Annotated in this window: 63 protein-coding genes, 1 tRNA gene, 1 pseudogene and 1 riboswitch (1 of these 66 only partly in view); of the genes and pseudogenes, 20 read left to right on the top strand and 45 right to left on the bottom strand. The window is 41.5% G+C overall.

What is annotated here, in order from left to right; all coding sequences use genetic code 11:
- The 4 genes from putP to WMO31_RS10190 all read left to right on the top strand — a co-directional run.
- Window positions 1–283: the 3' end of a sodium/proline symporter PutP gene (gene putP, locus WMO31_RS10205; protein ID WP_367999645.1), read on the top strand. It extends 1,283 nt beyond the left edge of the window; the window shows 283 of its 1,566 coding nt (coding positions 1,284–1,566); its start codon lies beyond the left edge, outside the window; it ends in the stop codon at window positions 281–283.
- A gap of 177 nt (window positions 284–460) precedes the next feature.
- Entirely contained in the window at window positions 461–1,039 is a 579-nt protein-coding gene (locus WMO31_RS10200) for a xanthine phosphoribosyltransferase (protein ID WP_117911791.1), read from the top strand.
- Between the two features lie 72 nt (window positions 1,040–1,111).
- The gene (locus WMO31_RS10195; RefSeq protein WP_417135931.1) at window positions 1,112–1,540 is read left to right on the top strand and encodes a four helix bundle protein; all 429 of its coding nucleotides are present in this window, start codon (window positions 1,112–1,114) and stop codon (window positions 1,538–1,540) included.
- Window positions 1,541–1,576: 36 nt separating this feature from the next.
- Window positions 1,577–1,661, top strand: a tRNA-Leu gene (locus WMO31_RS10190).
- Window positions 1,662–2,062: 401 nt separating this feature from the next.
- Here the strand turns inward: WMO31_RS10190 and WMO31_RS10185 are convergent.
- The 3 genes and pseudogenes from WMO31_RS10185 to WMO31_RS10175 all read right to left on the bottom strand — a co-directional run bounded on the left by WMO31_RS10185 (window position 2,063) and on the right by WMO31_RS10175 (window position 3,973).
- Window positions 2,063–2,251 (bottom strand): helix-turn-helix domain-containing protein, encoded by a 189-nt coding sequence (locus tag WMO31_RS10185; RefSeq protein ID WP_242956395.1) that lies wholly within the window; start codon window positions 2,249–2,251, stop codon window positions 2,063–2,065.
- Between the two features lie 450 nt (window positions 2,252–2,701).
- Window positions 2,702–2,905 (bottom strand): annotated as a pseudogene (locus tag WMO31_RS10180) (aspartate aminotransferase family protein); the annotation flags it as partial.
- 261 nt (window positions 2,906–3,166) lie between these two features.
- The gene (locus tag WMO31_RS10175; protein WP_367999644.1) at window positions 3,167–3,973 is read right to left on the bottom strand and encodes a hypothetical protein; all 807 of its coding nucleotides are present in this window, start codon (window positions 3,971–3,973) and stop codon (window positions 3,167–3,169) included.
- A 313-nt stretch (window positions 3,974–4,286) separates the two neighbouring features.
- Between WMO31_RS10175 and WMO31_RS10170 the strand changes: the two genes are divergently transcribed.
- From WMO31_RS10170 to WMO31_RS10150, 5 genes are all read left to right on the top strand, one after another.
- Window positions 4,287–4,940 (top strand): response regulator transcription factor, encoded by a 654-nt coding sequence (locus tag WMO31_RS10170; protein ID WP_118099666.1) that lies wholly within the window; start codon window positions 4,287–4,289, stop codon window positions 4,938–4,940.
- 17 nt (window positions 4,941–4,957) lie between these two features.
- Window positions 4,958–6,397: a sensor histidine kinase gene (locus WMO31_RS10165; RefSeq protein ID WP_367999643.1), complete on the top strand. Its 1,440-nt coding sequence runs from the start codon at window positions 4,958–4,960 to the stop codon at window positions 6,395–6,397.
- A complete protein-coding gene (locus tag WMO31_RS10160; RefSeq protein ID WP_195230301.1) occupies window positions 6,384–7,175 on the top strand; it encodes a hypothetical protein in 792 nt (263 codons plus the stop codon). Before WMO31_RS10165 ends, WMO31_RS10160 begins: the two co-directional genes overlap by 14 nt.
- Before the next feature lie 85 nt (window positions 7,176–7,260).
- Window positions 7,261–8,265, top strand: coding sequence for a lipid II:glycine glycyltransferase FemX (locus WMO31_RS10155; RefSeq protein ID WP_195230300.1), 1,005 nt, complete (start codon window positions 7,261–7,263; stop codon window positions 8,263–8,265).
- 89 nt (window positions 8,266–8,354) lie between these two features.
- Window positions 8,355–9,206, top strand: a complete 852-nt coding sequence (locus WMO31_RS10150; RefSeq protein ID WP_195230286.1) for a PHP domain-containing protein — start codon at window positions 8,355–8,357, stop codon at window positions 9,204–9,206.
- Between the two features lie 136 nt (window positions 9,207–9,342).
- Here the strand turns inward: WMO31_RS10150 and nadC are convergent, their stop codons facing one another.
- Together nadC and WMO31_RS10140 are read right to left on the bottom strand one after the other, a co-directional pair.
- Window positions 9,343–10,182, bottom strand: a complete 840-nt coding sequence (nadC, locus tag WMO31_RS10145; RefSeq protein ID WP_195230284.1) for a carboxylating nicotinate-nucleotide diphosphorylase — start codon at window positions 10,180–10,182, stop codon at window positions 9,343–9,345.
- The gene (locus tag WMO31_RS10140) at window positions 10,182–11,648 is read right to left on the bottom strand and encodes an L-aspartate oxidase (protein ID WP_015523377.1); all 1,467 of its coding nucleotides are present in this window, start codon (window positions 11,646–11,648) and stop codon (window positions 10,182–10,184) included. Before WMO31_RS10140 ends, nadC begins: the two co-directional genes overlap by 1 nt.
- A 138-nt stretch (window positions 11,649–11,786) precedes the next feature.
- Here WMO31_RS10140 and WMO31_RS10135 point away from each other — a divergent pair, with 138 nt between their 5' ends.
- Window positions 11,787–11,972 carry a DUF4250 domain-containing protein gene (locus WMO31_RS10135; RefSeq protein WP_117931134.1) on the top strand — a complete coding sequence of 62 codons (186 nt, stop codon included), beginning with the start codon at window positions 11,787–11,789 and terminating at the stop codon, window positions 11,970–11,972.
- An 84-nt stretch (window positions 11,973–12,056) separates the two neighbouring features.
- Window positions 12,057–12,239: a hypothetical protein gene (locus WMO31_RS10130; RefSeq protein WP_015523375.1), complete on the top strand. Its 183-nt coding sequence runs from the start codon at window positions 12,057–12,059 to the stop codon at window positions 12,237–12,239.
- Between the two features lie 103 nt (window positions 12,240–12,342).
- Here the strand turns inward: WMO31_RS10130 and WMO31_RS10125 are convergent, their stop codons facing one another.
- On the bottom strand, window positions 12,343–12,741 hold the full coding sequence (locus WMO31_RS10125) for a hypothetical protein (RefSeq protein ID WP_195230282.1): 399 nt from the start codon (window positions 12,739–12,741) through the stop codon (window positions 12,343–12,345).
- 108 nt (window positions 12,742–12,849) lie between these two features.
- The gene (locus WMO31_RS10120) at window positions 12,850–14,064 is read right to left on the bottom strand and encodes a chloride channel protein (protein ID WP_367999642.1); all 1,215 of its coding nucleotides are present in this window, start codon (window positions 14,062–14,064) and stop codon (window positions 12,850–12,852) included.
- A 62-nt stretch (window positions 14,065–14,126) separates the two neighbouring features.
- Window positions 14,127–14,197, bottom strand: a riboswitch (Fluoride riboswitch).
- Between the two features lie 176 nt (window positions 14,198–14,373).
- Between WMO31_RS10120 and bsh the strand changes: the two genes are divergently transcribed.
- Window positions 14,374–15,348, top strand: a complete 975-nt coding sequence (bsh, locus tag WMO31_RS10115; RefSeq protein ID WP_367999641.1) for a choloylglycine hydrolase — start codon at window positions 14,374–14,376, stop codon at window positions 15,346–15,348.
- A 46-nt stretch (window positions 15,349–15,394) separates the two neighbouring features.
- Here bsh and WMO31_RS10110 read toward each other — a convergent pair whose 3' ends face one another.
- The 27 genes from WMO31_RS10110 to WMO31_RS09980 form a co-directional block, all read right to left on the bottom strand.
- Complete coding sequence (locus WMO31_RS10110) at window positions 15,395–15,583, bottom strand: hypothetical protein (protein WP_015523370.1); 189 nt, start codon at window positions 15,581–15,583, stop codon at window positions 15,395–15,397.
- A gap of 17 nt (window positions 15,584–15,600) precedes the next feature.
- On the bottom strand, window positions 15,601–16,788 hold the full coding sequence (gene gltS / locus WMO31_RS10105) for a sodium/glutamate symporter (protein ID WP_021882948.1): 1,188 nt from the start codon (window positions 16,786–16,788) through the stop codon (window positions 15,601–15,603).
- Between the two features lie 21 nt (window positions 16,789–16,809).
- Window positions 16,810–17,766, bottom strand: coding sequence for a TAXI family TRAP transporter solute-binding subunit (locus WMO31_RS10100; protein ID WP_367999640.1), 957 nt, complete (start codon window positions 17,764–17,766; stop codon window positions 16,810–16,812).
- Window positions 17,767–17,932: 166 nt separating this feature from the next.
- Entirely contained in the window at window positions 17,933–19,039 is a 1,107-nt protein-coding gene (gene ftsZ, locus WMO31_RS10095; protein ID WP_015523368.1) for a cell division protein FtsZ, read from the bottom strand.
- 156 nt (window positions 19,040–19,195) lie between these two features.
- Window positions 19,196–20,587 carry a cell division protein FtsQ/DivIB gene (locus WMO31_RS10090; RefSeq protein ID WP_367999639.1) on the bottom strand — a complete coding sequence of 464 codons (1,392 nt, stop codon included), beginning with the start codon at window positions 20,585–20,587 and terminating at the stop codon, window positions 19,196–19,198.
- A gap of 75 nt (window positions 20,588–20,662) precedes the next feature.
- Window positions 20,663–21,916 carry a UDP-N-acetylglucosamine 1-carboxyvinyltransferase gene (gene murA, locus WMO31_RS10085; RefSeq protein ID WP_367999638.1) on the bottom strand — a complete coding sequence of 418 codons (1,254 nt, stop codon included), beginning with the start codon at window positions 21,914–21,916 and terminating at the stop codon, window positions 20,663–20,665.
- Between the two features lie 62 nt (window positions 21,917–21,978).
- Window positions 21,979–23,100, bottom strand: a complete 1,122-nt coding sequence (gene murG / locus WMO31_RS10080) for an undecaprenyldiphospho-muramoylpentapeptide beta-N-acetylglucosaminyltransferase (RefSeq protein ID WP_117881648.1) — start codon at window positions 23,098–23,100, stop codon at window positions 21,979–21,981.
- A 62-nt stretch (window positions 23,101–23,162) separates the two neighbouring features.
- Entirely contained in the window at window positions 23,163–24,419 is a 1,257-nt protein-coding gene (locus WMO31_RS10075; protein WP_337606714.1) for an FtsW/RodA/SpoVE family cell cycle protein, read from the bottom strand.
- A gap of 50 nt (window positions 24,420–24,469) precedes the next feature.
- Window positions 24,470–25,495, bottom strand: a complete 1,026-nt coding sequence (gene mraY / locus WMO31_RS10070; RefSeq protein WP_046432013.1) for a phospho-N-acetylmuramoyl-pentapeptide-transferase — start codon at window positions 25,493–25,495, stop codon at window positions 24,470–24,472.
- Window positions 25,496–25,530: 35 nt separating this feature from the next.
- Window positions 25,531–27,801: a penicillin-binding transpeptidase domain-containing protein gene (locus tag WMO31_RS10065; protein WP_367999637.1), complete on the bottom strand. Its 2,271-nt coding sequence runs from the start codon at window positions 27,799–27,801 to the stop codon at window positions 25,531–25,533.
- Window positions 27,802–27,934: 133 nt separating this feature from the next.
- Window positions 27,935–28,483 (bottom strand): hypothetical protein, encoded by a 549-nt coding sequence (locus tag WMO31_RS10060; RefSeq protein ID WP_021882939.1) that lies wholly within the window; start codon window positions 28,481–28,483, stop codon window positions 27,935–27,937.
- 274 nt (window positions 28,484–28,757) lie between these two features.
- Complete coding sequence (gene rsmH / locus WMO31_RS10055; protein WP_117837733.1) at window positions 28,758–29,681, bottom strand: 16S rRNA (cytosine(1402)-N(4))-methyltransferase RsmH; 924 nt, start codon at window positions 29,679–29,681, stop codon at window positions 28,758–28,760.
- A 10-nt stretch (window positions 29,682–29,691) separates the two neighbouring features.
- Window positions 29,692–30,111, bottom strand: a complete 420-nt coding sequence (mraZ, locus tag WMO31_RS10050) for a division/cell wall cluster transcriptional repressor MraZ (protein WP_015523362.1) — start codon at window positions 30,109–30,111, stop codon at window positions 29,692–29,694.
- 445 nt (window positions 30,112–30,556) lie between these two features.
- A complete protein-coding gene (locus WMO31_RS10045; RefSeq protein ID WP_015523360.1) occupies window positions 30,557–31,018 on the bottom strand; it encodes an ATP synthase subunit B family protein in 462 nt (153 codons plus the stop codon).
- 57 nt (window positions 31,019–31,075) lie between these two features.
- The gene (gene coaD, locus WMO31_RS10040) at window positions 31,076–31,561 is read right to left on the bottom strand and encodes a pantetheine-phosphate adenylyltransferase (RefSeq protein WP_015523359.1); all 486 of its coding nucleotides are present in this window, start codon (window positions 31,559–31,561) and stop codon (window positions 31,076–31,078) included.
- Window positions 31,558–32,106, bottom strand: coding sequence for a 16S rRNA (guanine(966)-N(2))-methyltransferase RsmD (gene rsmD / locus WMO31_RS10035; RefSeq protein WP_195230365.1), 549 nt, complete (start codon window positions 32,104–32,106; stop codon window positions 31,558–31,560). Before rsmD ends, coaD begins: the two co-directional genes overlap by 4 nt.
- A 146-nt stretch (window positions 32,107–32,252) precedes the next feature.
- A complete protein-coding gene (gene uvrC, locus WMO31_RS10030; protein WP_367999636.1) occupies window positions 32,253–34,097 on the bottom strand; it encodes an excinuclease ABC subunit UvrC in 1,845 nt (614 codons plus the stop codon).
- Window positions 34,098–34,192: 95 nt separating this feature from the next.
- Window positions 34,193–34,456, bottom strand: coding sequence for an HPr family phosphocarrier protein (locus WMO31_RS10025; protein ID WP_015523358.1), 264 nt, complete (start codon window positions 34,454–34,456; stop codon window positions 34,193–34,195).
- A 262-nt stretch (window positions 34,457–34,718) separates the two neighbouring features.
- Window positions 34,719–35,411, bottom strand: coding sequence for a tRNA (guanosine(37)-N1)-methyltransferase TrmD (gene trmD, locus WMO31_RS10020; RefSeq protein ID WP_046432006.1), 693 nt, complete (start codon window positions 35,409–35,411; stop codon window positions 34,719–34,721).
- Window positions 35,401–35,916: a ribosome maturation factor RimM gene (gene rimM / locus WMO31_RS10015; RefSeq protein WP_367999635.1), complete on the bottom strand. Its 516-nt coding sequence runs from the start codon at window positions 35,914–35,916 to the stop codon at window positions 35,401–35,403. The genes trmD and rimM overlap by 11 nt, the downstream gene beginning before the upstream one ends.
- 38 nt (window positions 35,917–35,954) lie before the next feature.
- A complete protein-coding gene (locus tag WMO31_RS10010; RefSeq protein ID WP_101070374.1) occupies window positions 35,955–38,318 on the bottom strand; it encodes an endonuclease MutS2 in 2,364 nt (787 codons plus the stop codon).
- Between the two features lie 145 nt (window positions 38,319–38,463).
- Window positions 38,464–39,210 carry a DNA repair protein RecO gene (recO, locus tag WMO31_RS10005; RefSeq protein ID WP_195230253.1) on the bottom strand — a complete coding sequence of 249 codons (747 nt, stop codon included), beginning with the start codon at window positions 39,208–39,210 and terminating at the stop codon, window positions 38,464–38,466.
- Window positions 39,161–39,334, bottom strand: a complete 174-nt coding sequence (locus tag WMO31_RS10000; RefSeq protein ID WP_021882932.1) for a hypothetical protein — start codon at window positions 39,332–39,334, stop codon at window positions 39,161–39,163. Before WMO31_RS10000 ends, recO begins: the two co-directional genes overlap by 50 nt.
- Before the next feature lie 103 nt (window positions 39,335–39,437).
- Window positions 39,438–40,355 carry a GTPase Era gene (gene era, locus WMO31_RS09995; RefSeq protein WP_304007210.1) on the bottom strand — a complete coding sequence of 306 codons (918 nt, stop codon included), beginning with the start codon at window positions 40,353–40,355 and terminating at the stop codon, window positions 39,438–39,440.
- Between the two features lie 49 nt (window positions 40,356–40,404).
- A complete protein-coding gene (locus tag WMO31_RS09990; protein WP_295240423.1) occupies window positions 40,405–40,899 on the bottom strand; it encodes a diacylglycerol kinase family protein in 495 nt (164 codons plus the stop codon).
- Window positions 40,900–40,921: 22 nt separating this feature from the next.
- Window positions 40,922–41,437, bottom strand: a complete 516-nt coding sequence (gene ybeY, locus WMO31_RS09985) for an rRNA maturation RNase YbeY (protein WP_367999634.1) — start codon at window positions 41,435–41,437, stop codon at window positions 40,922–40,924.
- Window positions 41,438–41,498: 61 nt separating this feature from the next.
- Window positions 41,499–42,473 (bottom strand): PhoH family protein, encoded by a 975-nt coding sequence (locus WMO31_RS09980; protein ID WP_015523350.1) that lies wholly within the window; start codon window positions 42,471–42,473, stop codon window positions 41,499–41,501.
- A 458-nt stretch (window positions 42,474–42,931) separates the two neighbouring features.
- Between WMO31_RS09980 and ylxM the strand changes: the two genes are divergently transcribed.
- The 4 genes from ylxM (at window position 42,932) to WMO31_RS09960 (ending at window position 45,290) form a co-directional block, all read left to right on the top strand.
- Window positions 42,932–43,282 (top strand): YlxM family DNA-binding protein, encoded by a 351-nt coding sequence (gene ylxM / locus WMO31_RS09975; protein WP_021882928.1) that lies wholly within the window; start codon window positions 42,932–42,934, stop codon window positions 43,280–43,282.
- 10 nt (window positions 43,283–43,292) lie between these two features.
- Complete coding sequence (ffh, locus tag WMO31_RS09970; protein ID WP_015523348.1) at window positions 43,293–44,702, top strand: signal recognition particle protein; 1,410 nt, start codon at window positions 43,293–43,295, stop codon at window positions 44,700–44,702.
- A gap of 85 nt (window positions 44,703–44,787) precedes the next feature.
- Entirely contained in the window at window positions 44,788–45,033 is a 246-nt protein-coding gene (gene rpsP / locus WMO31_RS09965; protein WP_015523347.1) for a 30S ribosomal protein S16, read from the top strand.
- 23 nt (window positions 45,034–45,056) lie between these two features.
- A complete protein-coding gene (locus WMO31_RS09960) occupies window positions 45,057–45,290 on the top strand; it encodes a KH domain-containing protein (RefSeq protein WP_015523346.1) in 234 nt (77 codons plus the stop codon).
- Window positions 45,291–45,507: 217 nt separating this feature from the next.
- Here WMO31_RS09960 and WMO31_RS09955 read toward each other — a convergent pair whose 3' ends face one another.
- The 6 genes from WMO31_RS09955 to WMO31_RS09930 all read right to left on the bottom strand — a co-directional run bounded on the left by WMO31_RS09955 (window position 45,508) and on the right by WMO31_RS09930 (window position 51,255).
- Complete coding sequence (locus tag WMO31_RS09955; protein ID WP_367999633.1) at window positions 45,508–46,002, bottom strand: hypothetical protein; 495 nt, start codon at window positions 46,000–46,002, stop codon at window positions 45,508–45,510.
- Between the two features lie 134 nt (window positions 46,003–46,136).
- Window positions 46,137–48,602 (bottom strand): ATP-dependent Clp protease ATP-binding subunit, encoded by a 2,466-nt coding sequence (locus tag WMO31_RS09950; RefSeq protein WP_367999632.1) that lies wholly within the window; start codon window positions 48,600–48,602, stop codon window positions 46,137–46,139.
- Window positions 48,603–48,648: 46 nt separating this feature from the next.
- The gene (locus tag WMO31_RS09945; RefSeq protein ID WP_101028981.1) at window positions 48,649–49,638 is read right to left on the bottom strand and encodes a protein arginine kinase; all 990 of its coding nucleotides are present in this window, start codon (window positions 49,636–49,638) and stop codon (window positions 48,649–48,651) included.
- 2 nt (window positions 49,639–49,640) lie between these two features.
- Window positions 49,641–50,144 carry a UvrB/UvrC motif-containing protein gene (locus WMO31_RS09940; RefSeq protein WP_021882921.1) on the bottom strand — a complete coding sequence of 168 codons (504 nt, stop codon included), beginning with the start codon at window positions 50,142–50,144 and terminating at the stop codon, window positions 49,641–49,643.
- A gap of 21 nt (window positions 50,145–50,165) precedes the next feature.
- Window positions 50,166–50,615, bottom strand: a complete 450-nt coding sequence (locus tag WMO31_RS09935; RefSeq protein WP_021882920.1) for a CtsR family transcriptional regulator — start codon at window positions 50,613–50,615, stop codon at window positions 50,166–50,168.
- A gap of 211 nt (window positions 50,616–50,826) precedes the next feature.
- Window positions 50,827–51,255, bottom strand: coding sequence for a hypothetical protein (locus tag WMO31_RS09930; protein WP_117969728.1), 429 nt, complete (start codon window positions 51,253–51,255; stop codon window positions 50,827–50,829).
- A 221-nt stretch (window positions 51,256–51,476) separates the two neighbouring features.
- Here WMO31_RS09930 and WMO31_RS09925 point away from each other — a divergent pair, with 221 nt between their 5' ends.
- The 4 genes from WMO31_RS09925 to WMO31_RS09910 all read left to right on the top strand — a co-directional run bounded on the left by WMO31_RS09925 (window position 51,477) and on the right by WMO31_RS09910 (window position 53,505).
- On the top strand, window positions 51,477–52,022 hold the full coding sequence (locus WMO31_RS09925) for a hypothetical protein (protein WP_367999631.1): 546 nt from the start codon (window positions 51,477–51,479) through the stop codon (window positions 52,020–52,022).
- A 24-nt stretch (window positions 52,023–52,046) separates the two neighbouring features.
- The gene (locus WMO31_RS09920; protein ID WP_367999630.1) at window positions 52,047–52,400 is read left to right on the top strand and encodes a hypothetical protein; all 354 of its coding nucleotides are present in this window, start codon (window positions 52,047–52,049) and stop codon (window positions 52,398–52,400) included.
- A 144-nt stretch (window positions 52,401–52,544) separates the two neighbouring features.
- Window positions 52,545–53,027, top strand: a complete 483-nt coding sequence (locus tag WMO31_RS09915) for a hypothetical protein (protein WP_367999629.1) — start codon at window positions 52,545–52,547, stop codon at window positions 53,025–53,027.
- A gap of 13 nt (window positions 53,028–53,040) precedes the next feature.
- Entirely contained in the window at window positions 53,041–53,505 is a 465-nt protein-coding gene (locus tag WMO31_RS09910) for a hypothetical protein (RefSeq protein ID WP_015523337.1), read from the top strand.
- 470 nt (window positions 53,506–53,975) lie between these two features.
- Here WMO31_RS09910 and WMO31_RS09905 read toward each other — a convergent pair whose 3' ends face one another.
- From WMO31_RS09905 to WMO31_RS09885, 5 genes are all read right to left on the bottom strand, one after another.
- On the bottom strand, window positions 53,976–54,173 hold the full coding sequence (locus WMO31_RS09905; RefSeq protein WP_367999628.1) for a hypothetical protein: 198 nt from the start codon (window positions 54,171–54,173) through the stop codon (window positions 53,976–53,978).
- 113 nt (window positions 54,174–54,286) lie between these two features.
- Window positions 54,287–54,763, bottom strand: a complete 477-nt coding sequence (locus tag WMO31_RS09900; protein WP_367999627.1) for a hypothetical protein — start codon at window positions 54,761–54,763, stop codon at window positions 54,287–54,289.
- 157 nt (window positions 54,764–54,920) lie between these two features.
- The gene (locus WMO31_RS09895; protein WP_367999626.1) at window positions 54,921–56,045 is read right to left on the bottom strand and encodes a GmrSD restriction endonuclease domain-containing protein; all 1,125 of its coding nucleotides are present in this window, start codon (window positions 56,043–56,045) and stop codon (window positions 54,921–54,923) included.
- Window positions 56,029–56,205: an adenine-specific methyltransferase EcoRI family protein gene (locus WMO31_RS09890; protein ID WP_207654377.1), complete on the bottom strand. Its 177-nt coding sequence runs from the start codon at window positions 56,203–56,205 to the stop codon at window positions 56,029–56,031. Before WMO31_RS09890 ends, WMO31_RS09895 begins: the two co-directional genes overlap by 17 nt.
- A 7-nt stretch (window positions 56,206–56,212) precedes the next feature.
- Window positions 56,213–56,496, bottom strand: a 284-nt coding sequence (locus WMO31_RS09885; protein WP_367999625.1) for an adenine-specific methyltransferase EcoRI family protein, incomplete at its 5' end; no start/stop codon positions are given.

The raw sequence follows: 56,496 nt of genomic DNA, 5'->3' as shown, positions 1-56,496 counted from the left end.
CGGTTCGGCGTTCGGACCTGTTGTTCTGCTGGCGCTTTTCTGGAAACGCTCAACACTTTCGGGTGCAATCAGCGGCATGGCAACAGGTGCTCTGACAGTTATCATATGGGACTATATTCCAATTGTAAACGGTCAGACGCTTTATGCGGCAACAAATCTTTATTCACTTGTTGTAGGCTTCGGACTTGCACTTATTGTGAATGTTATTGTTTCTCTTCTTTCAAAAAAGCCGTCAAAAGAAATCATGGACGAATTTGATTCAATTAAAAATATTGAAGTATAAACCGCAGGGGCAGTCGCTTTATCACGACTGCCTTTTTTGTGTCTGAATTTAATATTTTCCGAAAATAAGAAAAATAAGGCATGGAATATCACAAAAATCAATTGAAATGTGCAAATATTTGTAGTATAATCTATCGTATTGTTTGTTACTATTTTATTTTTCAGAAAAGAGATTGATATGAAACTTTTAGAAGACAGAATTCTTAAAGACGGACATATTGGTGCCGACAATGTGTTAAAGGTTGACAGCTTTCTCAATCATCAGATTGATGTCAGTTTTGTATGTGAGCTTGGCAAGGAATTTTACAGGCTTTTCAAGGATGAAAACATAACAAAAATTCTGACAATCGAAGCATCGGGAATCGGCATTGCCTGTCTTGCGGCTCAGTATTTTGGTGTTCCGGTTGTTTTTGCAAAAAAGACAAAGACAATCAATATTTATTCCGATACATACAACGCAACCGTCCACTCATACACTCATAAAAAGGACTATGACATAGTTGTTTCTAAGGAATTTTTGAGTAAAGAAGACAATGTGCTTATCATTGACGATTTTCTTGCAAAGGGCAGCGCCTTAACGGCACTTCTTATGCTGATTGAAAAAGCAGGCGCAAAAACAGCAGGTGCGGGAATTGTTATCGAAAAAGCTTATCAGGGCGGCGGTAACCTCGTTCGTGATATGGGCATAAGAGTTGAATCTTTGGCAAAAATCAAGTCAATCAGTAAAAAAGACGGCATCGTGTTCTGCAAGCAGTAATAATATACTGCTTGCTTATACTTGACTTTTGCTGATATTTATAGTATTATCTAACGGTAGGTCTTGCAGAAATTGAAAATTGAAAATGGAAAGTGGAAAATTTTTAATTTTCTGTTCTCTGCAATAATCGCAATTTTGATATACACGAATATTATGGATAATGTTATAGAAAACAAAAGTTTTCAGTTTGCAATAAGAATTGTACGATTATATAAATTTTTGTGTGAAGAGAAAAAAGAATACATTCTGTCCAAACAGTTACTTCGTGCAGGCACAAGTATCGGTGCTAATGTCACCGAATCCCAACAGGCACAAAGCAAGCCTGATTTTGTATCAAAAATAAGCATAGCCCTAAAAGAAGCATCCGAAACAAAATATTGGATAAAATTGTTGGGTGCTACAGAATATTTGTCTGAAAATCAAACAAAATCTATTTTAGATGATTGTGTTGAAATTGAAAAAATTTTGGTTACTATACTAAAGTCAGCAAAGAACCAATAATTTTCCATTTTCAATTTTCAACTTTCAATTTAATAAGCGGGTGTGGCGGAATTGGCAGACGCGCTAGATTTAGGTTCTAGTGTCAACCGATGTGCAGGTTCAAGTCCTGTCACCCGCACCAAAGAAAAGGGTAGGTAATATTGTATTACCTACCCTTTTTCTTTATGAAACAAAATTAGGACAGGACTTGAAGGCGACCGTAAAAAAACAGTCCGGTGGACTGTTTTTAGGGAGAGCGTTGATGATAATTTAGCTATGCACGAGCCACATTGGCGAGGTTGAAACTTTGATTTATCACAAAATATGTCACCCGCACCAAAGAAGAATCGATACTTTTTGTATCGGTTCTTTTTTACTTATGCTAACTCTGACTGATAGTAACTGATACTAATTGATATCAATTAGTATCAGTTACTCAAATAAATACAGCTACAACAAACACATAAAAAATCCCCCGACAGCGGTTTCCGTTAGGCTGTCGGGGGATTTTCAGTATTAACATCGTGACGGTGACGGAGGCGGTCAAAGCACATCACGAACTTCAAATGCTAATATAATTTTGAATCGTTCTTCAAAGGTTTTGAGGTTATTGCCGAGAATCTTTTTGATTTTTGCAAGCTGATAATTTATGGTGTTGCGGTGAACAAAGGTTTCCTGAGCAACCCTCTGAACACTTCCGTCATACTTTAGGTAAAGTCTTAAAAAACTCATATAATCCGTGCCGTTGTCACGGTCATACACTTCAAGCTTTTTGAGATTTTCGTTATAGATACTTTCAAGCAACGAAATATCGTCAACCGCAAGAATCAGCTTTTTAACTTCAAGTCGGTCATAGAACATAGGCGTCATATCTGTACGGACGGCAAGCCTTAACATTCTTAAAACAATCTGGTATGTTTTCGGGAGTGATTTCAGCTTGTTATTTGTTTTGCTCACTACCACATACAGCTTGTTGACGCTTATATACCTCTCCTTTTCCGACTGAATTTTTTCGGCTAAGCTTTCAATTTCGTCATCGGAAAAGTCATTGAGGACATAGAACATCATGTTGTCCACCTTAAAACCGCCCCAGTGCTTTTTGTAGGAATAAATTGTTCGTTCAAATGCCGATTCAAGCTTTCTTGAAGAAATATGGTCAGCCATATCAGCTTTCACGCCGATGATTGCATCACCGATTGCTTTATTTCTGTAACCGAGATTGAGGTTTACAAGCTGTGATGACATATCTGTATATCTGTTACCGTCAAAATCGTAAAAGTAAATTCCGTCTGCCTTTGCAACGGGAATCGGATTGAGATTACCCTGCTTGCTCCATGACTGGAGGACATATTTCTTATGGTTTTCAACAATTTTCTCAGGTGTCATAATAATTTCCCCTTTTTAAGATACCAAAAAAGATAAACAGAAAAGGAGCCTCCTTTTCAGAAGCTCCTTTGCTTTGCGTCTTTTTTGTTTATGCCATTATTATATCATCAAAATATGGTTATGCAATATTTTTCGGCACAATATTCTTTGTGCTAAAGCACAATGTTTTCGGAGATATTTCTTGAATTTATGACCTTTTCGTCATTTTACATACAAATTTCGTAAAATATCCACTTCTTGTTTGTATGCTGTAATTAACAATTACTCGTTTTCCTTTTTCTTTGTTGTGCCAAGGCTGAGTATAATTCCGGAAATGATAATCATTACAAAACCTGCGGCACACGGAATTACGTCACCGTAAATCATATTGAAACCGCTTTCTGTCGCAGCTTGTCCGCTGATGATTGTATATTCACCTGACGGCATACTGCTGAGTGAATATGTTGTGCCGTCGATTGTAACATTGAAATTTTCCGAACGAATCATTTCGTCTGTAATACCTGCGCTTTTAAGACCGTTATCGCCAAGGTTCATATTTGTGCTTACAACTTCGCCGTTCTTAACGATGATTGTATCACCCTTGCAGCTTTTTGCAATATCAGCACCGATAACAGCCGAATAGTCGCTTGTATTTGTATCAATAATAACAATGCCGCCCTCTGTTCTTGCAACGCAAGCCATGAGGTTATACACACCGTCCTCGCCCTCAACGGCTGTCGGCTCTGAAATGCTCTTGACCTTCATACCCTTGAGGTTAGCCTTGAACTGCTTTGTTGTTTCGTCATCAAGGAAATTTGTGCCGACCTTTTTATCGTCTGACGATGCGATAATCTTGCCGTCAGCGTCTGTCATAACAAATGAATTGATGCCGAGGTTCTTTACAAGTGCGGCATTTGTTTCAGCCGAAGTATTTTCCGTAACAACACTTGCAATTACATTTGCCTTTTCAAAAAGTGAGTTCATAAACTCAAATTTAGTGTAGTTATAGTTATCGCTGTATTCTGTAAGCTGAGCCTTTGCGTCATCAAGATATGTCTGATTTGAGCTTTCTGTTTTTGTTGAAAGCAAATTGCAAACTACCGAAACGCAAACCATAACAACAGCACAATAACTGCCGTTACAACTGCAACGCCTTTTTTTACCGATTTAGAATTACCCATTGTAATCTTCCTTTCAAAATGTTTTGCTTGCATAAAATAATACCATTATTAGACTTTGTTTTCAAGCACGGTTCGTGAAATAATTAACAGCTGCACATAATTTGACAATATTCTGCATTAACCGATTTTTGGATACAGCTCTGCAAAAAAAGAATAATTTGAAAAAAATGATACATCTATGATACAATGGCAATATAAACTGTGTCTTGGAGGTGGGGTTGTTGGCTGACATATTGATTGTTGAGGACGAAAAGAATATTTCAAATCTTATTGAAATGGCTCTTTCTCGGCACGGGCACAAAACCGATTGTGTGTTTGACGGCGAAAGCTGTGCCGATGTTCTGGAGAAAAAGCACTTTGACCTTATTCTGCTTGATGTTATGTTGCCGAAAATCAGCGGTTTTGAGCTTATGGACTACATCAAAGGCTTTGACACACCCGTAATTTTCATTACTGCAAAATCAGATATATCGGACAGGGTTTACGGGCTTAACCTGGGGGCTGACGATTACATAACAAAACCGTTTAACATTTCGGAACTTCAGGCAAGAGTCGATGCGATACTACGAAGATACAACAAGGCAAAAACAAAACTCAGCTTTAAAGACATAGTAATTGACACAAATTCAAGAATAGTCACCAAAAACGGAGTACAAATTGACCTTACATTAAAGGAATACGAAATACTTCTGCTTTTTGTACGCAACAAAAACATTGCCCTTTACCGTGAAATGATTTACGAAAGGGTATGGAATGAACCGTATATGGGTGATACAAGAACCGTAGATCTGCATATTCAGCGGTTAAGAAAAAAGCTTGATTTAAAAGACAACATTCAGTCTGTGTATAAAGTCGGTTACCGTCTTGTTGAATAAGCGGAGGGAAAGCCCTAATGAAATTTTCGTGGAAAATATTTTTTATTACCTTTCTTATTATAATTACTTCCTTCGGTGTGGGAGGTTTTCTCCTCATCAACACCGTTTTTACAAACACGCTGAACAACCGCATTGACTCAGCCAAAAAGAACAACAATTACATCACAACGGCACTTTCGGTATATGCAGACAACAATCTGCCCACCTACGGAAACTTGGAATATCTGCGCGTTTCGGCAATCGGATTTGCAAAACAAATTGCAGGCAATTCGGATTCTAAAATCAAAATCGGTTCAATAAACGAGCTCAGCTTTTCGGCAGAAAATGAATTTGTCTACGGTATGTCGGTAAACTCCAGAAAAAGCAGAATCGTTACTGAAAACAAAAAATACTATATTCAGACAATAAGCAAAATTCAGCTTGTAAGCGAAAGCTGTTATATTGAAACTGTTGACGATATAACAAGCGTGTACAGCGACCGTGATATGTACTGCACAATTTATCAGTTCATTCTCATAGGCGTTGCGTTGTTTGCATCAATTCTGCTTGTAATCTTCTCAAAGCTTTTGACAAGACCGCTTGTTAAGTTAAAGGATGCGTCAAAGGAAGTTGCCGAGGGCAACTTTAATATGAGAGTAAAGGAAAGCCACGGCATTACATCCTCAACCGAAATAACCGAGCTTTCGCAGAGCTTTAACACCATGGCAGATTATGTTGAAGACTACATTGAACAGCTAAAGCTTGCGACACAGAATCGTGACAACTTTATTGCGGATTTTACCCATGAGTTAAAAACTCCGCTGACCTCTGTTATCGGCTATGCGGATATGCTCCGTTCCTACGAAATGGAGCCTGAACAACGCAGAGAATGTGCCGACCTTATTTACAAAGAGGGCAGTCGGCTTGAAGCACTTTCGCTCAATCTGCTAAACCTTATAGTTTTGAAAAATGATGAAATCAAAGCCGTAAACATCAGAACGGACATAATTGCCGATGACATTAAAAAGTCTGTTCTCTTTATTTTGAAAAAATACGGCGTAAAGCTCAAATTAAATGTTGAAAAAGCAGAAGTCAACGCAGAGCCGTCACTCTTGAAAACGCTCTTGTACAACCTGATTGACAATGCCTGTAAAGCGAGTGAGAGCGGAAAGCCTGTTACACTCACGGGATATGTTGACAGCGACAGATACCGTTTTTGCGTTACCGACAGCGGTTGCGGAATTGCGGAAGATGACCTTGCCAAAATTACCGAACCGTTTTATATGGTTGACAAATCCCGTTCAAGGAGTATGGGCGGAGCCGGACTCGGGCTTTCAATCTGCAATGAAATTGCAAAGCTTCACGGCTCAACTCTTGAAATTGTCAGTGAAGTCGGCAAGGGTACGGACATCAGCTTTACGGTAAGTCTTGCCGATAATTCTACGGAAAGTGAGGGCTTTGAAGATGAAGAAATTTAACCTTAAAAAATCCGCAAAATATATCATCTGCACTTTGCTCACCTTGACCGTAGTCGCAACCGTTGTGTTTCTCCCCCGCTTTTATTATTCGGTAACGGACAATCGGGGTTCTGTCGGAAACACAGCCGAAACATTTAAACTTACCGCCGATATAACCACTTTGAGCGGCGGAGAATTTTTGAAACTCATTTCAAGCGAAGATACCGTTTGGGTTCTTCAAAACAATGCTCCGAAAACAGAAACTGTAATCAGCTATGCAAAAAAAGCGTTAAGCAATCTTGCAAATTCGCTTAAAGACACAAAATTATTTTCCAATATTGCAGGCTACATTCGGCCGTTTTTTACACTTGACAGCTGCAGCGGTTACAAACTTACAATGCGCGGAACACTTGACGGTAATGTAATTGTTTCGTCCGATTTTATGTTTGTAACATGCAACTATGCCAAAGAGGGCGCACAATACGGACTAAACATAACAATGCTGTTTGATATGGAAACTTTCACAATTTATGAGCTTAACATTGATACAACCTACCTGACGGACAGCGTTACCGGGAGTGAAATTTCTATTCCGTATGAACAGGAGCTGTACGGAAGAACCGAATACAGCGACAGTTATAGACAGGAGCTGTACGATGCACTCATAAAATACTGGGGTGTCAGTTCCGATTCAATAACGGTTAAGGCAAGTTCCGAATCTTTCAGCATCAACATCTGCCCACAGCCGTTTTTGGAATACAGCAAAATAAACAACGAACAATTTGATTATTATGGCTGATGAAACAACTATGATACATTTTTGAACAATTTCAGAAACAAGCCTTTTGTATAGTATAGATACACTTACGAAAGGCTTGTTTTTTATGGATATTAAAGAGTATGAGGAATTTTGTAAAAACAGTAAATACGGAAACTTTATGCAGTCGGCAGACTGGGCAAAGGTTAAAAAGGGTTGGATTCCCGAGTATGTTGCCGTTCGTGACGAAAACGGAAAAATCAACGGCTGTACACTTGTGCTTGTAAAGAAAATACCGATTCTCAACACGGCAATGCTTTATGCACCGAGGGGCTTTGTATGCGACACTCACGACAGTAAAACCGTCAGAAAAATATTTGAGCAGATAAAGCTGATTGCAGAAAAATATCACGCATACACACTCAAAACCGATCCGCTGATTGACGAAACCGACTTTATCTCGATTAAAAATCTTGTTGACCTCGGCTTTGTTTATCACGGTGAAAAACGAGGATATGACAACACCCAATGCAAAGAAAATTATGTGCTTGACATAAAAGATAAATCGTGTGATGAAGTTTTTGCAAATTTTAAATCAAAATGGCGGTACAACATTCGCCTTGCAATGAGGAAAGGCGTTGAGTGTAAATTCTGCGGTGAAGATGAGCTTGACGATTTTATGGAGCTTATGAAAGAAACAGGCAGGCGTGACGGCTTTGAAATCCGTTCGGAAGAATATTTCAGAAATTTTTTACAGGCATTTCACGGCAACGCAAAGCTCTGTATCACAAAGCTTGACGGAAAAGTTTTGTCGGGTGCATTGCTTGTAAATTATGCAAATGTTGCAAGCTATGTTTACGGCTGTTCATCAAACGAATACAGAAAATATATGCCGAATTATCTTATGCAATGGACGATGATTAAGTACGCAATTGAGAGCGGTTGCCATACATACGATTTTTGCGGTATTCCCTATTGGTATGACGAAACGCATAAAAACTACGGTGTCTACCGCTTTAAACAGGGATTTAACGGCAAAGTCAAAACCTATGCCGGCGAGTTTGACTATGTTTTCAGAAACGGAGTAAATCACATTGCCAACCTTGCACTGAAACTGAAAAAGCTTGTGTGAAATATTCATCTGCGTTGAATTTGCAAACCGTATATGCTAAAATGGAGTGGGTAAAATTATCCCACTCCATTTTGTATCGGGGGAATTTTATGTTCTGCGATTTGCATACACATTCAACATTTTCGGACGGCACATTTTCACCTACGGAAATCGTTTTAAAAGCCAAAGAAATCGGGCTTGACGCCGTTGCACTCTGCGACCACAACACGGTTGCAGGGCTTGACGAATTTGTTTCGGCAGGTAAAAAGTACGGCGTAACCACCGTTGCGGGGATTGAATTTTCAACCGAATACAATTCAAAGCAGCTGCACATTGTCGGTCTGTTTATCAAGAAAGAAAACTATTCAGACATAACCGAAATTATGGCTGAGTCGCAAAAATTAAAGGAGGAAAGCAACAAACTGCTCGTTAAAAATCTTGCGAAAGACGGCTATATTCTCGACTATGACGAAATCAAAAACAGCACGGTTGACGGCTTTGTAAACCGTGCAAACATCGCCGCCGCTCTTATGCAAAAGGGCTATGTTTCTTCTGTCAAAGAGGCATTTCAAACCTTGCTTATGTCGAAGTTCGGCTACTATGTTCCGCCGAAAAGGCCGTCATCTCTGTATATAATTGAAAAGCTGAAAGGTTTCGGTTCAATATCCGTTCTTGCACACCCGTTTCTCAATATGAACGAAGATGAATTGAGAGAATTTCTGCCAAAAGCAAAGATTTGCGGTCTTAACGCAACGGAGGCGTACTATTCGCTTTTTGACAAAGCCGAAACCGAGCTTGCCGAGAAAATCTGTGACGAATACGGTCTTTTGAAAAGCGGCGGAAGTGACTTCCACGGAGCAACAAAACCCGATATTTCGCTTGGAGTCGGAAAAGGAAATCTTGCGATACCGACAGAAATATACAAAAGTCTTGCTAATTGTTATCACAACTTCCGATTATAAAATCATCGTCATTATGCAATGCTCCCTGCATTTTACAAACACAACAATTTAATTTCGACTCAAACAACACAAAACAGCGATGAAGAATAATCACCGCTGTTTTTTTGTTTTGAATTTAAATTTTTTCAATTCAGGCTTATTTTATTTTAAGTGAAATATCAAAAGCCTTAACCGAATGAGTGAGCGCACCCATTGAAATGATATCGACACCGGTTTCGGCAATTTCACGAAGAGTTTCGTCCGTGATACCGCCACTTGCCTCAAGAAGTGCCTTGCCTGCCGTGATGTCAACAGCCTGTTTCATAAGCTCGGGGCTCATATTGTCGAGCATAATAACATCAACGCCTGCCTCAAGAGCCTGATTGAGTTCGTCAAGGTTTCTTACTTCAAGTTCAACCTTGGTCATATGACCGAGTTTTGATTTAAGCTTTGAAACAGCGTTGGCAATTCCGCCGCCTGCGTCAATGTGGTTATCCTTGAGCATTGCGGCATCGGAAAGATTGTAACGGTGATTTCTTCCGCCTCCAACCGTAACGGCATACTTCTGGAGCGGACGCATACCCGGGAGTGTCTTTCTTGTGTCGGCAATAGAAGCCTTTGTACCGCTGACAATTTCAACAGCCTTGTTTGTTGCGGTTGCAATACCGCTCATATGCTGAATAAGGTTGAGAGCCGTTCTCTCGCCCTTTAAAATTGTTCTTGTCTTGCCGTGAATTTCAGCAATGATTTCGCCCTTTACAAGCTTGTCGCCGTCATGCTTATAAACCTTTGTCTCAAAACCGTTTGGCTGAAGAATTTCAAACACACGGAGAGCAACCTCGATACCGCAAAGAACACCTGAACTTTTTGCAAGGAAAATTGCCGTGTTTTCCTGATTTTCGTCAATAAGGTAATCGGTTGTTGTGTCAAGATAGTTGATATCCTCAAGCAATGCGGTTTTGATAAGATTGTCTACGTAAATGCTGTTAAGTGTCATCAGTCTGTACCCTCCATAATTTCATCAAAAATGATACTTGCAACAATTGCCGCACTTCTTGCCTCAACAAGGTCGGAATTGATTTCGTACTTTTCTGCAAACAGTTCACTCATAATCTCGTGAATCTGCTTACTGCTTTCTTCATATTTTTCAGGCTTTGGAAGAACAAAATATGCGTCCTGCAAAATCTCTCTGATTTTTGAACGACAGCCGTGCGGCATAACCTTGCCCTCAACAGGGCGGTAAACAGGTTCTTCACCAAGAGTTCTTCTGCCGAATTTGTTGATTTTATCCGTAATATCAAGAGCGGCTGTTCTTGAATAAACAAGCGCCTCAAGGAGCGAGTTACTTGCAAGACGGTTTGCACCGTGAACACCTGTGTGCGAGCACTCTCCTGCGGCATACAAGCCCTCAACGGTTGTGCGTGAATGAAGGTCAACATCAATACCGCCCATAAGGTAATGCTGGCACGGAAATACAGGAATTCTGTCCTTTGTAATGTCAACGCCCTCTTCAAGGCATCTTTCATAAATCATCGGAAAACGATTTCTTACAAAATCAGCCGGCTTGTGAGTTATGTCAAGATAGAAATTCTCGCTGTTTGTCTTAATTGATTCAAGCATAACCGCATTTGAAACAACATCTCTCGGAGCAAGCTCTCCTCTGCTGTCATAATTTGAGGCAAATCTCTCGCCGTTGCAGTTGAGCAGAACCGCACCCTCACCACGAACAGCCTCACTTATAAGAAAACGCTCTCTGCCATGATCAGCCGCAAATGCTGTCGGGTGAAACTGTATTCTCGAAAGATTTTTAATTCTTGCACCAAGCATATATGCAAACGCAATGCCGTCACCCGTTGCAATTGCGGAGTTGGTTGTATACTTATAAACTCTGCCGATACCGCCTGTTGCAAGCAGACAGTAGTTACAGCCGTAGTGAAGCTTTTCACCGTTTCTCAAAATGCTTATATAAAAACCGTTCAGCACCTTGTCAATTGAATAAACAAGAGCGTTGTCACACACGGTAACATTTTTTAGCTGAGTAACCTTTGCGATAAGTCCGTCAACAATTGCCTTGCCTGTTGAATCCTTATGATGAACAATTCTGTTTCTGCTGTGACCTGCCTCAAGAGTTTTGCACATTGTGCCATCCTCGTTAAGGTCAAAATCAACACCGAGGTCTTTGATTTTAAGAACATCCGAAGGACCTTCGGTAACAAGCTTTTCAACAGCGGAAAGAGTATTTTTATACTTTCCCGCAATCAATGTATCCGTAATATGCAGCTTGTAGCTGTCGTGAACCGTATCAAGCACACACGCAACACCGCCCTGCGCAAGAGAGCTGTTTGAAAGCTGAAGTTCACGCTTTGAAACAAGAAGAATATTCACGCTTTCGGGAAAATTAAGTGCCGCATAAAGTCCGGCCGCACCTGTGCCAACGATTACAACATCAAATTTCTTATCCATTTCCAAGTTCCTTTGAAAAAAATTTATCTGTTACACACGGCATCACACAAAATACCGTTTACAAATTTGTACCTGTATATTATACTACTAATTGTAAGATTAGTAAATACAGTAAATAATTTTGAAAGGGCGATTATTATGGCTGAAAATACAATTCCGAACGATCCGATGATTCTTTTAAGCTTTGTTAATACAAAGCTTCGTGATTTCTACCCCAGCCTTGATAAAATGTGTGATGATCTCGGTTGCAGTAAAGAAGAAATTGAAAGCAAGCTTTCTGCAATTGACTGCAAATACAACGCAGAACTCAATAAATTTGTCTGACATCAAAGGAAAGTCCGTTTTATCGTACAGTTCATTTGATATGATTAACATATAGGATATCCCATATGTTAAGGAGGAAAATTTATGGGCATTTTCGATTTTGAACGATTGTTTGATTTAAACCATAACGGAACGCTTGATCCGCTTGAAAAAGGTCTTGAGTTCACCGTGATTGAGGATATTATGAATGATGACGAAGATAATGACGACTTGTTTTCGTCTGATTTAGATGATGAATTTGACACGGATTTCGACGATGATTTCTGATTTTATTCAGCAAACAATTTAATCTTCAAGCAAAAAGCGAGATGAGTTTTTCGATTGAATTCATCTCGCTTATATTTTTATTTATCGTGATTTTGTTCAAGCGTTACAGCTTGTAATTGTCCATAACCTTTTCCAAGGTCTTGTAATCACCATCGGAAATTTTATACACGGTTGAATTGTCTTTGTCAACACAGATTTTGTCAGCACCGCCGACACTGATATTGTGGGTAACAATTCCGTCTTTGCGTGTTTCAATAAGGATTCCGCCGTCAAACTCACCGCTTGTACCGCCTGTTTCGGCTGATTGCAGAATATTCTTGACCGTCTTGAAATCAACCTCGCCAAGCACGGCGGTTGACTCGTCCGACATTACGACGGTTATTTCATCAACATCGGAAAAATTAACCTTGTCTGTAATTTTCGTATCACCGCAACCGCAAAGCATTACCGCAACGGATAACATCATCACAAAAGCCAAACAAACCGCTCTGAATTTTTTCATATAATCTCCCCCACAACTAACTATTGATTATGAGAAAAGTTTAAATAACAATTTTCGCAAAGTCAACGCCTAAATACACCGACTTACACTTTGCTCAAGCCTATTGCGTCACTTCTTTTGAAAATGAAAAAGGCTTTTATCAACCGGGAATTTTTGCGACGGATAAATTGTTGTATTGCCGGATGCGATAAAACTGATGAGGACTGCAAGCACAAAATACGGGGCGGCAGACGCACCGAAAACTTCTATACCGAGAACGATTGCTGTAATAGGTGTGTTGATTGCTGCGGCAAAAACACATACAAATCCGATTGCCGCAAAAAATGTGGGATCAAATCCGCAGACGCATCCGAACCAACTGCCGAATGACGCACCCATATCAAACATAGGAGTAACCTCTCCTCCCTGAAATCCTGCACCGAGGGTGAGTACGGTCAAAAGATATTTTGCCGGCATATCGTACCATTTTGCATCGCCCTTAAAGGCGGTGTGCTGCATCCATGTGCTTAAGCCCTCAAAATCGTTAAGTCCCAAAGCGAAAATTAAAAGGCTGACGATTGCCGCACCTACTGCTGCTGCAAGAAGGTAGTTCTTGAAAATTTTTGAGTATGCAAGTTTTACATACTTTATTCCGAGTGCAAACAGCTTGCCGATTAAGCCGAGGCAAACTGCCGCAATTAAAAACACAAAAAGAAATCTTGCGTCAAAATCGGGGATTGACGAGATTGCATATCTTTGATGTTTAAAGCCGAGAAGCTGTGTAACAAAATTTGCAAGATATGAACACGCAAAGCACGGAATTACCGTACCTGCCGACAATCTTCCGACACAGCAGACTTCCATTCCGAAAAATGCACCTGCAAACGGTGTGCCGAAAACCGAACCGAATGCAGAGCTGATTCCGCTGAGAACGATTGTACTTCGGTCATTATTTTTAAAGCCGAGATAATCGGCAACATTACTTGTCAGCGAACCGCCAATCTGAACGGCAGTTCCCTCTCTGCCGACAGAACCGCCGAAAAGATGGGTTATGCAGGTAAATATAAATGTCAACGATGCAAGTCGCTTTGGCACTTTTTCACCGTCATTTGCACTCTCAATAATAATGTTGTTGCCCATTGAAGACTTTCCACCGATACGCTTATATACAAAAGCGGTCACAATACCTGCTACGGGCAAAAAGATATAGCACAGCGGAAAGAAGCTCCTGAAATCTGCCGCATAATCAAGACATTTCAGAAACGCAAACGATATGAGTCCCATCACAACGGAACAGCACAGAGATGTTGCAAGCACCTTAAAATCAACAAATTTGTTCTTCATAAATTTCCTCCTCAAAATTTCCGCACAAAGAACATCGCATAAAAAAAGCCAATGCCCCTGTTCAAAAAACAGAAGTCATCAGCAAAAGCGGTTTCGACAAAAGCCGTGGGAGAACCTCATTCCCATTCATATTGACATATCATTCATATCGACATATATAGTATATACCGAGCAGGTTAATTTTTCAAGTGATTTCGACAATTTTTGTAATTTTCCAAAAATCACCTTGCAATCATTTTGTTTAAGCAGTATGATACTCTATACCAAGCGGAAGAATATTTATTATTAAAAGAATCGGAGGCTGATGATATGTGTACAGCGGCAACATATAAAACAAAAGACTTTTACTTTGGCAGAACGCTTGATTATGAATTTTCATACGGTGACGAAATTACAATTACTCCACGAAATTTTCCGTTTAAGTTCCGCCATACAAACGAATGCAACAGCCACTTTGCGATGATTGGCATGGCTCACATTGCAGACGGTTATCCGCTCTATTACGACGCAATGAATGAAAAGGGCTTGTGTATGGCAGGACTAAATTTTGTGGGCAATGCCGTATATTTTGAACCGAAAAACGGCAAGGAAAATATTGCACAATTTGAGTTCATTCCGTATATACTTTCACATTGCGACAGCGTTTTGCAGGCAAGAAAAAAGCTTGAAAACCTTAACATAACAAATACGCAGTTCAGCGACAGGCTCCCCTGTGCTCAATTGCATTGGATTATTTCCGACAGAAACGAATCGCTTACAGTTGAATCGACAAATGACGGACTCAAGGTCTATGACAACCCTGTCGGTGTGCTGACAAACAATCCGCCGTTTGACATTCAGATGTTCATGCTCAACAACTATATGTCACTCTCACCAAAGCAACCCGAAAACAACTTCGGCAAAAGTGCCGAGCTAACCACATACAGCCGTGGAATGGGTGCAATCGGACTGCCGGGCGACCTTTCATCCGCATCCCGTTTTGCAAAGGTTGCGTTCACAAAGCTTAACTCCGTTTCTGGTGACAGCGAGAGCGAAAGCGTGAGCCAGTTTTTCCACATTCTCGGTTCTGTTGACCAGCAGAAAGGTTGTTGTGAGGTTGCAGACGGAAAGTATGAAATCACACTTTACACCTCCTGTTGCAATGCCGACAAGGGAATCTACTACTACACCACCTACAACAATCACCAAATTTGTGCGGTTGATATGCACAAAATCGACCTTGACATGGCCGAACTTACCGCATACACACCCATTACGGAAGGTAAGGTTTTATTTCAAAATTAAATACAAAAATTTCAGCCGTACACTTTTAAAATGTACGGCTGTTGTTTTATTTATTGTCTTTCTTCTGTTTTTTATGCTTATGCTTTTTGAGATGAACCTCGGGAACAGCGACAGTATCATAAACAACCGTGCTGTCTGTGTTATCCTCGGCAACATCATTCTGCTTTACTTTGCCCGTGTGAATCTCGGGAAAAGCAAGGTTTTCGGAATCAAATGTAAATTTCCTGTCCTTCATAATACCTGCCTCCGATTCTAAATGCAATTTATAAAGAATGTTATCGTCAGACTGTTCAGGAAGTCGGCAAACAAACTGCCGACAATCGGAACAATAAGATAAGCCTTTACGGACGGTGCGTATTTTTCGCAGATTGCCTGCATATTTGCCATTGCATTTGGCGTTGCGCCCATACCAAAACCGCAAGTACCTGCCGCAAGAACAGCTGCATCGTAATCTCTGCCCATAATGTTGAACACAACAAAATATGTGAAAATGAACATAAGAACAACCTGACCTGCAAGAAGTATAATAAGCGGAAGCGCAAGGTCGGCAAGCTGCCAAAGCTTGAGTGTAATCATAGCAATACCGAGGAAAAGTGAGAGACATATACCGCCGAGGTCGTTAATCTCGCCCATATGAATAGTGATTTTACCCGTGTATTCACCGATATTTCTCATAATTGCGGCAACAATCATTGCACCGATATAAATCGGGAATGTCATGCCCGTAAGTGAAAGCAAATCTGAAACAACCGTACCGAGTCCGACCGCTATAATCAGCTGAAATACTGCCGGAGCATACATTGAAAAATGTCGTTCGTGCTTTTCTTCTTCTTCAACAAGAAGGCTGTCGTCCTCTGTTTTGATCGTAGCAATAAGGTTGTGCTTTTTAATAAGTCTGTTTCCGACAGGTCCGCCCATGAGTGAGCCTGCGATAAGACCGAATGTTGCAGCGGCAGTACAAACAGTTGTCGCACCCTGAACGCCGAAATCCTCAAGTACAGGACCGAAAGCGCCCGCCGTACCGTGACCGCCTACCATAGGAATTGAACCCGTCGTCATACCCGTGAGCGAGTCAAGTCCGATCAAATTTGCAAGTCCGATTGCAGAGAAATTCTGCATTACAATGAGCATAATTACAAGAAACAAAAATACGATAAGGGATTTGCCTCCGCTTTTCAGTACCTTGAGATTCGCCTGAAATCCGACTGAGGTAAAGAAAAACACCATGCAGACTTCCTTTAGAGTATCATCAAAATCAATTACCGCAACACCTGTCATATAGAGAACCAGCGTAAGAATTGCAAAAAGCAAACCGCCGATTACAGGTGCGGGTATACAAAATTTCTGCAAAAACGATATACGCTTTTTCAGAAATGCACCGGCCATCAGAACAATCACGGCAACTGCGATTGTCTGATACATATCAAGAGTTATATTCAATCAGCACCAATCCTTTCGCAGTTATCCTGCTGTTTTTACTGTTATTCCTCTTTCGGAATAATATTCTGCCGCACCCTTGTGAAAAGGAATTTTAACACCTTCAACGGCTTTTTCAAGTGTTATGTCAACATCCGCCGAAACAGTCAGCTGAAGTTCCTGCGCATTGTCAAAGACAAGCTGTGTAAGTTTCTTCACCTGTTCGTCTGAAAGTCTGTCGTTCACAATCAGAACAGCCTTTACCGCAACTGTGCCGACTTCATCACTCTGCCCGTTGTAAGTGTTTTTCGGAATTTTGCAATTAACATAGCTGTAAGCGTTTTTAAGCTTTTTAACAGCTGCATCATCAATTCCTATAAGCTTGATATCACATTGCTTTGAAAGTTCCTCAACAACTGTTGCATTAAGTCCGAGTGTAAAGAATGCCGCATCAATTTCGCCGTTCTGTAACTGTTTTGCGGCATCGGCATAATTAAGATTTTTTTCCTTAACCATTTTTGAGTTAAGCCCGTATGCCGAAAGAATCTGCTTTGCGTTAAGCTCCGAACCCGATTCTTCTTCACCTATGCTCACGGTTTTGCCGAGCAAATCATCAACACTGTTAATATCAGAATCTTTTCTTACAACGATATGACAAGCCTCTGTAAACATACCTACAACAGCGCTGTAGCCCTCAAGACTGCCGGATTTTTCAAAATTATTTTCGCCGTTAAATGCGTCGTGTGCAATGTCGGACTGAACAATTGCAGCGTCAAGATAATTCTGTGAGAGCAAGCGAACATTTGCCGCAGAACCGGCTGTTGTCTTTGTTTCAATTTTCAGAATGCCGTCAGCATCGGCAATCGACTTTATCGAATTTGCCGCTTCGTTATAAATTCCGCCGGTACCTGCCGCACCGAATCGGATTGTTTCACCGCCTGATGAACAGCTGCACAAAAGAACAGTCATCAAGGCAATCAAAAGTGCAAGTAGTTTTTTCATTTTTCCGCCTTCTTTGCTTTTGGATTTCGCTCAAAAAAAGAGAAATTGTAAAAGCACAAAAGCTCACAATTCCCCTTTATTCCGTTCAAATTATACCATAACGGAATTGCTGTTGTCAAACGAAAAGGCACTCCAGAAAAGGAGTGCCTCATTACATCAGAATGTATTACTTGTTGAAAATTGACATAATATCATAGAAGGTATCGTCGTCATCATCAGTCTTGTCCTTTGTTGTTGACTTTGGCTCTTCCTTAGCCGCAACAGGAGCTGACGCTGATGAAACTGCGTCCGTAAGATTCTTCTTAGCAATCTGACCGTCTGCGTTAAAGCCGGTTGCAATAACCGTCACGCTGATAGCATCTTCCATTTTATCGTCAATAACAGCACCCCAAATGATGTTTGCATCATCTGAAACCTTATCCTTAATCATTGTTGATGCGGCATCGATATCATCAAGACTAACATCGGCAGATGCTGTGATGTTGATAATAAGACCCTTTGCGCCGTCAATTGAAGTTTCAAGAAGCGGACTTGAAATAGCCATATCTGCGGCAACGGTAGCCTTGTCCTTGCCTGTTGCACTGCCCATACCCATGTGAGCGTAGCCTGCGTCCTTCATTACGGAAGTAACATCGGCAAAGTCGAGGTTTACAAGACCCGGGAGAAGGATAAGATCAGAAATACTCTGAACACCCTGTCTGAGAACATCATCGGCAATAGCAAATGCGTTTTGGAGAGTGATGCTTGTATCCGAAACATACTTGAGTCTTTCGTTAGGAACGATGATAAGCGAGTCAACACAGGCAGAAAGCTCTGCAATACCCTGCTCAGCCTGAGTCATTCTTCTCTTGCCTTCAAAAGCAAACGGCTTTGTAACAACGCCGACTGTAAGAATGCCCATATCCTTTGCGATTTTGGCAACTACGGGAGCAGCGCCTGTACCTGTACCGCCGCCCATGCCGGCAGTAACAAATACCATATCCGTATCCTTGAGAAGTGCTGCGATTTCATCTCTGCTCTCCTCGGCTGCCTCCTGTCCGATCTGTGGCATAGAGCCTGCGCCCTTACCTCTTGTAAGCTTTTCGCCGATCTGAATCTTCTGCGAAGCCTTTGAAAGTCTTAAAACATGTTCATCTGTATTTATTGCGATAAATTCAACATTCTTAACCTCGGTCGCAACCATGCGATTAACAGCGTTTCCGCCGCCTCCGCCGACACCGATCACTTTAATTTTAGGCATATACTCGTTTTCCAATTCCAGTTCAAAAGCCATTTTTTCGTCCTCCTTATATATTGACAACTTTCAGTCAGAAATCATTATTCTTCATAGTACACAATTATACTATCTTATACTATCATACTTTTTTCAAAATAGCAATGCTTTTCAGCCGTTTTTCTGCAAAATTATACGGAAAATTCTGCTGAAAAATTACTCGCCCGTATAGGCGCCGTCTGCATTGCCGTTGTCATAGGTACCGTTATCATAGTTATTATAGCTGTTATTGCCGTAATAACCCGTGTCACCGCCCGAATATGTTCCGTCATCCCATGTGTAGTTGTCTGTGTAGCCGTCACCCGTATCGGCTGAAGAATCAGCCGCCTGCGTTGTTGCCTGTGTGGTTGCCTGTGTTGCGGCTGTGGGCTGGGTTGCGGCAGGTTTGTAGTGAGAAATTTTTGATGTACTGCAAGCCGAAACATCAAGCGTTCCTGCAACAAGTCCCGTGTTGTTCGGGTCAAGCTTTTCGTTGATGATTGTCATTGCAGTTCTGATTTTATAGTCGATATCATCGGGAAGTCCGATGTTAATGTCAATCCTTCCGTCATAAACGAGCTTTATGTTTGCCGTGTCGGTAACATCAAAGCCTGTGATATTCTTAACCTTGTTGTTGATAAGGCTCTGCGAAACATCTTCGAGAATATCGGGAACATTTGCGTCGCTGAATGACACGTACTGTCCAACCTCTTTGGTCTTGATGTCGCCGCAGGTGAGTTCGGGAAGCTTGTCCTTATTTTCGGAAATTTCCTCAAGGATTCTGCCCTTTGAGCTTACAAGCAGATAACCGTTACCGTTTGGAATAACATATGACGGTGTTGCGTCAACAACAGTAATTGTTATTGTGTCCGGAATGTTAAAGCTTACGCTTGCGCTTTCGATATACGAAAGATTCTTGACAATCTTGTCCGATGTATTGTACATTGCACCCATGAAGATGTTCTCCTGATATTCAACACCGCTGAATGCAATTATCTGTTTTTCGTCATAATACTTGTCCCCCACAACCTCAATTTTTTCGGTTTTAAAAAGGACTGTAAGGCTTAGTATAACACCGATTATAAGCACTGCCGCAAAAATTGAACTGTACAATGCGATTCTCCTGTGCTTAATCTGAGTGCTCGTCAGAGATTTTTTTCTTCTGCGAATTACTTCACGCTCCTGAGCACGGATTTCCTTTGCACGCTTTTCCTGTTTTTGCTTTTCTCCGAATTCGTCAACATAATAGCCGTCTTCATAATCCTTTGGTTTAAGGTTCTTGATTTTAGCCTTGCCTTTTCTCCTGAATTTTTCTTCACGGCTCATATTTTCGACTTGTCTTTGTGATTCCTGCTCTTCTTTTTGCTTGAGAAAAGCCTCCTCAATTTTACTTTTTGGAGCTTTTTTCTGCTGTTCCTTTTTCGGATTGGGGGATTTTTTAGCTCTCTTATCCTGCTTTGCTTTTTCCTTATGATACTTTTCTGCCTGCTTTGCGGCATTTTTACGCTGTTTTTTAAGACTCTTTCGCTCTTTTGATGTAAGCGGTCTTCTGTCTTTACCGTCGCTCAAAGCAAATCCTCCCTTCGTTTATGTTATCTGCCGAGGGCGGAAATCCGCCCTGCGACAGTTAAAAATCTGATTACCCTAAATTTTCTTGATATCTGCCCCGATTGATGTAAGAGTAGACTCAATACACTCGTAGCCTCTTTCAATATACTCCACGCCGCCGATTTCGGTTTTGCCCTCTGCACAAAGGCCTGCAACAACAAGTGCCGCTCCTCCTCGCAAATCGGGAGCTTCAACCGACGCACCGTAAAGAATTCCCACACCCTCTGCAACGGCAACCTTGCCCTCTGTCTTAACGGCTGCACCCATTCTGACAAGCTCAGGGATGTGTCTGTATCTGTTTTCAAATATATTTTCAACAAAAACCGTTGTTCCGTCTGCAACACACGCTGTTGCAAGCAAGGGCGCCTGTGCGTCTGTGGGAAAGCCCGGGAACGGCATCGTTCTGATTGTTTTCATTGATTTAAGTCTTTCGGGAGCGTTTATCTCAAGATTTCCGTCCGAAATTCTTATCTTGCACCCTGCATTTTTGAAGATTGGAATAAGTGCCGCAAGGTGGGACGAAATTATTCCGTTAAGTATAATTTTTGAACCCGTTACGGCGGCACAGCTCATCAGCGTTGCGGCAACGATTCTGTCCGGAATGATTGTGTGGACAGAGCCGCAGAGAGAGCTTACACCCTCAATGACGACAACACCCTCGCCTGCTCCGGAAATATCGGCACCGCAGGAATTGAGATAATCCGCAAGGTCGCAGATTTCAGGTTCACGGGCGGCATTGATGATTGTTGTAGTGCCTTTTGCAAGACAGGCGGCAATCATAATATCTTCCGTTGCACCCACACTCGGGAACGAAAGCGTTATCTTTGTTCCGCAAAGTCCGTTTGGAACGCAACATTCAAGATAGCCGTGCTTTTCACGAATATCCGCCCCCATCTCCCGAAGTGAATTGAGATGCAAATCAATCGGTCTTGAACCAATTTCACATCCGCCGGGGAACGAAATTCTCGCCCTTCCCGTTCGTGCTAGGATTGCACCGAGAAAAACAATTGAACTCCTTGTTTTACGCATCAATTCAACGGGAACATCAAAGCGGTTGATATCGTCACATTTTACGAGAAGTGTTTTATCACAGCGTGTGACGGCACAGCCGAGATACCGAAGAATGTTGACAGATGCGTCAACATCGGAAAGCGAAGGACAATTGTGGATTACATTTTCACCTTTTGTAAGAATCGAGGCGGCAATAATCGGCAAAGCGCTGTTTTTTGCCCCCTGAACTTCAACCTCTCCGTCAAGCTTTTTGCGTCCTGTAACAAGCAGTTTTGACACAATAACACCCTCTCAAAAAGAATACCCTTCTATTCTATGAGAAAGCGTTATAAATGTTACCGTTACACAAGTCCGAGAACTTTTTTGACTACCGAATAAATTCTTTCGTTGGCATCAGTAATTGCCATTTTGCGTGAATTTTCGCTGTACTTCTCAAGCTTTTCGGGATTGAGAAGCATTTTGTCAGTTTTACGCATAAGAGCCGCACCCGTGAGGTCTTTTTCCTCAATAATGTCAGCCGCACCTGCATTCACAAGTGCCATTGCGTTGTGATACTGGTGATTTTCGGCAACATTAGGTGACGGGATAAGGATTGCCGGTTTGCCCATAGCCTGAATTTCGCTGAGTGTAATTGCACCTGCACGGCAGATTACAAGGTCTGCCGCCGCCATGCAAGTCGGCATATTATCAATATACGGTCTTATATCAAGATTTGAACAATCGGCAATGTCAGTACCCTTTTCCTCAACGAGCTGCGGAAACCAGTCGCCGTAACTGCCGTATGCGTGAATGTGCTGATATCTGCCGTCAATACCGCTTCTTGCAACAAGGTCTGCAACAGCTTCATTTATTTTTCTTGCTCCGAGGCTTCCGCCGAACGAAAGCACTACGGGACGGTTGTCAAGCCCGAGTTCTTTTCTTGACTCTTCTTTTTTTGCCGTGAGGATTTCCTGTCTTACAGGATTTCCGGTAATGACAAAATCAACATTTTTGTCAAAATACTTTTTTGCGTCCGGAACGGCAAGCATTACCTTTTTGACGCTCTTTGCAAGCATTTTATTTGTAATGCCCGGATATGCATTCTGCTCGTGAATAATGCACGGAATACCCATTTTTGCGGCTGTTCTGATAACGGGACCCGAAACATATCCGCCTGTTCCGATACAGATATCAGGCTTGAATTCGGCAATTATTTTCTTTGCCTCTCTTGAAGAAGTGAAGGTTCTTGAAACTGTCTTAACATTTTCAAGCATACTCTTGGGAGAAAAGCTCCTCTTAAATCCGCTGATCGTGATTGACTTAATATCAAAACCGGCTTGCGGAACAAGTCTTTGCTCCATTCCGCCACGGTTGCCGATAAACAAAAATTCGGCATCATTTCTTTTATTCTTTATATATCCGGCTATTGCAAGTGCAGGATTTATGTGTCCTGCCGTGCCGCCGCCTGCAAGCAATACTTTCATAATTTTCTTACCTTTCTTTTGAAAATTCTGCAAAACTCATGCAGGAGAAAACTATTTTTAAATTATTGTCTTTCGATATTTGCCGTTCTGGAAATTGAAAGCACAAGTCCCATCTGGGCAAGCAGCATAATAAGCGAACTGCCGCCGTAGCTGAAAAACGGAAGGCTGATACCCGTGTTAGGCAGCCAGTCTGTGATAACGAGAATATTCAGCACAACCTGAATGCCGATCTGTGAGGTAAGACCGATACCGAGAAGTTTGCCAAACTTATCCTTTGCACGAAGTGAAAGTGTGATACCTCTCCACACAAGAAGTGCAAAAATAAGGAGAATCATAAGTGCGCCCACAAGACCGAGCTCCTCAACAACAACGGCAAAGATAAAGTCGTTCTGCGGCTCAGGAATATAGAGGTACTTCATTCTTGACTGACCGAGACCAAGTCCCCAAAGTCCGCCAGAACCGATTGCATAGAGTGAATTTCGGGTTTGATATGTAGTCCACCACATTTCGTCCGTTGTATATTCAAGCGCCTGACCCCAACCGTCAAGACGGCTCATAGCATAGGACAGGCTGTTTGTGACGGCAAGTATAAGCACTACTCCGACAATAAGTCCAAGACCGATTCCGAGATACTTTGTCTGCATTCCACCGATATAAAGCATTACAACCGAAAGAATGCCGATGATTACGATACCCGAATAGTGCGGTTCAAGAAAAAGCAAAAGTGCTGTTGAACCGAAAACAATTATACCCGGCAAAACGCTGTAACGGGCAAACTGCATTTTGTTATAGTATTTACTGCACCAATGTGAGAAGAAAAGGATAATTGCAAACTTTGCAATCTCAGAAGGCTGAACATTGAAAATTCCAAGAGGAATCCATCTTTTTACGCCTTCGGAACCCGGCAGTACAAGAACCACAAGCAGGCACAAATACGAAATTGCAAGAACAATCGGTGCGATTTTGTGAAGTTTATTATAGTTAAAGAACGAAAGGAAAAACATTATGCCCACGCCGATAGCGGCAAAAATGAGCTGTCTTACAAGGTAATAATAGCTGTCGCCCTGATTGTAATAAGCATAGGCATAGCTTGCAGAAAACATCATAATCATACCGATAGTGAGAAGTACAAGAATGATTATGCAAAACGGAAGGTCAAGTCCCATGCCAACGGAAAACAGCTTTCCTTTTTTCATCTTTCTCTGACGAGTAGGACGGACAAAAAACTTTTCTTCCCTGATCTTCTGCTCCGAGTAAACCTCTTCATCATATATTCTGTTTACATCAGCTTTAAGCATCATTCTTTTTTGTGGAGCCAAAGACCGTTCCTCCCTTAAAATTTATTTTAAACAAGTATTTCTGCGTTTATTTATGCACCAAAATATGCAAGTGCAAAAGCTATTGCACCGAAAACTGCGGTTACTGCACTGAACACACCGACAATCTTAACCTCGCTCCAACCGCACATTTCAAAGTGGTGATGGATAGGGCTCATCTTGAAAAGACGCTTGCCGTGTGTAATTTTGAAGTAGCTGACCTGAAGAATAACGGAGAGCTCCTCAACAATATAGATAATTCCGATCGGAATAAGAAGAATAGGCATATCAATTGCAAAAGCAAGAGCACATACAAGACCGCCGAGGAAAAGTGAACCCGTGTCGCCCATAAACACCTTTGCAGGGTGAAAGTTCCATACAAGGAATCCGAGACAGGCACCCGCAGATGCGGCGCTCATGGCTGTTATGCCGAGATAGCTCTTTACGCAGGCGATAAGCATAAATGCAACACACGCAAAGAATGTTACCGAACCGTCAAGACCGTCAATACCGTCTGTAAGGTTTACCGAGTTTACGATACCAACGATTGCAACGGCGGCAATAATATAATAGAAAAATCCGAGGTCAACCTTGCCGACAAAAGGAATAGTTGTTGTTGTACCGTAGCCTGCAATTGCCAGAACTGCAAGAAAAGCGGCGGCAACAAGGAACTGGAGAATCAGCTTTTGTGACGCTGTAAGACCGAGGTTACGCTTTTTTACAACCTTGATGTAATCATCAATAAAGCCGATAAAACCGTTTGCAACCGCAAGACCGAGTCCGCAGAAAATGAACATACATTCTCTTGGAATGTCTGCAAAGAATGAATTTACCAAATCAGCGCCTGTAAAAGCATATATAACTGTGCTGATCATTGTGACAACCACAATTGCAACGATGAACATTATACCGCCCATTGTGGGAGTTCCCTGCTTACCCTTGTGCCACTTAGGACCTTCCTCAAGAATTGTTTGACCAAAATGGAGCTTGCGAAGGTATGGAATCAAAAACTTGCCTGTAACGGCTGAGATTATAAAAGCAAGCAAAGCCGCACAAAATGTCCATATTCCGTAAATCATAGTTATCTTTCCTTTCAGACTAATAAATATTTTTGTTATTCGTTGAGTGTTGAAGAGGAATCCGCAAAAGATACCGTTATTACCGTACCGGGGCTAACCGAAGTTCCCGCCTCAATGTTCTGTGATGAGCTTGTTCCGGAGGATGTTGTTGCACCCGAGAAGCTGACATTCAATCCGTAGGCACTTGCAACATTGTTCACCTCATCGGGAGAAAGACCGATAAGACTCGGAACACTTACTGTTTCCGACTGGCTGTCGCTGTCTGTGTAGAGGACAATACTGCCGCCCTTCTGAAGTCCTGACGATACGGTCGGAATCTGTGAAATTACAGTTGAACCGTTACCCTTTACGGTTGCCGTAAAGCCGTCAGCCTCAACAGCTGTTTTAGCCTCGTCAACGCTGACTCCTGTGTAGTCGCCCGCAGATGCGTCAACATAACCGAGTTCCTCGTCTGTGTATGATGTCTTAACATCAAGATAAGGAAGAACCTCGCTCATAATATTGATAAATACAGGTGCCGAAACCTGTGAACCGTAGTAGGCATCACCGTCGGGAGTATCAAAGAATACAAGCATTGCAATCTGCGGGTCGTCTGCCGGAGCAAAACCGCAGAATGATGAGATATAGTCCTCAGAAAATGAGCTTTCAACCTTTGTTACACCCTTTTTTTCAGATGTACCTGTTTTACCGGCTACCTTGTAGCCTGAAATATAACCTGCGGCAGCACCCTGTCTTTCTGTGTTATATTCAAGGTATTCATTCATCTTCTTGGATGTATCGTCTGAAATAACCTGTCTTTTGATTTTTTCATCAACAGTCTTGATTACATTGCCCTTTGAGTCTGTGATTTTTGAAACCACATGAGGCTGAACAACATAACCGCCGTTTGAAACAGCCGCACAGGCTGTGATCATTTGAATAGGAGTGATCGAGAAGTTCTGACCGAATGATGCAACCGCAAGGTCAACACCGCCCATTTTGCCTTCTTTCCAAAAGCTGTCCTCTGCCTCACCCGGGAGGTCGATTCCTGTTTTTTCGCTGAAACCGAATCCCTGATAATACTGACGGAACTTGCTTGCACCGAGCATCTGACCAATCTGGACAAATGCAGGGTTACATGAGTTTGAAATTGCCTCAACAAAGCTCTGTGTTCCGTGACCTGATATATTTGAACAATGAATGGTTTCGCCCTCAACCAAAATTGAACCCGTACAGGTAAATGATGTTTTTTCATTTACAAGGTTTTCTTCAAGAGCCGCTGACGCAACGCACATCTTAAATACAGAACCGGGCATATATGTGTCGGCAACAGCCTTGTTTCTCCACATATTGCTGAGAGCCGCACTTTCTGCCTCCGCCTGTTTCTTTTTTGGAGTTGATTTGATTTTCTTCTTATCCTTTGCCGAAAGCTCATAAGGATTGTTAAGATCGTAGCCGTCTGTTGTTACCATTGCAAGGATTGCGCCTGTGTTTACATCCATTGCAATGCAGACGCCCTTGTTAAGAACATTGTTGTCCTCAACACCCTTTTGCATATATTTTTCACAAATTGACTGAATTGTTTCATCAATTGTGAGATACACATTGTTGCCGTCCTCAGATTCAACATTCTGTTCGTATCGGAACGGCATATCCGTACCTCTTGCATTCTGTGCCGTGATAATTCGACCGGGAGTACCCGACAGATAGCTGTCATATTCGTACTCGATACCCTCAAGGCCCTGATCGTCACTGCCCGTAAAACCGATTACGGAAGATGCAAGGCTATTTTTCGGGTAATATCTCTTGTAATCGTCAAGCAGCTGAATAACACCCGAACAGCTGTAATCCTTTTTCAGAGTGTCAATAAGCTGAAGGACCTTTTCACGCTCATCCGACTCGATTCTTCTTTTGACAACAACATAATGGCTCTGCTGTTTTGTATCGTCAAGCACATCGTTGTATTCAAGGTCAAAAATTTCCGAAAGACCTTTTGCGGCAGCCTGACGCTGTTTGTCATTCTTAAAGTTGACAGGCGACATTACCACCTGCCAAACCGATGCGCTTTCGGCAAGAACATTGCCGTTTGCGTCATAAATTGTTCCTCGTTTTGCGGAAACAGTTGTGTCGGCAAGCTGAAGGTCAACAGCCGACTCCTGAAGTTCACTGCTCTGAACGGTGGTGAGGTATGTAAGTCTTAAAACAGCCGCACCGAAGCCAAGCACAAGTATGAGTAAAATCAATATTGCGGTACGCTGTCTCAGTCTTTGTGCAGGTCCCTTTTCGGCACGCTTTTTTGAGTTGTTTTTTGATCCTGGTGATTGCAATGTAAAGCTCCTTTCACCGCAAAATAGTGTCCGTTACGCTCCGTGTCAATCCGCATATATACCGAAAAAAGAGTCAAGACGCAGTCTTAACTCTCCATTCTTTCATAACATATCTATTAAATTAATCTAAATGTTATGACCAAAGATTCTGTACCGAACTCCAGAACTGTGTAAAGAGATTGTCACTTTCCTGACTTGCAGAAACCTCTGCTTTATCTCCGCCTGCAAGGGTAACAAATTCTTTCTGTGTGTTCGTAGCCTTGGTCATACCGAGTGTATCCTCGGCATACTTTTCAATATCCGATGTTGAAAGCTTTGATTCAAGCTTCATCTGTGTCTGTGTGTAAACGCTCTGTGCATTTGCAAGAGTTTCTTTAGCCGTAATAACTTCCTGATTAAGCTCGGTAAGTCTTACCTGTCCGACAATTATGATGCCGATTATGATTGTCGCTGCAGCACCGCTCACTGTTCCGAGAGCGATTTTAAACTTGTTATGTCTGCGGCGTCTGTTCTTCTGAAGTTCCTCCTTCGGAAGACTTACAACATTGTTTTTTCTTCTTTTTCTTTCCTGCTTTTTATGTACTTCTTCTTTTCTTTCAGGAGCGGCTGAACCCGGAACATAGTCGCTGCTGTCATCAAAAAGACTCAAATCATAAGCTGCATTTCTGTTTTCATAAGCCATTAAACGCACCCGATGCCTTTCTATATCAATTTCATAAAACACACATTTTTGCTTTATTTTTCGATAAAACAAAAAAGTTTCAAATCTTTAACAAATTTATAAAATACACACAACACACAATCAATCCGATTTTATCGGACATATATTTCAAAGCCATACATTTTGTTATTAACAAACACGAAAGCACAATTGCTTGTGTCTGTAATAATCTTTACAACTTTGTTATATTTTACTACAAACAGGCAGTTTTGTCTATAGTCACAGAGAATTTTTTTTAAATTTTTTCGCATATTCTCAACTTTGCACTTCTTGCTCTCGGGTTGTTCCTCAATTCTGTTTCATTTGCACAAACCGGCTTTCTTACAACAAGCTTAGCCTTTGGCTTGTTTCCGCAAACACACACGGGAAAATCCTTTGGACAGGTACAGCCCTGACACCAAGATGCCATTTTCTGTTTTACGATCCTGTCCTCAAGCGAATGGAAGGTAATAACTGCAAGCCTTCCGCCGCTTCCGAGAAGTTCAAATGCACCGTCAAGACCTCTTTCAAGAACTCCGAGTTCATCGTTTACCGCAATTCTCAAAGCCTGAAAGCTTTTTCTCGCAGGATGTCCGTCACGGCGGACACGCTGTGGAACATTTTCTTTTATAATTTCCGCAAGCTCAAGGGTAGTTTCAATCGGCTTTTCGGCTCTTGCCTTTACGATTCCGTTTACAATTGCACCGGCAAATTTTTCTTCGCCGTAAACGCTGAGGATTCGTCTTAACTCACCTGCGGGGAGAGTGTTGACAAGCTCTGCGGCTGTAGTTCCGCTTTGGCTCATTCTCATATCGAGAGGTGCGTCCTCATGGAAGGAAAAACCCCTTTCGGCTGTATCAAGCTGATGAGATGAAACACCGATGTCAAGCAGAACACCGTCAACTCTGCCCACTCCTCTTGAATGAAGAAGGCTCACCATATTGGCAAAATTACCCTTGATAATTATTGAATTTTCGTTTTTCTTAAAACGCTCTGTCAGCGTCAGTATTGCATCGGGATCCTGATCAATCGAAATGAGCTTGCCCGTAGTAAGTCGACTGAGGATTTCACTGCTGTGACCGCCTCCGCCCGCTGTGCCGTCAACATAAATGCCGTTTTCCTTAACAGCAAGAGCGTCAACAGCCTGCTCAAGAAGGACAGGAATATGAGAAAATTCCATAACAACCTCCTTAAAGCTTTAACTCCTTGAGAGCAAGTGCAAGATTTTCATTCTGAGAAGCAACATAGTCCTCATAATTTTTCTTGCTCCAGATTTCGAGTCTGTTTGTCATACCGATAACTACCGCATCGCCTTCAATCTCGGCAAACTCACGCAGGGACTGCGGAATAATCACCCTGCCCTGTGCGTTGGGAGTAACCTCAACCGCAGTAGCGTTAAAGGTGTATTGAACAGCCATGGAGAGGTTTGCGGGAAGTGCAAGAATCTTCTCGCACATTGCGTTGAACTGTTCGCTTGACATAACCTGAATGCACTTGTTGCCGAAGCCTCGTGCAAGATAGTATGTTTCGCCGAGCTGTTCACGGAACTTTGCGGGCAGTACAATTCTTCCTTTTGCATCAATAGAATGATTTGTCATTCCCGAAAACATCTGCCCACCTCCATACACTTTTCTTCAGAAACCGTCACTCTGTGGTTTTAAAAGTCACCGAATGACACCTTCTGACACCTTTTGTCTTATTATAAACCATAGGTGCAAAAAAATCAATATCAAAGTTACGAAAAAACAAATAATATTTACAAATCATTTCAAATGCTTTCAACTTTGAAACCATATTTTTTCGTAAAAGAATATTATGCCCAAAAAAGCTGATTTCACAAAGGGTTTCACCCATTCCATAGCAAAAACAGCAGTCTTAAAAATTACAAAACGCACCGCACGGGTTACAAAAGCCGACATTATTTTTATATTTTTCAACCGCAGATTCCGCAAGCATTCGTTTCAGTGTCATAATGTGACACAACACATACGATAAAAACGGCATAAAAAAAGAACAGGCTCATATTGAGTCTGTCCTTTATAAGCTAAATTTAAATCAGCCCTGCTTTTTCTGTGAGCTGACTATGTTTGCATGAGTCTTTCTGAGAGCCTCAAGCTGTGTTGCAACGCCCTCTTCCGTGCGTTTCATAATGCTGTCAACATACACATTCGCAGCTTTTCTGATTTCTGCCGATTTTTGCTTTGCATCGTCAACAATTTCCTTAGCCTTTGCCTGAGCCTCACGAACGAGCTCGTTCTGGTTAAGCATAGCCTTTTTGCGTTCCTCGGCACTTCTGATTATATTCTCTGATTCACGGTTAGCCTCGGCAAGAATCTGCTTTCTGTCAGCGACAATATTCTTTGCCTGTCTTACCTCTGCCGGCATAGCGTCCTGAATCTGATCGAGAATATCATAAATCTCATCACTGCTCACCATTACCTTGCCACCCGAAAACGGCATTGACTTAGCGGCACTGATAACATCCTGAAGCTGTAAAATCAAATCCTCAACTTTCATTTCTGTCCACTCCTTATATGTTTGGTTTAATCCACCTTTAATTAAAAAATCAAACGCTTATTTATTTTTCAGTCTTTCCACAATTCTGTCATGGATACACGCAGGAACAAAATTACTGATGTCACCGCCCATTGAGGCAATTTCACGAACCATGCTCGAGCTGAGATACATTGAATCCGCCTCAGCCGTTAAAAACAGGGTTTCAAGGTTCGGATTCAGCTTTTTGTTGGTGAGCGCCATCTGAAATTCATATTCAAAGTCAGTTACCGCTCTGAGTCCCTTAACAATTGCGTCCACACCGTGATCCTCACAATACTGTGCAAGCAAACCGTTGAAGCCTACTATTTCAACATTATCGAGATGCTCGGTAACTTCCTTCAAAAGTTCAATTCTCTCATCGATTGAAAAAATCGGTTTTTTTGAAGAATTGACAAGCACGCCCACGATTACACGGTCAAAAAGCTTTGACGCTCTCGTGATAACATCAAGGTGTCCGAGCGTTACGGGATCGAAACTTCCCGGACAAATCACTGTTTTGTTCATCTTTGAAAATCCTTATGTCTGAATGTAGTTATTTTTATTTTACCATAGCGATACTGTCTGTCAAGTACAAAATCACCGTAATTCGACAAAATTTCTTCGTCAAGAGGATTTTCCGCAATGATTACACCCGTATCGTTCATAGCCTCGGGAACAAGTTCAAGGGCATCCTGCAGCATTCCCGTTCTGTATGGCGGATCGAGAAATGCAATGTCAAAACGCTGTGAATTCATCGAAAGAAAGCTGTGAAAATCCATTGCAAAAACCTTTGCCGAGTTTTCAAACTTAGTAGCCTTGAGGTTTCTTTTTACCGTTTCAAGCGATTTTTTTGCATTGTCAACAAAGCTTGCCGACTTTGCACCTCTGCTCAAAGCCTCAATACCCATTTGTCCCGAGCCTGCAAAAAGGTCAAGAAAGTTTCTGCCCTCGGTTTCAAACTGAATAATTGAAAAAACAGCCTCTTTAATTCTGTCGGTTGTCGGTCTTACATCTTCACCCTCAAGGGTTTCGAGTCGTCTGCCTCTTGCGGAGCCTGTAATAACTCTCATAAAACGCACGCAGCCTTTCCGCCTGCAAAATCATAAAACAACACCGCAAGCAGGCATACGGCATTACCGAAAAGTTGAATTTCAAACAATTGTTTAAAACTGCAAATTTTAGTATAACACATTAAAAGATAATTTACAACAATATTTTACTCTGTTTTGTTTTCATCCTGCGGATGATAGTATTTATACACCGCAAGTGCGGCGTCCTTTGTCATTTTAGGAGCGTTTTCAAGCTCTGCAAGGTCTGCGTTTGAGATGTTTTCAATCGTTCTGAAATACTTAAGAAGGGACCTTGCTCTGACTTCGCCTATACCCTCAATGCCTGTAAGCGAGCTTTTGAATGTATTTTTACTTCGTCTTGAATGGTGATAGCCGATTGCAAAGCGGTGAACCTCGTCCTGCATTTTTGCAAGGAACGCAAACAGCGACCGTCCGGGACTTAGCGCAATTTCTCCGCCCTCGCCCGTTACGGCACGGGTTCTGTGCTTATCGTCCTTTACAAGACCGAACAGCGGAACATCAATATTCTTACTCTGCAAAACCTCTTTTACAGCCGCAACCTGACCTTTACCGCCGTCAAGCAGGATAAGGTCGGGCAATTTTCCAAAGCCCTCGTCCTCATCGGGATTTTTATAATATTCGTCAAATCGTCTTGTCAGAACTTCCGCCATGGATGCGTAGTCATCCTGTCCTTCAAAGCCTTTGATTTTAAACTTTCTGTAAGCCGATTTGAGTGGTTTGCCGTTTTTATAAACAATCATACCCGCAACATTTTCCGTGCCTGCAAGGTTTGAAATATCGTAGGATTCGATATATTCGGGCAGTTTTTTAAGTCCGAGCAAATCACGCAGTTCTTCAAGCACATTGTACTCACGAACGGTTGCGCCCTTTTTCTGTGCAAGGGTTTCTGCGGCATTCGATTTGCACATTGCCACAAGTTGCGCCTTGTCGCCCCTCTGCGGAACCGTTATGCCGACCTTACTGCCGTGCTTTTGCGAGAGCCATTCGGCAATTTCTTCCATGCCGTCAAATTCCCTGTCGATTGCAATGCTCTTTGGCACACTGTCACGCAGAGTGTAATATCGCAGTAAAAATTCTTCGGTTTCGGATTCACTTTCACCGCTGTCAAACACAAAGCTTTCACGGTCAAATAACCTTCCGCCTTCAAATCGAAATACCTGATAACAGGTTTTGCCGTCATCCGAAAAGCCTGCAATAACATCGCCGTCATCAATTTTTGTTGCAACAACCTTTTGCTTGTCGCTCATTTTACGGACGGATTTTATTATATCTCTGATTGACGCCGCCCTTTCAAATTCAAGATTTTCTGCGGCTGTTTCCATTTCTTCGGTCAGCTTTTTGATTGAATTTGTTGAACCGCCACGCAAAAATTCAAGTGCACGGTTAAGATTTTCGTTGTAATCTTTAAGCCTTACTCTGCCTGTACACGGAGCCATGCATTGCTTTATGTGGTAGTTAAGGCAAGGTCTGCCCTTTCCGCAATCTCTCGGAAACTGCCGGTTGCAGGTTGGGAGCATAAAGATTTTGTTGGCTTCCTCAACGGCATTTTTTACATAGTAACTGCTCTTGTACGGACCGATGTATTCCGCTCCGTCATCCTTTTTCTGCAATGTATATGACAGCTTTTTCCAATCACCCGAGCTGATTCTTATATAGCTGTAGCCCTTGTCGTCTTTAAGCAGAATATTATACTTCGGGGTATGTTGTTTGATAAGACTGCATTCAAGAATGAGTGCCTCAAACTCGCTGTCCGTGATGATATATTCAAAATCATCGACATTATCAACCATTCTGCGAACCTTTTCGGCATGGTTATTCTGCGAACCGAAGTATTGGCTGACTCTGTTTTTAAGAGCCTTTGCCTTGCCGATATATATAATTTTTCCGCTTTTGTCGTGCATGATGTACACACCCGGCAACAGAGGAAGTGCCATTGCTTTTTTGCGAAGCTGTGACATTTTCGGATTCACAAAATCACCGCCTTTTACGATTTCAGATTAATTTGAGAGAAACAAAAAAGAGGCGGAAAAACCGCCCCTTGGTATTTTGTAAAATTTAAAGCTGATTATTCAGCAAAGCCTGACTCAACGAGAGAAACAAGACCCTCAACTGCTTCAGTTTCGTCAGAACCGTCAGCAATTACCTTAATAGTAGTGCCGCCGATAATTCCGAGGGACAACACACCGAGAAGACTTTTTGCATTTACACGACGCTCTTCCTTCTCTACCCAAATTGTTGACTTATACTCATTAGCCTTCTGAATAAAGAAAGTTGCCGGACGAGCGTGTAAACCGGCTTTATTCTGTACTAATACTTCCTTAACATACATTTTTAAAACCCTCTTTGCCTTTAAATTTTTAACCACCAATGCCTGCAAATTGCGGCTCAATTTAATATGTATTATAATCTTTTTTCCGAACAAGGTCAATACAATAAATTAATTTCGTGTTAATATGCACCTTGAGAGAATTTATTACCCTGTTTATTGTGCATTTTTACAAAATATTATATTTTCCCCGTAAACACACGGTATTTCATGTGTTTTTTCTTGTCTTATTTTATGTAAACACACCGATAATATACTGCAAAAATTACTTTTTGTTATATTCTTCAAGCATTTCGGGACGCTTGAGGGCAGTCACCTCTATGCTCTTTTCTTTTCTCCACTTTTCAATGTTTGCATGGTGACCGCTCATAAGCACTTCGGGAACTTCTTTGCCTCTCCAGACTGACGGTTTTGTGTACTGAGGATACTCAAGAAGTCCGTTAAAATGGCTTTCCTCGGTAAAACATTCGTTGTTGGAAAGCACACCCGGAACCATTCTTGAAAGCGCGTCCGCAAATACCATTGCGGGAATTTCTCCGCCCGTGAGAACATAGTCTCCGATTGAAATTTCTTCGTCAATAAACTCGTCAAGAAGTCTTTGGTCAACACCCTCGTAATGACCGCAGAGAATACAGATATTTTCAACATCGGCAAGCTCACGAAGTCTTTGCTGTTTCAATGTTTTGCCCTGCGGTGACATATAGACAAAATGCGGTCTTTTGCCGATTTGTTTGCAGATATCCTCAAAGCAGAGGGCAATGGGTTCGGCCTTCATAAGCATTCCCATTCCGCCGCCGTAGGGAGTGTCGTCAACTCTTTTGTGCTTGTCAAAAGCGTAATCACGCAGTTGGTGACATACGATTTCAAGCACACCGCTTTTCTGTGCTCTGCCGATTATGCTTCCGTTTAAAACAGGCTCAAACATTTCGGGGAAAAGCGTTATAATATCAATTCTCATCGTCGAAAATTCCTTTCATGGGAACAATAAGAACATAGCCGTCATCGACATTTATTTCTTTTACAACATCGTCAATTACGGGAGCAAGGTGTGTCTTGCCGTCGGCGTCTTTGATTTCGTAAACATCATTTGCGCCTGTACGCAAAACATCGGAAATTTTGCCGTAGACTCTGCCGTTGCCGGCGTCCTTAACCTCAAGACCGATAAGATCCTGAACAAAGTGAACGCCCTCTGCAAGATTGATGTCATCACGGTTGATATACACAACCTTGCCTCTGTATTTTTCGGCTGCCTCGATTGTGTCAACGCCCTTGATTTTTGCAAGAGCGATATTTTTGTGCGGACGGGATTTCACCTCGATGAACTCTGTTCCGTTTTCATCAAGCCACAGCTTTTTAAAGGCACAGAGAAATTCGGGAGAGTCGCACCACGGGTCAATTCTGACCTCGCCTTTTATGCCGTGTGTACCCACGATTTTTCCCGAATCAAGAAACTGTTTTTTCATAATTACCTCAAATTCCACAAAATAAATTCAGTCGGATTTTACTTTAATTCAATGATTGTAACACCGTCTTCGCCCTCGCCGAACACACCGAGTCGCTGACTTTTGACGGATTTGTTTGTTTTAAGATACTTGTTTATTTCACGCTTAAGCACACCCGTACCTTTGCCGTGAATAATCGTCATTTTGCTCACACCCGAAAGCACGGCATTGTCGATTGCCTTGTCAACAATATTGATTGCGTCGAAGGCGGTTTCACCACGGACATCAACCTCTGTTTCGGGACGGACATCCATTCTGCTCGGCACATTTCTTGTGCTTGAAAATCTGTCCTTTGCGGGCTTGTTGTTTGATTTGAGCAAACGAAGATTCTTGATATCAACCCTCGTTTTGATTATGCCCGCCTGAACAAGCACAACACCGTCCTTGTTCGGCGGTGCAAGTACAGTTGCGTTTTTGTCGATATCGTAAATGAGAACCGTGTCGCCGACTTTGAGCGGTCTCGGCAGCTTGTACTCCTCATCGGGAGTATTGCGAGCCTTGACAGGATCGGCGTGAGCCTCCATCTTGTCAATATTTTTCTTTAGCTGTGTTCTTGCCTGAACGCTCATATCCTTGGCTTTTCTCGCCTTTTCAAGTTCTTCGGCAACTGCGTCGGCCTGTGCTCTTGTGCGTGAAATAATACGCTGAGCCTCCTGCCTTGCCTTTTCAATCTCACGCTCTGCACGCTGCTTTGCCTTCTGCATTTCGTTTTCTGCTTTCTGCTTTTCGGTATTAGCCTTTGCAGTAAGTCTGTTTGCGTTTTCGAGCTGTTTTTCAAGGCTCTGACGGCGCTTTTCAAGCTTTTCAACAACATCTTCAAACTGTCTGTTCTCGTTTGAAACAAGTTCGCTTGCTCGGCTGATTATCTCATCATCTATCCCGAGTCTTTTTGAAATTGCAAACGCGTTGCTCTTGCCGGGAACACCGATGAGAAGTCGGTAAGTCGGCTTGAGAGTTGCAACATCAAATTCGCAACTGCCGTTTTCAACTCCGGGAGTACGCAGAGCAAATTCCTTTAACTCCGCATAGTGGGTTGTTGAAGCAATTTTTGCGTGCTTGTCACGCAGTCTTTCAAGAATTGCAATTGCAAGAGCCGCACCCTCGACAGGGTCTGTTCCTGCGCCGAGCTCGTCAATAAGGCAGAGCGAACCCGCATTTGCAAGCTTTATAATCTGAACGATATTTGTCATATGTCCCGAAAATGTTGACAGCGACTGCTCAATGCTCTGTTCGTCACCGATATCCACAAGCACTCTTCTGAACACGGAAAGCTCGCTGTTGTCGGCACACGGAACAAGAAGTCCGCACATTGCCATGAGCGTGAGCAGACCGATTGTCTTTAAAGTTACGGTTTTACCGCCCGTGTTAGGACCTGTGATTACAAGCGTATCAAACTCTTTTCCGAGCATAACATCAACGGGAACAACCTTGTTTTTGTCGATAAGAGGATGACGAGCCTGTTTAAGCTCAATCATTCCCCTGTCGTTCATAATCGGCTTTGACGCTTTCATTGAATACGCAAGGTCAGCCTTTGCAAAAATCAAATTAAGCTGTGCAAGGTTCTTGTAGCTGTGGATAATGCTGTCGGCAAACTCGCCTGCATTTGCGGAAAGCTCAAAGAGGATTCTTTCAATCTCCTGTTCTTCCTTTGACTGCAAAAGCTTGATGTCATTGTTTGCCTGAACAACGCCCATAGGCTCAATAAACACGGTTGCACCGCTTGACGAGGTGTCGTGTACAAGACCCGGAACATTGCCTCTGCATTCACTTCTTACGGGAACAACATATCTGCCGTCACGCTGTGTGACGATAGTATCCTGAAGATACTTTATGTATGTTGAGCTGTGAATAATTTTATCGAGTACCTCACGAGCCTTTGAGGAGGCTGTGCGGATTTTTCTTCTTATATCCGACAAAACAGGGCTTGCCTTATCGGAAATTTCCTCCTCGCTTATAATAGCCGAGGTGATTTTGTCCTCAAGAAACTTGTTGGAAACAAGTCCGCTGAAATAGCCGTCAAGAGAGCTTGCTCCTCCGCCTGAGCGTGAGTGCCACTCCTTGACCGTGCGAATTGTTCTGAGCGTTGATGCAACCGACAGAAGTTCGCCTGTGGTAAGGCAACCGCCTGCCTGTGCTCTGCGTAAATGTCCCGAACAATTTCCGGCTCCGCCGAATGACGGAGCACCGAATCTTCCGCTTAACGCAACTGCGTCATCGGTTTGCTGTAAAAGCTGTTCAACCTTTTTCAGCTCAAACACGGGTTCGAGATTCAATGCCATTTCACGGGCGTCCTCAATCGAAGTCATTCCCGCAAGCCTTTCGAGGATTTTATCAAGTTCAAGTGTTTTGTAATGTCTGTTCATAATTCTACCAAATTCAATAATTGCAATTTTGTGTCCGTAGGGGCGGATATTATCCGCCCGCGGGCGCCCAATGAGCGCCCCTACAGTTTTCAGTCATTCTGTTTCAAATAAATAAGTCATTTTCACACAAAACTGCATTGTCTGATTAACTGCTTATTGTTTTGTAAAAAACAAGCGTTTTAAAGTCTTTTTCAAATCTGTATTTAAGATAACTTTCGCTCGCCGCATTCAGCACAACAAGGTCATCCTTCGGCAATGCAAACGAAAACAGCTTGTCATCATCGGCATAAACCGTGTGCCTAAGCGCCGTGAGCGTTCCCTCATTGAGAACGATTGCGGGTTCCGACACATCCGTTCTGCAATCGGCACATTCAAGAGCGCCTATGCGTGGCAGAAAGTACATAAGCGGGGTAATGTATTCTCCGCATTCTCTGCACATTCTCAGGTCGGGCATATAGCCCGCCATGCTTGCAAGCCTCATTTCAAGACACGGCTTGATAAGGTCTGCACTGCGTTTGTTCTCTGACAAAAGGTAGAGAGAATTAAGCACAAGGCTCAGAAATGAGTCTGCCTTTTGCTCACGGGGACAAATTGTCAGAGCAAGTTCGCAAAAATACTGTGCAAGGCACATTTTTGTAACATCACTGCGGAGCTTTGAGAAAATGCGAATCGGCTGTGCCTCGCCGATTATGTAACTTTCCCGACCTTTATAAATTGTAAGTCGGGAATATGAGAGGAGAGATGCCGCCGCACATTTGCCGTTTTTGATGTTTTTTGCACCCTTTACAAATGCACGGATTACACCGTTTGACTTTGTGAGAGCAAAAACGAGCTTGTCCTGCTCACCGATATTCTGTTCCTTTATAATCAGTCCCTCTGTTCGGAATTTCATCGGTTTCCTCCCTGTTCACGGTGATTGCACCCGTGTCTTTGGCATCCTGAATACTTTTGTAGCGAATGTAATCAAGAACGCTTCCCGTGGTAAAGAATATTTGCCACGCACTCCAGTTATCCATAAAAGCACCTCCGCAGTTAGTGTTTCACGGATGCCGTTTATTATATTATGAAAAATCTGACATTGTGTCAAATCGTGTACCCGAATTGCTTTTAATCGGATTATCAGTCAAAATTCTTTTCGTCATAGCCGAAATTCTGAAGAATCTGGGCACGGTTTCGCCAATCCTCTTTTACCTTTACCCATGTCTGTAGGAATACCCTGCAATCGAAAAACCTTTCGATATCCTGACGGGCAAATGTGCTGATTTTCTTGAGCATTGAGCCGTTTTTGCCGATAATAATACGCTTGTGGGTTTCTTTTTCACAGAAAATAGTAGCGTCAATATCAAGCATACCGTTATCCCTTGTTTTCATTTTTTCGATTACAACAGCCGTGCCGTGCGGAATTTCCCTGTCGCAAAGACGGAGTATTTTTTCACGGATAATTTCGGCAACAATAACTCTTTCGGGCTGGTCTGTAAGAGTATCGTCATCAAAGAAATGACCGCCCTCGCCTGCCTGCTTTTTAAGCTCATCAAGAAGTTCGTTCATACCGTTGCCGTCCTGTGCACTCACGGGAACAACTGCGTCAAAATCGTAGAGCAGACTGTAACGGGCAATCTGTTTCATAAGTTCTTCTTTTTCTTTGAGAGTGTCAATCTTGTTGATTGCAAGGATTGCCGGCATTTCCATTGACTTGAACTTTTCAATAAGGTTAAGTTCTGTGTTACCCGGTTCTTTTCCTGCCTCAACAACGAGCATACAGCAGTCAACACCGCCCACGGATTCATTGACGGAACGCACCATATACTTGCCGAGAGAGGTTTTCGGCTTATGCATACCCGGTGTATCAAAGAAAACAAGCTGATATTCGCCCTGAGTAAGCACGCCTGTGATTCTGTTGCGGGTAGTCTGCGGTTTGCTTGAAACAATTGCAATTTTCTGTCCCATAAGTCTGTTAAGAATTGAACTTTTGCCCACATTAGGTCTGCCGACAATGGCAATAAATGCGGATTTATCTTTATTATCTGTATTTAACATATTACCTCACTATACAAAAATCGGGGGCAAGCAAAATGCCGCCCCTTTGTTAATGTTTATCTTTTCTTTTAATGCCCAAAATTGCGTTCTTGACTTTTACGGGACCTGCACATACAAAGACGGCAGAAATCACCGCAGATAAAATCAGCAAAACGAGCATAACGGGATTGTTTACAAAATACGAAAATATTTTTCCGATTACTTCAAAATCAAGGAAGAACAGCACCGCTGTAAACACAGCCGGAAATGACACGGCAAGCACGGCTGCGGCTGCAATGTCCTTGATAATCTTAACGGAAAAATCGTATCTGTCGCAAAACAAATCACAAAGCTTTTCAACACAGGTGTTGACCATTTCAAGTGCAATTACAAGCGCACACAAAACAGCGAGCAACGCCCATTTTGCGGCAGAAAAATCGTAAAAGCAACCGAAAACGAAAACATAAAATGTCGCAACAAGGTGAAATCTCATATGACTTTCGCTTTTTACGGCAAAGCAGAAACCTCTGAATGCACTTTTAAAACTTTTGATTTGCTTTTTCATGCCCCGTAATATAACTACTCTGTCAAGCCATATCGTCATCAACTATGTAGCTTGATGACGCAGGAAGACCGAGCTGTTCCATAACAAGCTCTTCTTTTTCTCTCATTCTTACCCTTTCAAGCTTTTCCATATGGTCATATCCGAGAAGGTGCAGAACACTGTGAGCGGTAAGATAGCCAACCTCTCTCTGGAGGCTGTGACCAAAGAGTTCTGCCTGATCTCTTGCCTTTTCCATAGAAATTACAACATCACCGAGAATCTGTGCGCCTGTTTCGGGATTGGTGTCATAAACACCGTTTTCGCCCATTGGGAAAGAAAGAACATCGGTTTCAATGTCCTTGTCACGATACTGCTTGTTAAGAGCCTTGATGCCCTCGTTATCCGTGAAAGTAACGCTGATTTCAGCATAACCTTCAAATTTTTCAAGTCGCAGAACTGCGTTACAACAACGACGAACCAACATTCTGATACCTGTCGGAATCTTTACTGCTTTTTGTTTGTTTGTGATAATTACCCTGATTTTATTATGCTCTGCCATTCATGATCATCCTTTCATTATTTTTAACCCGATAGCGTGGGATATGTGAAAATTAAGTAAATTAATTTTTGGAGCCGTTGTTTTTGGAGCCGTTGTTTCGTAAATTATTAATGTCAGTGTTTTCAAATTTTGCATAAGCCTTGATGATATCCTGAACAAGGCGATGACGGACAACATCCTTTTCGTCAAAGAAACAGGTGCCGATATCGTCAATATTCTTGAGGATTTTGATGCAGTCTTTAAGACCGCTCTTTGCACCGTTCGGAAGGTCAATCTGCGTAATATCGCCCGTGATTACCATTTTTGAGTTAAATCCGAGTCGGGTAAGGAACATCTTCATCTGTTCCCTTGTCGTATTCTGAGCCTCGTCAAGAATTATAAAGCTGTCGTCAAGCGTTCTTCCTCGCATATATGCAAGCGGTGCAACCTCAATGTTACCTCTTTCAACATACTTTTGATATGTTTCCGCACCGAGCATATCAAACAATGCGTCATACAGGGGGCGAAGATACGGATCAACCTTGCTCTGCAAATCACCGGGCAGAAAGCCGAGCTTTTCGCCTGCCTCAACAGCAGGTCTTGTGAGAATTATTCGGTTAATCTGCTTGCTTCTGAAAGCCGTGACCGCCATTGCAACGGCAAGGTAGGTCTTGCCCGTACCGGCAGGGCCGACGCCGATTGTGACGGTATTTTTCGCAATCTGCGAGCAGTAGCGCTTCTGACCGATGGTTTTCGGCTTAATAGGCTTTCCCTTTGAAGTAATACAGATGCAGTCGCCTGCAAGCTGTTCTATTTTGTCCTCACTGCCTTCATTGACAAGCGAAATGCAGTAGCGGATATTTTGCTCGGAAAGTGCTTCACCACGGTTGATGAACTGCAACAGGCTTTCAATAACCTTGCAGGCCTTCGATGTATTTTCGGCATCTCCCTCAACCTTAAGCTCACTGTCACGGCAGGTAACACGAACATTAAACTCCTTTTCAATCAGCTTAATATTTCCGTCAAAACTGCCAAAAAGTGCTACGGCATTTTCCATTCTGTCGATATTTATAATTTGTTCCGTAAAGCAAAACTCCCGTTTCTTCAATAATTCAAAACAATTATAACACATTTTACTTGAAAATGTACATTAAAAATAGCTTTTTTCACTAAAAAAATAATTTTTGTGAATTTTGACGAAAACTAAACTTCACATAGTCACTCATTTGTAAAGGATAGAAACACTTTTTTTACTCTTTCGTAATTATACTCAAAATCGCATTACAATCGGCTTATTTTAGTTATTTAAATCTTCCGAAAATTCCACAATATTGCCGTTTTTGTAATATAACTGTACAAATTTGATAACTTCCCGAAAATTAAAAATTTATCAAAATTACTCTCAGCCGTAAAATCGGCTTAAAATGCTTGACAAACGGGCAATTGTATATTATAATTCACAGGTGTAAAGAAATTTTCTTTACACGCAGACCAGAATCACGGGAGCTGTCAGGTATGGAAAAAAACATTGAAGTATCTCTCTTGTTTGATTTTTACGGCGAGCTTTTAAAGCCTTCGGGCAAAAAGGCGATTGACCTTTATTATAATGAAGATTTGTCGCTTGCAGAGGTTGCCGATGAAACAGGAATAACAAGACAGGGTGTGCGTGACAGTATCAAGCGCAGTGAGCAACAGCTTTTTGAGTTTGAAGAAAAGCTCGGTCTGTTCAAACAGTTCAGTAAGCTTGAGCAGGGGCTTGACGAAATTTCGGCTCTTGCACTTGAAATAAAAGAACTTTCACAGGATACACAAATCACAGAGCTTGCGGATGTTATCATCGAAAAATCAGGCTCGCTGAAAGATTAAAGGAGTTTTCATGGCATTTGAAGGACTTGCAGATAAGCTTGGCAATGCGTTCAAAAAACTGAAAAACAAAGGCAAGCTTTCTGAAAAAGATGTTAAGGAAGCAATGCGAGAGGTTCGACTCGCACTTCTTGAGGCCGATGTAAACTACAAGGTTGCAAAGGACTTTACAAACAAAGTAACAGAGCGTGCTGTCGGTCAGGATGTTATGCAAAGTCTTACTCCTGCACAGATGGTTGTTAAGATTGTTGACGAGGAGCTTACAAGCCTTATGGGCGGTGAGGACGCACGAATTGAGTTTGCGTCAAAGCCTCCGACAGTCATCATGATGTGCGGTCTTCAGGGTTCGGGTAAAACAACCCACACGGCAAAGCTTGCAAAAATGCTGAAAAAGCAGGGCAGAAATCCTCTGCTTGCCGCCTGTGACGTTTATCGTCCCGCCGCTATCGACCAGTTGAAGGTTGTTGGTGAAAAGGCAGGCGTTCCTGTTTTTGAAATGGGAAAAGCAAATCCCGTTAAGATTGCAAAAGAGGCAATCAAGCGTGCAAAGGACTACGGCAACGATGTTGTTATTCTCGATACCGCAGGCCGACTTCATATTGATGAGGCTCTTATGGATGAGCTTAAAAACATCAAAAAAGAAGTTGAACCAAACGAAATTTTGCTTGTTATCGACTCGATGACAGGTCAGGACGCAGTTAATGTTGCGAAGAGCTTTAACGAACTTCTTGACATTACGGGTGTTATTCTCACAAAGCTTGACGGTGACACTCGAGGCGGTGCGGCGCTTTCGGTAAAGGCTGTTACAGGCAGACCTATTAAATTTGCAGGTACAGGCGAAAAGCTTGACGATATTGAAGTTTTCCACCCCGACAGAATGGCAAGCCGTATTCTCGGCATGGGTGATGTGCTTACTCTCATTGAGGACGCACAGAATAAAATGGATGCCGAAAAAGCCGAAGAAATGGCTCAGAAGATGATGAGCAACAAATTCGACTTTAATGATTTGTACGATCAGTTTGAGCAGGTCAAGAAAATGGGACCGCTCAAGGGCATTCTTTCAAAAATTCCGGGTGTCGGAAAACAGCTTGAGGGCGTTGACATTGACGACAGACAGATTGACTGGGTTCAGGCAATTATCCTCTCAATGACACCCGAAGAAAGAAGTCATCCGCACATTATGAACCCGTCAAGAAAGCGCAGAATTGCGGCAGGTTCGGGCAGAAGCATTGAAGAGGTCAACCGACTTATCAAGCAGATTGACCAGATGCAGAAGATGATGCGTCAAATGACAAAGGGCGGAAAAGGCTCTAAGAAAAGAAGAAAAATGAAAGGTCTTCCCGGACTCGGCGGTATGCCGATGAACGGCATGGGACCTGCAGGCGGAATGGGGGGACCGGACGGAATGCCTCCGTTCAAATAATTAACATTAATCAAACATTAAACAAAGTTTTTCATCCAATTACGGTTGGTGAATATAAATTAACAATTTTTATGAGGTGAACATTATGGCAGTAAAGATCAGACTTAGAAGAATGGGTTCAAAGAAGGCTCCTTTCTACAGAGTAGTAGTAGCAGATTCAAGATATCCGAGAAACGGCCGTTTCATTGAAGAAATCGGCACATATGATATTCTCAAGAAGCCCTCTGAGTTCAATGTTGACGCTGAAGCAGTTAAGAAGTGGATTGCTAACGGTGCTCAGCCAACAGACACAGTAAAGGCTCTTCTCAAGAAGAACGGCGTAATTGAATAATTGCGTTTCGGAAAGGACAAACAATGAAAGATTTACTTGCAGTTATCGCAAAGGGTCTTGTTGACGATCCCGATTCCGTATCAGTTGAAGCAGACGCTCCCAACGAAGAGGGAACAGTTGTTTACCACATTCATGTTGCAGAAAACGACATGGGCAGAATCATCGGTAAGCAGGGCAGAATTGCCAAGGCTATCCGCACAATTGCCCGCAGTGCCGCTATCCGCAGTGAAGAAAAAATTATGGTTGAAATCGACTGATTAACGGTTCATAACCGAACAAAAGCCTCCCACCACGGGAGGCTTTTTTGTTTTGTCAACAGACAAAATCACACTTTTCAATGAAAATTGAGGGATGAAAAATACACTTTTCAAATTATAAACAGAAATTTGATATAAAAAACACGGTGCAACCTATGTTTTATGGTTACACCGTACTTTATAAAATCTTTTAAATTCAGGCAATTTTACACTGTGATTATTTCATCAATTCTTCAAGTTGCGATTTATTATATTTACTCTTATAGATATCATAGTCTGCCGTGTCAAGGTTTATGTTTGCGTGTCTTTTGTCAGCCTGAACATAGACATAGTCACCCTTGACATATATCAAAACCCAAATGTCACGGCTGGTATCTTTCAGGTATGATAAAAGAAGTACATAACTCGGTTCAACATCTATCGAATCCACCTTATTATCAGATGTCATATATATCAAATCGTCAGATGCCTTCAACTTTTCGTTAAGGTTGTTTTTGTTTGATTTTGAAATGAGTTCATTAGTTTTGTAGTCATAAAATTCAACTGAAAATTGGTTTGGATCTGCTGTCGGAGTAGTATCTGATAAAGCAGTTGTATCGGCTTCATCAGAAGTTTGAGCGTTACTCGGTGCAACTTCACCGCCACAACCTGTAAATAAAACAGAAGTTGAGATAATAACTGCCAACAAGATAATCGAGATAATTTTTTTCATAATTAACACCCTCTTGTGTTTTTGTCGGCTTGATTGTACACCTTAAATTCATTTTTGTCAAGATATTCAAAGCAAAAAATCAACCGCAAAGTTTTTCGCTCTGCGGTTGATTTTATTTTTATTAAGGATTACGCTTAATTGGCGTTTGCTGTTGTAAAGGTAAACTGACCGTCTGCGAAATCGCAGGTAACTACTGCGCCGTCCTTGACCTTGCCCTCAAGCATCTGCTCTGAAAGCGGATCTTCAATCTCGTTCTGTATTGCACGGCGGAGAGGCCTTGCACCGTAGTTTTCGTCAAAGCCCTTATCGGCAATCTCGCTGACTGCGTTGTCTGTAAAGCTGATTTTAATATTCATCTTATCAAGACGGTTTTCAAGAGTTCTGAGCATCTTAACGGCAATCTGCTTAATTTCGTCCTTGTTGAGCTTGTTGAACACGATAATATCGTCAACACGGTTCAAGAATTCAGGACGGAATACCTTGCGGAGTTCGCCTGTTACAAGCTCCTTAATGTCCTTTTTCTCGCTCTCTTCGGCATTCTCATTTTCGGAATTAAAGCCGAGTGAGCTCTGCTTTTCGGTGATAAGTCTTGCGCCGACATTAGAGGTCATTATGATAATGGTGTTCTTAAAGTCAACCGTTCTGCCCTGTGAGTCGGTAAGTCTGCCGTCCTCAAGAATCTGGAGGAGCATATTGAATACATCGGGGTGAGCCTTTTCAATCTCATCAAAAAGTACAACCGAATACGGTTTTCTTCTTACCTTTTCGGTGAGCTGACCGCCCTCTTCAAAGCCTACATATCCGGGCGGTGAACCGATAAGCTTTGACACGGTGTGTTTCTCCATATATTCACTCATATCAAGACGGAGCATTGCGTTTTCATCGCCGAACATTGCCTCTGCAAGAGCCTTGCAAAGTTCTGTTTTACCGACACCCGTCGGACCGAGGAAGATAAACGAACCTACAGGTCTTTTCGGGTCTTTAAGACCTACTCTGCCTCGTCTGATAGCCTTTGCGATTGCAGTTACAGCCTCGCTCTGACCGATAACTCTTTCGTGGAGAACATTCTCCATGTTAAGAAGTCTTTCGCTTTCTTCCTTAGTAAGCTGAACAACAGGGATACCTGTCCATTCGGAAACAATCTTTGCGATATCCTCGGCAGTTACCTCGCCGCTGTTACCCTTCTGCTGTTCCTGCCACTTCTTCTTTGCATCGTCAAGCTTTGTCTGAAGTTCCTTCTGCTCATCACGAAGTCGTGCAGCCCTTTCAAAGTCCTGCTCGTTAATTGCGCTTGCCTTTTCTTTTTCATAGTCTGCAATTTCATCTTCAAGCTCCTTTACATTATCAGGAGAGGTAAGAGATGCAAGCCTTACCTTTGACGCACCCTCATCAATAAGGTCAATTGCCTTATCGGGGAGGTAACGGTCTGCGATATATCTTGATGACAATGTTACTGCGGCATTGATTGCCTCATCGGTAATCTTAACCTTATGGTGTGCCTCGTAGCTGTCACGCAAGCCTTTGAGAATCTGTACAGCCTGTTCTGGAGTAGGCTCGCCAACCTTTACGGGCTGGAAACGACGCTCCAAAGCGGCATCTTTTTCAATATATTTTCTGTACTCGTTAAGAGTTGTTGCACCGATAACCTGAAAATCGCCTCTTGCAAGTGACGGTTTAAGGATATTGGCGGCGTCTGCACTGCCCTCTGCGGCACCTGCACCAACGATAGTATGAAGTTCATCAATGAAGAGGATAGTGTTCTTTGACTTTTTAACCTCGTCAATAGCCGCCTTAATTCTCTCCTCAAAGTCACCTCTGTACTTCGCACCTGCTACCATACCTGTGAGGTCAAGGCTGACAACTCGCTTGTCTTTAAGAATTTCAGGCACATTGCCCTTTGCAATTTCAAGTGCAAGTCCCTCTGCAACCGCAGTTTTACCTACACCGGGTTCACCGATAAGAACAGGATTGTTCTTTGTACGGCGGGAAAGAATCTGGATAACCCTCTGGATTTCCTTTTCTCTGCCGATTACAGGATCAATTTCACCGTTCTTTGCGGCTTGAGTAAGATCTCTGCCGAATTTATCAAGAGCCGAACCGCCTTTCTGTGAACCGTTCGGAGCGGATTCGTTTTCAAAACCGCCGAAACCGTCATCTGCACCGCCCTGCATACCTTTTGACACAGCCTGTGCAAGTCTTTCAACAGATACACCGAGTTCTTCAAGAAAAGCTACTGCGTAGCTGTCGCTCTCCGAAAGGATTGCAAGGAGCAAATGCTCTGTGCCTACATAGGTGTAGCCTGTTTTTGAAGAAATGATAACTGCGGCTCTCAAAACTCTCTTTGTACGGGGAGTAAAATCATCGGGAGTAAGCTCAACGAGCGACATTGTACCGTTAATGGATTCAAGCTTTTCACGGAGAGCATCTTCCGTTACTCCGCACTCATTAAGAGCGGTTGCGGCAACACCGCTGCCCTCTTTTACGAGTCCGTAGAGAATATGTTCTGTACCGACATAGTTGTGACGCATTTCCTCTGCGCTTTCAATCGCAAGATTAAGCGCCTTGTTTGCTTTTTCTGTAAAACCTTTGAACTGATACATAAAATCATCACCCTTCCTTGTGGATAATGTATTAACTGCTTATTTTCTATGAAAGAGCCTCTCTTAAAATTTTTGCCCTTTCAATATCTCTTTCCTGTGCGGAAAGATTTTTTCCTGAGTTTACCATAAGCGTTGCAGGCTCAATTTTTTCCATAAGAGAGTCAACAACCTCTGCGGTAACATCTTTTATCTGTCCCGACAAAATGCCGAAACGAACATTTGACAACAGCTTTAAAGCCTCGTCATGAGTCATAACCATTGCCGATTTCAACAAGCCTAAGCTTCTGCTTACGCTGTCCTGAATATCAATACTCTTTGCAAGTCTTTCTCTTGCCTGCCGTTCCTGAGAAACAAGCTGTTTTGTGATGTTCTCAAGATTTTCAATTGCGGCTTTTTCGGAGATACCGAGCGTTACCTGATTTGAAAGCTGATAAAGCGAACCGCTGGGTTCTGAGCCTTCACCGTAAGCACCACGGATTGTAAGTCCGAGCTTTGAAAGGTTGCCTGCAATTCTGCCGATTGTACGGCTCTTTTCAAGTGCCGGCAGATGGAGCATAACAGAGGCTCTCATGCCTGTGCCGAGGTTTGTAGGGCATTGTGTAAGATAACCGAGCTTGTCATCAAAAGCAAATTCAAGGTTTTCATCAAGCAGGGTGTCAAGCTTATCGGCTGTGTCATATGCCTGTTCAAGCGACAAGCCGTCTGTGATAACCTGAAGTCTTATGTGATCTTCCTCGTTAATCATAATGCTCATACTTTCATCCTTGCTCAACAGCAATGCCCTGCCCTCTGTTTCGCTGATGAATTCGGGACTTACAAGATGTCTTTCAACAAGTGACACACCCTGTGCCTCTGTCAAATCATCAAGCTTAATCAGATTGAAATCCGAGGCAATCGAGCTGTTGCTGTCCCTGATTGCACTTGTAACCTTTTCAATAACCTTTTTTCTGCCCTGTTCGGACAATCGGCACGGAAACGGGTAATCTTTCAGGTTTCTTGCAAGTCTTACTCTGGTGGAAATTACTTCGTTACTCATAATTAAGCCTCCATTTCCTTAATCTGGTCTCTTAACTCTGCGGCATGTTCAAAATTCTGTTCCGAAATTGCCTTGTCGAGTTCCTTTTTAAGTGCCTTGATTTTATCTTTCTTTGTCATCTCGGCACTCTTTTCGGCTTTCTTTGTACCGAAACGGCTGTTCTTACCGCAATGGGTTGTGTTGCCGTGGATTCTTCTGATTGAAGGAAGAAGCTGGTCGCCGAAAATTTCGTAACATTTTGCACAGCCTACATGACCCGACTTTGCAATATCGGAATATGAGCTTCCGCAGAAGTCACAGCGTGTTGCCTGAGTTCTTGCGGGAAGGCTGTTGCCGAAGAAACTTCCGAGAAGTCCCGAAAATTCGTCCTCAAAGTTACCAAAGATGTTTGTGTATCCCATTTTCTTTGCACATTCACTGCACAAATCATATTCCTTAATTTCACCGTTGATAACGGTCTTTACATGAGTATTAGCATTGTTAGCACCGCATTTTTGACATTTCATAATAACTGCCTCCGTTCAAAATCAACTTAATGTGAGCAACATATTCTTGAACAAGTCCGCTCGCACGGCATCTCGTTTACTCTGTTCAACATTTGTAAGCGTTCTGTCGGACAACGCCGAGGCTATCAGCCTTGCCGATGTAAGCTCAATCATATCTCTTTGCAACATATTTTTGAGCATTGCCTCTGCACTTGCCTTGTCAAGTGTTGTTCCAATCGAATTTATTATATGCATAAGCGCCGTACCTCTATCCATCTTCACACGGCTTATTCGGATAAATCCGCCGCCGCCCCTACGGCTCTCCACAATGTAGCCTTTTTCGGGAGTGAATCGGGAGGTTATAACATAATTGATTTGGCTCGGTACACATCCGAGGTTGCCGGCGAGTTCGTTTCGCTGAATCTCCGCACTGCCGTTTTCACGGTCAAGCATCTCTATAATGTACTGTGCCACCAAATCGCTCATTCTCATTCTGGTCGCCTCTTTTCATTTGTTTGACTACATTATAATATCAAGGTCAGAGAAAGTCAAAGTCAATTAAAGTCAAAAATTAAAGCATAAGCTTTGAAATTCTCACGAATTCTCGCTTATGCTCTCGTTTCCTAATATTTTAAAATATTTTTGACTTTTTCTGACTTTCGATTTTTATCCGATAAAGTCTGACTTTTCAAGCAATTTGACCTTACAAAATTACATTAACCGTGTAATCAACATCGTAAATTTCACCGTCAAACCAATTTATAAAACCTATGTAGATGCAGATTTTGTCATCATGTTTATTCATATCACGAACAACCTTAAAGCACTCCGACCAACCCGAAAAGCGTTCAAGTCTTTTGACTGTATCAACATCGGCATTGCCGTTTACAAACACACACATTGCAAGGTGACGGGTTGACGATAACATTCTTACAAAATCGAGGAACATCATATTAACCTCATCGCCCGAACATTCAATTTTAAGAGCGTCTTCCTCGATTTTGTTTCCGAAAAAATCAAGCACATTGTCAAACGCTGAATCAAAGTCATCGGTTTCAGCGTTCTTTAGTCCCTGCGAAAACTTGTAAATTGCGGTAGATGCATAAATTCTCTTAATTTTTTCAATCGTCACGGCAATCACCTTCTCGGTATCGTTACTTTTATTATTATACATTATATAAGCAAATTTGACAACAAGTATGTTATTCGGGCGGTTCAATACAATTTTTGTAATAAAAACATTTGAAATTAAACAAAAATTTTGTGTTTTCCGATTGACAATTGTACAGAGATATTGTATTATATAATTGTACTAATGAATTAGTTCAATTGCTTGATAAGGAGCGTGATTTTATGTTGAAGTTTATCTTATATATGTTACTTGCCGTTGTAATTCTCAGCGGAGGTATCTTTAAAACCTTTGCGATAAACTATGGTATTTCAAAATACCTCTCAAAAAAGCCATATAAGGGCGATTTTGAATTCAAAAAAGTTGCGTTACATACTTTGAAAACGAACTATATTTTGTTGGCATTAATTGTTCTGATCGTTTTAGGTATAACGCTTTGCAGTGCATCGAGTTACATTAATATAGTAGAAAATTTAGTAGAATTGATTTTAGGATTTTTTATTGCACTTGCGATGTCTTTTTTAGGTCCAAGGTACAATGCAACTGATAATGAGTACGGTGCGTATGTTATACCTTTCTTTATTTTAGTTATTCTAAGCATTCCAATGCTGTTTCTTATCAATTACAAGTTTGTTTACAAGGATTTTGAAGTTTCTAAAAATAAAAAAATGAAACTTTCATTTTTCACTGCACTTGCAAATGCGCCGTATGAATTTTTGATTCCCTACGGTCAGTTTGTAGCGATGATTTTTGGGAATACGATTTTATGATTTAATGTTAAGGAGGTTTGGTTTATGCTTAACTCGACATTTATGTTCAACACAACATTTGATCCGCAATATACTTTTGTTATCCTGTTTATTAACATAATTGCATCTGTACTTTTTACATCTGTTACAGTTTTCATTGCTATGAATTATGCCAAAAGAAAAGCCTGTATGGAAAATATAACACTTATAACAGAAAAAAATTACATAACAGTAGTTCTGATTTTTTCAGTTATAAACTGTATTGCTTCATTTGCCTCTTTTATGTCTATGTATGCTACTTATTATTTTACATACATACCTGTTTGTTTGATTTTTACAGTTTTATCCGCTTTGGTTGAATATTTCATTGCAAGAACCGTAGTATTCAAAAAGTTTTAGTTTGATAAAAAAGAAAAGAATAAACGAGCTTTATCCTTTATTTGCATTTGCGCACCGTACTATATTTTTATTGTCAATGCACCGTTATTTTTATACCCAATTGCTTTCACACTCGACCCCTGCTGATTTTAACGAAGTGATATTATGAACAAAAACTCAAACCCCGAAATCTTAACAACTATAATTATTTTATCTATACTTCTTGCCACACTTTCTGTTACAACAGCATTTTGCCATACGGAAAGAAGTGCGGGTTACAAAAACAAAGTAAACATCGGCAAAAAGAATCAAATAATAATTTACCCGATATTTTTTGTTTTGCATATGACAGCAATACTGCTTTTTAATCTTCCGTTTCCTGACTTAACTTGCTATCTTTCATTCAGCATAGGAAGTATTGTTTTTATATTTTTGATTCAAGCTGTTATTGCTTATTTTACAATATTTAAAAAGTTTGAATGCGATACGGGTACAAAGGTCGGAAAATCAATTGTTTTTTCGCTGATTTCAACACCATTCTACAGTATCCTTTTCGGTGTGGCTTTTGCATTCTTAACCGCCGTTATAAATGCACCGTGGCACCTGTTTATTCCATATGCACTTTTCATAAAGATGATTTTCTTTTAAGGAGAGATGATTTATGCTTAACTCGGCAACTCTTACCGCTATTTTAGTAAACATTCTTGCGGCTTTATTTTTTACTTGTATCACAATCTGCATTGCTACACATTTTGCCAAGAAAAAAGCTAATGAAGCAGATAAAAAACTTATAAACAACAAATGTTACGGAATAATAGCTGTTATTTTTACAATTATAAACTTTATTGCGTCATTCACCGCAATAGCTGTTGCATATGTTGCAGACTCGACTGATTACTACCACATCTCAATCCCAAAATTTTCTTATTTATCTTTAATATTGGTGGCAGGCATAATTGAATTTCTTGTTGTCAAAGCAATAGTATTCAAGAAAATTTCCTGTTCAAAAAAAGAAAGAGCCAAACAGGCTGCAATTTTTGCGGCAATATGTACTCCATACTATATTATTGCCGCCAACTTACCGATAATTATGTATATGGTCGCAGTAGCTCTCGACCCCTGCTGATTTTAACGAAGTGATATTATGAAAAATGGCAATACAATTTTTTTCATTTTGTTTACGGCAAATTTTATTGTTGCTATTCTGTCGGCTTGTGCTTATATATTTTCTTGGACTTTACTTATTCCGTTTATACTGCTGACAATTGTTGTATGCGGTTTAAATTGTGCAATGCTCAAAAGTCCGAAACAAAACGCAATCTGCTTTATGCCGACAATTGTGTCTGCAATTGCAACTTCAATTTCGGGTGTGACAATAAGCTTTGATTTGATTAATTTAATGTTCTTAAGCAGTCAAATAGTCATTTTGCTGTTTATGGCATTAATTTCAACCATAGTAAAATTCAAGGCAACTCACAATAACTTTCAACTTCAAAAATCAACACAAATTATAATTACGATAGTGCTTTTTGTGCTGAATATTTGTTGGGGGCTTTGTTACTTGACCGACTCTGCAGGATGTTTGATTCCTGCCGTTTATTTTGCCGGACTTGGAATTATGACGCTCAACTGCATACTTCTGAACAGAATTGACTTCATGCTGTGTTCCGTTATGATGTGCATTTCAAGCATTGTAGGTTCAATATTTTTGAACTTGAGGAATATTAGCAACTTTACATTTGGAGTTGATAATATATTCGATGTTCCCGATGTTCTGAATATTTTATTTAACACTTTGCAATACTTCGCACTTTACAATTATGCAACACACCCGAAAGTAAAAATTGAACAATCAAAATATCCAAACACAAAAAAACGGTGAGCAACGCCCACCGTTTTTGGAATTATTAAGTTTTGGTAATTGATATGGTTGTAATGCCGCCGGTATATGAAATTGATATATCATAACTGTCTGATTCACCAAGGTAGTTAAGAGTTGGATTTTTCTTATCGTCAGTAACTTGAGATTTTACGGTAGAAACACCTGTTTTTTCCAATGATTTAACATACTGCTTTGTGCTTTCCAAATCAGAATTATCAATAATAACAGAACAGCATTTTCGACTGTCATCAACCAGATATTGGCTGACATTCCACTCTTTCTGATTTGGCAAAACAGATGTATATTCATTGCCACTCCAGTCAAATTCACCCCTGTTGAACTTATAGGTTGCAACGGTGCTTTGCGTTGCATTTGTATTGTCACTTCCCGAATTGCCGTTGCCGCAACCCGACACGGACATCACAAGAGCAAACATACAAATAACAGCAATAAAAAGCTTTATTTTTGAATTGCACTTATGTTTTAAAAATTGTTTAATCATCTTATCCTCCATAAAATATATGTACTTTAACTACTCATGGTTCATACATTTATTCTCATTTGATAATAATATCAAATAATTGCATAAATTGCAATACAGGCATAAAAATATAAAAGCATAAAAACGGTGAGCAAACGTTCACCGTTGTTGTTACTACTCAATACTTGTCAGTTTTCTTTGCATTGCAGGATTTACAAAGCATCTGACAGTTATTGAGAATTGTGCGACCGCCTTTACTCCAAGGCTTAATATGGTCGCCTTCCATTTCATCATACTCAAAATGTTCACCACAAATATTGCACAATCCATGTTGTTTATCATAAGTCGCCATCTTATCTCTGTTGTCAAATGCTCTTAAATTAAGCAATCTGCCGGCAAATGGATCTTTGTCTTTGCAAAGAAGATATTCATAAATTCCTTTTTGTTTTTGCACTTCATCATCTTGATGAAGTTTTTCTACCTCTGTTTTCATAGCTGAAGAGTTATGAGTATTGTTATGATATTTATTATAAAGGGAACACCAATCCAATCCCTTCATATCTTTGTAATACTTAGGAAATATTTTTTGTACCCAATTGATAACATCCTGAAAATACTGCCATAATTCATCTGCGTCATCATCTGACTTATGCATCGACATATACTCTGTAATATTATCTATACCTTGAAAACCGCAAATACCAATTAAAGCTTTTTCAAGAAGTTCCTGTCTGTTTGGATCTGCTTTAATATATTTATCAGATAACCCTTTTGCGGCACAATTTCGTTTAGAAAAATATCGCTTAGCATCAGTAAGCCATTTACCTGTATATACTGAATTACGAAGTTCCTGGTCAGTCAATTTTTCGCCTGCAATGTTTACAACCTTAAACCAATCTAATTTTTCTGATTCACTACCCTCGCATACATAAACCATGAACTCATAATTCATTATATCATCATATTTATCATCGGGTAATGAATCACAATAATATTTTCCACCGTCAAAAGAAATAGAGTATTTATGATCTAAATACTGCATTACTGAAAGAGTTCTTTGCTGTCCGTCAAGAACCTCATATTGATCATCACCAACTTTTACCCAATACATAACATTGAGAGGAAATCCTTTCAGTATCGTATGAATAACAGATTCAGCCTGTTCTGAACTATATACAAATTCTCTTTGATAAGCCGGTCGAATTGCAAGCCTACCGTCATATGCAAAAACGCCGTTATCACCGTTATCTGCATAACCGTCAAATATATCTTTTACTTTAATCGACTTAGGTTGAATTTTCATCTTTTTTCCTCCTTTTAATTAAAATACGATTATAAATTTTCTTACCGTCTATCACCATATAGCAAGGAAAATCACCAATATATCTCGCACTATTTGCTAATCCTGCTATTTTAAATTGTTTTGGATTATATTTACTCAAAAATGTAATTGGAACACCCATAACACCGCTACATTCTTCTCTTAATGAGTATTCTCGCGTAAGTTTCCTTTCCGTTGACTGTAAATCTATGTCCGAATCGTGGATTGTCTGCAACATATCTGTCAAGTCCGATGATAATGAACTGGTCCGGATTGTACTTGTCAAGGAATGTGATTGGCACTCCCATGACTCCGTTACCTCTTTCTCCTGATGACAATTCTTGCATATGTAATTCGTCTGTCTGTCTGTCTGTCTGTCTGTCTGTCTGTCTGTCTGTCTGTCTGTCTGTCTGTCTGTCTGTCTGTCTGTCTG

The sequence above is a fragment of the Ruminococcoides intestinale genome, assembly GCF_040095935.1.
In the GTDB taxonomy this organism is placed as follows: domain Bacteria; phylum Bacillota; class Clostridia; order Oscillospirales; family Acutalibacteraceae; genus Ruminococcoides; species Ruminococcoides intestinale.
Note: the sequence above shows the minus strand (reverse complement) of the source record. Positions and strands in the feature narration are given on the sequence as shown.

What these genes read in the sequence shown, in the direction of transcription:
- nadC (WP_195230284.1), bottom strand. Translation starts at nt 10,182, where the DNA reads ATGACACTTAACAGCATTTACGTAGACAATCTTATCAAAACCGCATTG.
- trmD (WP_046432006.1), bottom strand. Translation starts at nt 35,411, where the DNA reads ATGAGAATTGATATTATAACGCTTTTCCCCGAAATGTTTGAGCCTGTT.
- WMO31_RS09910 (WP_015523337.1), top strand. Translation starts at nt 53,041, where the DNA reads ATGCTTAACTCGGCAACTCTTACCGCTATTTTAGTAAACATTCTTGCG.
- WMO31_RS10140 (WP_015523377.1), bottom strand. Translation starts at nt 11,648, where the DNA reads ATGGATAAGAAATTTGATGTTGTAATCGTTGGCACAGGTGCGGCCGGA.
- WMO31_RS10150 (WP_195230286.1), top strand. Translation starts at nt 8,355, where the DNA reads ATGTTCTGCGATTTGCATACACATTCAACATTTTCGGACGGCACATTT.
- rpsP (WP_015523347.1), top strand. Translation starts at nt 44,788, where the DNA reads ATGGCAGTAAAGATCAGACTTAGAAGAATGGGTTCAAAGAAGGCTCCT.
- WMO31_RS10010 (WP_101070374.1), bottom strand. Translation starts at nt 38,318, where the DNA reads ATGAACAGACATTACAAAACACTTGAACTTGATAAAATCCTCGAAAGG.
- coaD (WP_015523359.1), bottom strand. Translation starts at nt 31,561, where the DNA reads ATGAACAAAACAGTGATTTGTCCGGGAAGTTTCGATCCCGTAACGCTC.
- WMO31_RS09895 (WP_367999626.1), bottom strand. Translation starts at nt 56,045, where the DNA reads ATGAAAATTCAACCTAAGTCGATTAAAGTAAAAGATATATTTGACGGT.
- WMO31_RS10110 (WP_015523370.1), bottom strand. Translation starts at nt 15,583, where the DNA reads ATGAAGGACAGGAAATTTACATTTGATTCCGAAAACCTTGCTTTTCCC.
- WMO31_RS10200 (WP_117911791.1), top strand. Translation starts at nt 461, where the DNA reads ATGAAACTTTTAGAAGACAGAATTCTTAAAGACGGACATATTGGTGCC.
- WMO31_RS10155 (WP_195230300.1), top strand. Translation starts at nt 7,261, where the DNA reads ATGGATATTAAAGAGTATGAGGAATTTTGTAAAAACAGTAAATACGGA.
- WMO31_RS09955 (WP_367999633.1), bottom strand. Translation starts at nt 46,002, where the DNA reads ATGAAAAAAATTATCTCGATTATCTTGTTGGCAGTTATTATCTCAACT.
- WMO31_RS09925 (WP_367999631.1), top strand. Translation starts at nt 51,477, where the DNA reads ATGTTGAAGTTTATCTTATATATGTTACTTGCCGTTGTAATTCTCAGC.
- WMO31_RS09950 (WP_367999632.1), bottom strand. Translation starts at nt 48,602, where the DNA reads ATGTATCAGTTCAAAGGTTTTACAGAAAAAGCAAACAAGGCGCTTAAT.
- WMO31_RS10060 (WP_021882939.1), bottom strand. Translation starts at nt 28,483, where the DNA reads ATGGCTTATGAAAACAGAAATGCAGCTTATGATTTGAGTCTTTTTGAT.
- WMO31_RS10125 (WP_195230282.1), bottom strand. Translation starts at nt 12,741, where the DNA reads ATGAAAAAATTCAGAGCGGTTTGTTTGGCTTTTGTGATGATGTTATCC.
- WMO31_RS10130 (WP_015523375.1), top strand. Translation starts at nt 12,057, where the DNA reads ATGGGCATTTTCGATTTTGAACGATTGTTTGATTTAAACCATAACGGA.
- ftsZ (WP_015523368.1), bottom strand. Translation starts at nt 19,039, where the DNA reads ATGGCTTTTGAACTGGAATTGGAAAACGAGTATATGCCTAAAATTAAA.
- WMO31_RS10000 (WP_021882932.1), bottom strand. Translation starts at nt 39,334, where the DNA reads ATGGATAACTGGAGTGCGTGGCAAATATTCTTTACCACGGGAAGCGTT.
- WMO31_RS10025 (WP_015523358.1), bottom strand. Translation starts at nt 34,456, where the DNA reads ATGTATGTTAAGGAAGTATTAGTACAGAATAAAGCCGGTTTACACGCT.
- WMO31_RS09920 (WP_367999630.1), top strand. Translation starts at nt 52,047, where the DNA reads ATGCTTAACTCGACATTTATGTTCAACACAACATTTGATCCGCAATAT.
- ybeY (WP_367999634.1), bottom strand. Translation starts at nt 41,437, where the DNA reads ATGGCAGAGCATAATAAAATCAGGGTAATTATCACAAACAAACAAAAA.
- recO (WP_195230253.1), bottom strand. Translation starts at nt 39,210, where the DNA reads ATGAAATTCCGAACAGAGGGACTGATTATAAAGGAACAGAATATCGGT.
- rsmD (WP_195230365.1), bottom strand. Translation starts at nt 32,106, where the DNA reads ATGAGAGTTATTACAGGCTCCGCAAGAGGCAGACGACTCGAAACCCTT.
- WMO31_RS09940 (WP_021882921.1), bottom strand. Translation starts at nt 50,144, where the DNA reads ATGAAATGTCAAAAATGCGGTGCTAACAATGCTAATACTCATGTAAAG.
- WMO31_RS10185 (WP_242956395.1), bottom strand. Translation starts at nt 2,251, where the DNA reads ATGAGTTTTTTAAGACTTTACCTAAAGTATGACGGAAGTGTTCAGAGG.
- WMO31_RS10135 (WP_117931134.1), top strand. Translation starts at nt 11,787, where the DNA reads ATGGCTGAAAATACAATTCCGAACGATCCGATGATTCTTTTAAGCTTT.
- bsh (WP_367999641.1), top strand. Translation starts at nt 14,374, where the DNA reads ATGTGTACAGCGGCAACATATAAAACAAAAGACTTTTACTTTGGCAGA.
- ylxM (WP_021882928.1), top strand. Translation starts at nt 42,932, where the DNA reads ATGGAAAAAAACATTGAAGTATCTCTCTTGTTTGATTTTTACGGCGAG.
- rimM (WP_367999635.1), bottom strand. Translation starts at nt 35,916, where the DNA reads ATGAAAAAACAGTTTCTTGATTCGGGAAAAATCGTGGGTACACACGGC.
- WMO31_RS09945 (WP_101028981.1), bottom strand. Translation starts at nt 49,638, where the DNA reads ATGAGTAACGAAGTAATTTCCACCAGAGTAAGACTTGCAAGAAACCTG.
- WMO31_RS09915 (WP_367999629.1), top strand. Translation starts at nt 52,545, where the DNA reads ATGAACAAAAACTCAAACCCCGAAATCTTAACAACTATAATTATTTTA.
- murG (WP_117881648.1), bottom strand. Translation starts at nt 23,100, where the DNA reads ATGAAAGTATTGCTTGCAGGCGGCGGCACGGCAGGACACATAAATCCT.
- era (WP_304007210.1), bottom strand. Translation starts at nt 40,355, where the DNA reads ATGTTAAATACAGATAATAAAGATAAATCCGCATTTATTGCCATTGTC.
- WMO31_RS10165 (WP_367999643.1), top strand. Translation starts at nt 4,958, where the DNA reads ATGAAATTTTCGTGGAAAATATTTTTTATTACCTTTCTTATTATAATT.
- mraZ (WP_015523362.1), bottom strand. Translation starts at nt 30,111, where the DNA reads ATGTTTTCGGGAATGACAAATCATTCTATTGATGCAAAAGGAAGAATT.
- WMO31_RS09990 (WP_295240423.1), bottom strand. Translation starts at nt 40,899, where the DNA reads ATGAAAAAGCAAATCAAAAGTTTTAAAAGTGCATTCAGAGGTTTCTGC.
- WMO31_RS09935 (WP_021882920.1), bottom strand. Translation starts at nt 50,615, where the DNA reads ATGAGAATGAGCGATTTGGTGGCACAGTACATTATAGAGATGCTTGAC.
- WMO31_RS10120 (WP_367999642.1), bottom strand. Translation starts at nt 14,064, where the DNA reads ATGAAGAACAAATTTGTTGATTTTAAGGTGCTTGCAACATCTCTGTGC.
- WMO31_RS10160 (WP_195230301.1), top strand. Translation starts at nt 6,384, where the DNA reads ATGAAGAAATTTAACCTTAAAAAATCCGCAAAATATATCATCTGCACT.
- WMO31_RS09980 (WP_015523350.1), bottom strand. Translation starts at nt 42,473, where the DNA reads ATGGAAAATGCCGTAGCACTTTTTGGCAGTTTTGACGGAAATATTAAG.
- WMO31_RS10100 (WP_367999640.1), bottom strand. Translation starts at nt 17,766, where the DNA reads ATGAAAAAACTACTTGCACTTTTGATTGCCTTGATGACTGTTCTTTTG.
- WMO31_RS09890 (WP_207654377.1), bottom strand. Translation starts at nt 56,205, where the DNA reads ATGGGTGTTCCAATTACATTTTTGAGTAAATATAATCCAAAACAATTT.
- mraY (WP_046432013.1), bottom strand. Translation starts at nt 25,495, where the DNA reads ATGATTTACGGAATATGGACATTTTGTGCGGCTTTGCTTGCTTTTATA.
- WMO31_RS09900 (WP_367999627.1), bottom strand. Translation starts at nt 54,763, where the DNA reads ATGATTAAACAATTTTTAAAACATAAGTGCAATTCAAAAATAAAGCTT.
- ffh (WP_015523348.1), top strand. Translation starts at nt 43,293, where the DNA reads ATGGCATTTGAAGGACTTGCAGATAAGCTTGGCAATGCGTTCAAAAAA.
- rsmH (WP_117837733.1), bottom strand. Translation starts at nt 29,681, where the DNA reads ATGGAATTTTCTCATATTCCTGTCCTTCTTGAGCAGGCTGTTGACGCT.
- WMO31_RS10045 (WP_015523360.1), bottom strand. Translation starts at nt 31,018, where the DNA reads ATGAAAGTTGAGGATTTGATTTTACAGCTTCAGGATGTTATCAGTGCC.
- WMO31_RS09960 (WP_015523346.1), top strand. Translation starts at nt 45,057, where the DNA reads ATGAAAGATTTACTTGCAGTTATCGCAAAGGGTCTTGTTGACGATCCC.